Origin of the sequence: Cellulosimicrobium sp. SL-1 (assembly GCF_011033075.1) — a bacterium.
Taxonomy (GTDB): domain Bacteria; phylum Actinomycetota; class Actinomycetes; order Actinomycetales; family Cellulomonadaceae; genus Cellulosimicrobium; species Cellulosimicrobium funkei.
In genome coordinates this window covers 1-56504 of record NZ_JAACJC010000006.1, presented here as the reverse complement: position 1 = coordinate 56504, position 56504 = coordinate 1, and the positions used below count along the sequence as shown (strand labels likewise).

General features: G+C 73.7%; 55 protein-coding genes and 1 pseudogene (1 of these 56 running past the window's edge). 27 read left to right on the top strand and 29 right to left on the bottom strand.

The window, feature by feature from the left end:
• From GWJ10_RS10540 to GWJ10_RS10520, 5 genes are all read right to left on the bottom strand, one after another.
• Positions 1–1533: the 5' portion of an ABC transporter ATP-binding protein gene (locus GWJ10_RS10540; protein WP_021483161.1), read on the bottom strand. 201 nt of this gene lie to the left of the window's left edge; 1533 of the gene's 1734 nt are visible here — the first part of the coding sequence; the start codon lies at positions 1531–1533; the stop codon falls past the left edge of the window.
• A 113-nt stretch (positions 1534–1646) separates the two neighbouring features.
• The gene (locus GWJ10_RS10535; protein WP_163187334.1) at positions 1647–2396 is read right to left on the bottom strand and encodes a TetR/AcrR family transcriptional regulator; all 750 of its coding nucleotides are present in this window, start codon (positions 2394–2396) and stop codon (positions 1647–1649) included.
• 160 nt (positions 2397–2556) lie between these two features.
• A complete protein-coding gene (locus GWJ10_RS10530; RefSeq protein ID WP_163187332.1) occupies positions 2557–3888 on the bottom strand; it encodes an SPFH domain-containing protein in 1332 nt (443 codons plus the stop codon).
• 67 nt (positions 3889–3955) lie between these two features.
• Positions 3956–4426, bottom strand: coding sequence for an NfeD family protein (locus GWJ10_RS10525; RefSeq protein ID WP_319946773.1), 471 nt, complete (start codon positions 4424–4426; stop codon positions 3956–3958).
• A 73-nt stretch (positions 4427–4499) separates the two neighbouring features.
• A complete protein-coding gene (locus GWJ10_RS10520) occupies positions 4500–5288 on the bottom strand; it encodes an ABC transporter ATP-binding protein (RefSeq protein WP_137280637.1) in 789 nt (262 codons plus the stop codon).
• A 27-nt stretch (positions 5289–5315) separates the two neighbouring features.
• Between GWJ10_RS10520 and GWJ10_RS10515 the strand changes: the two genes are divergently transcribed.
• On the top strand, positions 5316–6152 hold the full coding sequence (locus tag GWJ10_RS10515) for a hypothetical protein (RefSeq protein ID WP_228485370.1): 837 nt from the start codon (positions 5316–5318) through the stop codon (positions 6150–6152).
• 50 nt (positions 6153–6202) lie between these two features.
• On the opposite strand, the gene GWJ10_RS10510 is transcribed toward GWJ10_RS10515, so the two are convergent.
• The gene (locus GWJ10_RS10510) at positions 6203–6685 is read right to left on the bottom strand and encodes an SRPBCC domain-containing protein (RefSeq protein ID WP_163187330.1); all 483 of its coding nucleotides are present in this window, start codon (positions 6683–6685) and stop codon (positions 6203–6205) included.
• Positions 6682–7893 (bottom strand): glycogen synthase, encoded by a 1212-nt coding sequence (gene glgA, locus GWJ10_RS10505; protein ID WP_163187328.1) that lies wholly within the window; start codon positions 7891–7893, stop codon positions 6682–6684. The genes GWJ10_RS10510 and glgA overlap by 4 nt, the downstream gene beginning before the upstream one ends.
• Before the next feature lie 118 nt (positions 7894–8011).
• Here glgA and glgC point away from each other — a divergent pair, with 118 nt between their 5' ends.
• Positions 8012–9253, top strand: a complete 1242-nt coding sequence (gene glgC, locus GWJ10_RS10500; protein ID WP_163187326.1) for a glucose-1-phosphate adenylyltransferase — start codon at positions 8012–8014, stop codon at positions 9251–9253.
• Positions 9254–9339: 86 nt separating this feature from the next.
• Complete coding sequence (serB, locus tag GWJ10_RS10495; RefSeq protein WP_277394949.1) at positions 9340–10008, top strand: phosphoserine phosphatase SerB; 669 nt, start codon at positions 9340–9342, stop codon at positions 10006–10008.
• A 70-nt stretch (positions 10009–10078) separates the two neighbouring features.
• On the opposite strand, the gene GWJ10_RS10490 is transcribed toward serB, so the two are convergent.
• From GWJ10_RS10490 to fabG, 3 genes are all read right to left on the bottom strand, one after another.
• Positions 10079–10633, bottom strand: coding sequence for a histidine phosphatase family protein (locus tag GWJ10_RS10490; RefSeq protein WP_086150613.1), 555 nt, complete (start codon positions 10631–10633; stop codon positions 10079–10081).
• Positions 10630–11397, bottom strand: coding sequence for an enoyl-ACP reductase FabI (gene fabI / locus GWJ10_RS10485; RefSeq protein ID WP_021483251.1), 768 nt, complete (start codon positions 11395–11397; stop codon positions 10630–10632). The genes GWJ10_RS10490 and fabI overlap by 4 nt, the downstream gene beginning before the upstream one ends.
• Positions 11398–11519: 122 nt before the next feature.
• Entirely contained in the window at positions 11520–12245 is a 726-nt protein-coding gene (gene fabG, locus GWJ10_RS10480; RefSeq protein ID WP_034655611.1) for a 3-oxoacyl-ACP reductase FabG, read from the bottom strand.
• Positions 12246–12443: 198 nt separating this feature from the next.
• Between fabG and GWJ10_RS10475 the strand changes: the two genes are divergently transcribed.
• Genes GWJ10_RS10475 through GWJ10_RS10465 form a run of 3 tightly spaced genes read left to right on the top strand, consistent with a single transcriptional unit; the run spans position 12444 to position 14043 of the window.
• The gene (locus tag GWJ10_RS10475; RefSeq protein WP_009863593.1) at positions 12444–12812 is read left to right on the top strand and encodes a DUF3099 domain-containing protein; all 369 of its coding nucleotides are present in this window, start codon (positions 12444–12446) and stop codon (positions 12810–12812) included.
• Positions 12809–13057 carry a hypothetical protein gene (locus GWJ10_RS10470; RefSeq protein ID WP_076404697.1) on the top strand — a complete coding sequence of 83 codons (249 nt, stop codon included), beginning with the start codon at positions 12809–12811 and terminating at the stop codon, positions 13055–13057. The genes GWJ10_RS10475 and GWJ10_RS10470 overlap by 4 nt, the downstream gene beginning before the upstream one ends.
• Positions 13054–14043 (top strand): SURF1 family protein, encoded by a 990-nt coding sequence (locus GWJ10_RS10465; protein WP_163187324.1) that lies wholly within the window; start codon positions 13054–13056, stop codon positions 14041–14043. Before GWJ10_RS10470 ends, GWJ10_RS10465 begins: the two co-directional genes overlap by 4 nt.
• Before the next feature lie 27 nt (positions 14044–14070).
• Here GWJ10_RS10465 and GWJ10_RS10460 read toward each other — a convergent pair whose 3' ends face one another.
• Positions 14071–15669: an ABC-F family ATP-binding cassette domain-containing protein gene (locus tag GWJ10_RS10460; protein ID WP_021481119.1), complete on the bottom strand. Its 1599-nt coding sequence runs from the start codon at positions 15667–15669 to the stop codon at positions 14071–14073.
• Positions 15670–15939: 270 nt separating this feature from the next.
• On the opposite strand from GWJ10_RS10460, the gene GWJ10_RS10455 reads away from it, so the two are divergent.
• The 3 genes from GWJ10_RS10455 to GWJ10_RS10445 are packed head-to-tail and all read left to right on the top strand — an operon-like array spanning position 15940 to position 17787.
• A complete protein-coding gene (locus GWJ10_RS10455; protein ID WP_021481118.1) occupies positions 15940–16308 on the top strand; it encodes a hypothetical protein in 369 nt (122 codons plus the stop codon).
• A gap of 5 nt (positions 16309–16313) precedes the next feature.
• The gene (locus GWJ10_RS10450; RefSeq protein WP_163187322.1) at positions 16314–16847 is read left to right on the top strand and encodes a hypothetical protein; all 534 of its coding nucleotides are present in this window, start codon (positions 16314–16316) and stop codon (positions 16845–16847) included.
• 34 nt (positions 16848–16881) lie between these two features.
• Complete coding sequence (locus GWJ10_RS10445; protein WP_076404691.1) at positions 16882–17787, top strand: neutral zinc metallopeptidase; 906 nt, start codon at positions 16882–16884, stop codon at positions 17785–17787.
• 19 nt (positions 17788–17806) lie between these two features.
• Here GWJ10_RS10445 and GWJ10_RS10440 read toward each other — a convergent pair whose 3' ends face one another.
• Entirely contained in the window at positions 17807–18940 is a 1134-nt protein-coding gene (locus GWJ10_RS10440; RefSeq protein ID WP_163187320.1) for a GNAT family N-acetyltransferase, read from the bottom strand.
• A 121-nt stretch (positions 18941–19061) separates the two neighbouring features.
• On the opposite strand from GWJ10_RS10440, the gene metH reads away from it, so the two are divergent.
• Positions 19062–22655 carry a methionine synthase gene (gene metH / locus GWJ10_RS10435; RefSeq protein ID WP_163187318.1) on the top strand — a complete coding sequence of 1198 codons (3594 nt, stop codon included), beginning with the start codon at positions 19062–19064 and terminating at the stop codon, positions 22653–22655.
• Between the two features lie 47 nt (positions 22656–22702).
• Here the strand turns inward: metH and GWJ10_RS10430 are convergent, their stop codons facing one another.
• Positions 22703–23485 carry a hypothetical protein gene (locus GWJ10_RS10430; RefSeq protein ID WP_163187316.1) on the bottom strand — a complete coding sequence of 261 codons (783 nt, stop codon included), beginning with the start codon at positions 23483–23485 and terminating at the stop codon, positions 22703–22705.
• Between the two features lie 270 nt (positions 23486–23755).
• On the opposite strand from GWJ10_RS10430, the gene GWJ10_RS10425 reads away from it, so the two are divergent.
• The 4 genes from GWJ10_RS10425 to GWJ10_RS10410 all read left to right on the top strand — a co-directional run bounded on the left by GWJ10_RS10425 (position 23756) and on the right by GWJ10_RS10410 (position 25752).
• On the top strand, positions 23756–24232 hold the full coding sequence (locus GWJ10_RS10425; RefSeq protein WP_083711744.1) for a DUF2975 domain-containing protein: 477 nt from the start codon (positions 23756–23758) through the stop codon (positions 24230–24232).
• Positions 24233–24469, top strand: coding sequence for a helix-turn-helix transcriptional regulator (locus GWJ10_RS10420; RefSeq protein WP_034655601.1), 237 nt, complete (start codon positions 24233–24235; stop codon positions 24467–24469). It begins immediately after the preceding gene.
• Between the two features lie 94 nt (positions 24470–24563).
• A complete protein-coding gene (locus GWJ10_RS10415) occupies positions 24564–25202 on the top strand; it encodes a dihydrofolate reductase family protein (RefSeq protein ID WP_163187652.1) in 639 nt (212 codons plus the stop codon).
• A gap of 109 nt (positions 25203–25311) precedes the next feature.
• Positions 25312–25752 (top strand): VOC family protein, encoded by a 441-nt coding sequence (locus tag GWJ10_RS10410; protein ID WP_163187314.1) that lies wholly within the window; start codon positions 25312–25314, stop codon positions 25750–25752.
• A gap of 9 nt (positions 25753–25761) precedes the next feature.
• On the opposite strand, the gene GWJ10_RS10405 is transcribed toward GWJ10_RS10410, so the two are convergent.
• From GWJ10_RS10405 to GWJ10_RS10385, 5 genes are all read right to left on the bottom strand, one after another.
• Entirely contained in the window at positions 25762–26130 is a 369-nt protein-coding gene (locus GWJ10_RS10405) for a DUF2200 domain-containing protein (protein WP_163187312.1), read from the bottom strand.
• A gap of 71 nt (positions 26131–26201) precedes the next feature.
• Positions 26202–26789 (bottom strand): DUF6580 family putative transport protein, encoded by a 588-nt coding sequence (locus GWJ10_RS10400; RefSeq protein ID WP_163187310.1) that lies wholly within the window; start codon positions 26787–26789, stop codon positions 26202–26204.
• Complete coding sequence (locus tag GWJ10_RS10395; RefSeq protein WP_163187308.1) at positions 26786–27259, bottom strand: DUF4430 domain-containing protein; 474 nt, start codon at positions 27257–27259, stop codon at positions 26786–26788. Before GWJ10_RS10395 ends, GWJ10_RS10400 begins: the two co-directional genes overlap by 4 nt.
• 64 nt (positions 27260–27323) lie before the next feature.
• The gene (locus GWJ10_RS10390) at positions 27324–27968 is read right to left on the bottom strand and encodes a cation diffusion facilitator family transporter (RefSeq protein ID WP_163187306.1); all 645 of its coding nucleotides are present in this window, start codon (positions 27966–27968) and stop codon (positions 27324–27326) included.
• 2 nt (positions 27969–27970) lie between these two features.
• On the bottom strand, positions 27971–30100 hold the full coding sequence (locus tag GWJ10_RS10385; protein ID WP_163187304.1) for a DNA topoisomerase IV subunit B: 2130 nt from the start codon (positions 30098–30100) through the stop codon (positions 27971–27973).
• Between the two features lie 210 nt (positions 30101–30310).
• Here GWJ10_RS10385 and GWJ10_RS10380 point away from each other — a divergent pair, with 210 nt between their 5' ends.
• On the top strand, positions 30311–30523 hold the full coding sequence (locus GWJ10_RS10380; RefSeq protein ID WP_021479923.1) for a hypothetical protein: 213 nt from the start codon (positions 30311–30313) through the stop codon (positions 30521–30523).
• Between the two features lie 199 nt (positions 30524–30722).
• Here GWJ10_RS10380 and GWJ10_RS10375 read toward each other — a convergent pair whose 3' ends face one another.
• The 3 genes from GWJ10_RS10375 to GWJ10_RS10365 form a co-directional block, all read right to left on the bottom strand.
• Positions 30723–32276, bottom strand: coding sequence for an RNA polymerase sigma factor (locus tag GWJ10_RS10375; RefSeq protein WP_021479922.1), 1554 nt, complete (start codon positions 32274–32276; stop codon positions 30723–30725).
• A gap of 349 nt (positions 32277–32625) precedes the next feature.
• The gene (locus GWJ10_RS10370) at positions 32626–33027 is read right to left on the bottom strand and encodes a universal stress protein (protein ID WP_021479921.1); all 402 of its coding nucleotides are present in this window, start codon (positions 33025–33027) and stop codon (positions 32626–32628) included.
• Positions 33028–33096: 69 nt separating this feature from the next.
• Complete coding sequence (locus GWJ10_RS10365) at positions 33097–34317, bottom strand: DUF4192 domain-containing protein (protein ID WP_163187302.1); 1221 nt, start codon at positions 34315–34317, stop codon at positions 33097–33099.
• A gap of 140 nt (positions 34318–34457) precedes the next feature.
• Between GWJ10_RS10365 and GWJ10_RS10360 the strand changes: the two genes are divergently transcribed.
• Together GWJ10_RS10360 and GWJ10_RS10355 are read left to right on the top strand one after the other, a co-directional pair.
• Positions 34458–35027 carry a hypothetical protein gene (locus tag GWJ10_RS10360; protein ID WP_163187300.1) on the top strand — a complete coding sequence of 190 codons (570 nt, stop codon included), beginning with the start codon at positions 34458–34460 and terminating at the stop codon, positions 35025–35027.
• A gap of 70 nt (positions 35028–35097) precedes the next feature.
• Positions 35098–36267: a polyprenyl synthetase family protein gene (locus tag GWJ10_RS10355; protein WP_241005753.1), complete on the top strand. Its 1170-nt coding sequence runs from the start codon at positions 35098–35100 to the stop codon at positions 36265–36267.
• Positions 36268–36326: 59 nt separating this feature from the next.
• Here GWJ10_RS10355 and GWJ10_RS10350 read toward each other — a convergent pair whose 3' ends face one another.
• On the bottom strand, positions 36327–36752 hold the full coding sequence (locus tag GWJ10_RS10350) for an Rv2175c family DNA-binding protein (protein ID WP_163187298.1): 426 nt from the start codon (positions 36750–36752) through the stop codon (positions 36327–36329).
• Between the two features lie 91 nt (positions 36753–36843).
• Here GWJ10_RS10350 and pknB point away from each other — a divergent pair, with 91 nt between their 5' ends.
• On the top strand, positions 36844–38874 hold the full coding sequence (gene pknB, locus GWJ10_RS10345) for a Stk1 family PASTA domain-containing Ser/Thr kinase (protein WP_163187296.1): 2031 nt from the start codon (positions 36844–36846) through the stop codon (positions 38872–38874).
• A gap of 93 nt (positions 38875–38967) precedes the next feature.
• On the opposite strand, the gene GWJ10_RS10340 is transcribed toward pknB, so the two are convergent.
• The 3 genes from GWJ10_RS10340 to GWJ10_RS10330 form a co-directional block, all read right to left on the bottom strand.
• The gene (locus GWJ10_RS10340; protein WP_163187294.1) at positions 38968–40317 is read right to left on the bottom strand and encodes a 3-deoxy-7-phosphoheptulonate synthase class II; all 1350 of its coding nucleotides are present in this window, start codon (positions 40315–40317) and stop codon (positions 38968–38970) included.
• Between the two features lie 40 nt (positions 40318–40357).
• The gene (locus GWJ10_RS10335; RefSeq protein ID WP_163187293.1) at positions 40358–41584 is read right to left on the bottom strand and encodes a pyrophosphate--fructose-6-phosphate 1-phosphotransferase; all 1227 of its coding nucleotides are present in this window, start codon (positions 41582–41584) and stop codon (positions 40358–40360) included.
• Positions 41585–41694: 110 nt separating this feature from the next.
• Entirely contained in the window at positions 41695–42480 is a 786-nt protein-coding gene (locus GWJ10_RS10330; RefSeq protein WP_228075234.1) for a lysophospholipid acyltransferase family protein, read from the bottom strand.
• Positions 42481–42537: 57 nt separating this feature from the next.
• On the opposite strand from GWJ10_RS10330, the gene GWJ10_RS10325 reads away from it, so the two are divergent.
• On the top strand, positions 42538–43182 hold the full coding sequence (locus GWJ10_RS10325) for a hypothetical protein (protein ID WP_163187291.1): 645 nt from the start codon (positions 42538–42540) through the stop codon (positions 43180–43182).
• A 37-nt stretch (positions 43183–43219) separates the two neighbouring features.
• On the opposite strand, the gene GWJ10_RS10320 is transcribed toward GWJ10_RS10325, so the two are convergent.
• Positions 43220–44167, bottom strand: coding sequence for an ROK family glucokinase (locus GWJ10_RS10320; protein ID WP_043658218.1), 948 nt, complete (start codon positions 44165–44167; stop codon positions 43220–43222).
• Between the two features lie 251 nt (positions 44168–44418).
• On the opposite strand from GWJ10_RS10320, the gene GWJ10_RS10315 reads away from it, so the two are divergent.
• Positions 44419–46236, top strand: coding sequence for an AMP-dependent synthetase/ligase (locus GWJ10_RS10315; RefSeq protein ID WP_061267338.1), 1818 nt, complete (start codon positions 44419–44421; stop codon positions 46234–46236).
• A gap of 69 nt (positions 46237–46305) precedes the next feature.
• Here GWJ10_RS10315 and GWJ10_RS10310 read toward each other — a convergent pair whose 3' ends face one another.
• Positions 46306–47631, bottom strand: coding sequence for an NYN domain-containing protein (locus GWJ10_RS10310; protein WP_163187289.1), 1326 nt, complete (start codon positions 47629–47631; stop codon positions 46306–46308).
• 186 nt (positions 47632–47817) lie between these two features.
• On the opposite strand from GWJ10_RS10310, the gene GWJ10_RS10305 reads away from it, so the two are divergent.
• Together GWJ10_RS10305 and GWJ10_RS10300 are read left to right on the top strand one after the other, a co-directional pair.
• Positions 47818–49674, top strand: a complete 1857-nt coding sequence (locus GWJ10_RS10305; RefSeq protein WP_083711741.1) for a DEDD exonuclease domain-containing protein — start codon at positions 47818–47820, stop codon at positions 49672–49674.
• Positions 49653–49934 carry an Lrp/AsnC ligand binding domain-containing protein gene (locus GWJ10_RS10300; RefSeq protein ID WP_034654744.1) on the top strand — a complete coding sequence of 94 codons (282 nt, stop codon included), beginning with the start codon at positions 49653–49655 and terminating at the stop codon, positions 49932–49934. The genes GWJ10_RS10305 and GWJ10_RS10300 overlap by 22 nt, the downstream gene beginning before the upstream one ends.
• Before the next feature lie 33 nt (positions 49935–49967).
• On the opposite strand, the gene trpD is transcribed toward GWJ10_RS10300, so the two are convergent.
• Both trpD and GWJ10_RS10290 read right to left on the bottom strand, forming a co-directional pair.
• Positions 49968–51065 carry an anthranilate phosphoribosyltransferase gene (trpD, locus tag GWJ10_RS10295; RefSeq protein WP_061269446.1) on the bottom strand — a complete coding sequence of 366 codons (1098 nt, stop codon included), beginning with the start codon at positions 51063–51065 and terminating at the stop codon, positions 49968–49970.
• Positions 51066–51099: 34 nt separating this feature from the next.
• Positions 51100–51537, bottom strand: coding sequence for a response regulator transcription factor (locus GWJ10_RS10290; protein ID WP_021481151.1), 438 nt, complete (start codon positions 51535–51537; stop codon positions 51100–51102).
• A gap of 317 nt (positions 51538–51854) precedes the next feature.
• Here GWJ10_RS10290 and GWJ10_RS10285 point away from each other — a divergent pair, with 317 nt between their 5' ends.
• The 5 genes and pseudogenes from GWJ10_RS10285 to GWJ10_RS10265 all read left to right on the top strand — a co-directional run.
• Complete coding sequence (locus tag GWJ10_RS10285) at positions 51855–52505, top strand: heme-copper oxidase subunit III (RefSeq protein WP_021481150.1); 651 nt, start codon at positions 51855–51857, stop codon at positions 52503–52505.
• A 73-nt stretch (positions 52506–52578) separates the two neighbouring features.
• Positions 52579–53358, top strand: coding sequence for a cytochrome c (locus tag GWJ10_RS10280; protein WP_021481149.1), 780 nt, complete (start codon positions 52579–52581; stop codon positions 53356–53358).
• Positions 53359–53453: 95 nt separating this feature from the next.
• Positions 53454–54416, top strand: coding sequence for a Rieske 2Fe-2S domain-containing protein (locus tag GWJ10_RS10275; RefSeq protein WP_240949657.1), 963 nt, complete (start codon positions 53454–53456; stop codon positions 54414–54416).
• Positions 54413–56167, top strand: coding sequence for a cytochrome bc complex cytochrome b subunit (locus tag GWJ10_RS10270; RefSeq protein ID WP_021481147.1), 1755 nt, complete (start codon positions 54413–54415; stop codon positions 56165–56167). The genes GWJ10_RS10275 and GWJ10_RS10270 overlap by 4 nt, the downstream gene beginning before the upstream one ends.
• A 192-nt stretch (positions 56168–56359) precedes the next feature.
• A pseudogene (locus GWJ10_RS10265) lies at positions 56360–56504 on the top strand (superoxide dismutase); the annotation flags it as partial.

Sequence of the window (56504 nt, the reverse complement as noted above, 5' to 3'; positions counted from 1 at the left end):
GCGCAGGCGGGCGTCCGTCGCGTAGTCGAGCGCGGAGAACGAGTCGTCGAACAGGTAGACCGCCGGGTCGCGCACGATCGCGCGGGCGATGGCGAGCCGCTGACGCTGCCCGCCCGAGAAGTTCGTGCCGCCCTGCGCGACCGGTGCGTCGAGGCCGCCGTCGAGCGCCTCGACGAAGTCGCGCGCCTGCGCCACCTCGAGGGCCTCCCACATCTGCTCCTCGGTGGCGTCGGGCCGGCCGTAGCGGAGGTTGTCGGCGACCGTCCCGGAGAACAGGTAGGCCTTCTGCGGTACGAGGCCGAGGAGGGAGCCGAGGTCCGCGCCGGTGAGGTCGCGCACGTCGGTCCCGTCGATCCGCACGGCGCCGCCCGTCACGTCGAACAGCCGCGGGACGAGGTTGAGGAGCGTCGTCTTGCCGGAGCCGGTCGAGCCGATGATCGCCGTCGTCCGCCCGGGCTCGGCGACGAACGAGACGTCGTGGAGCACGGGCTCCTCGGCCCCCGGGTAGCGGAACTCGACGCCGTCGAGCTCGACACGGCCCGTCCGCGTGGTGAGGGCGACCGGCCGCTCGGGCTCGACGACCGTCGCGCGGGTCTGCATGACGTCGGTGATGCGCTCCGCGGAGACGGCCGCGCGCGGCACCATCATGAACATCATCGTCGACATCATCACGGCCATGAGGATGTACATGAGGTACGACAGGAACGCGGTGAGCGCACCGACCTCCATGTCGCCGGCGTCGATCTGGCGCCCACCGAACCACAGCACCGCGATGCTCGACGCGTTCATGACGAGCATGACGGTCGGGAACATGAGCGCCATGAGCTTGCCCGCCTTGAGCGAGACGTCGAACAGGGCGTCGTTCGCGACGTCGAACCGCTCGGCCTCGCGGCGCTCGCGCACGAACGCGCGGATCACGCGGATGCCGGTGATCTGCTCGCGCAGCACGGCGTTGATGCCGTCGATCTTCTTCTGCATCTGCCGGAAGTAGGGCACCATCCGCCAGATGATGAGCCCGACGCTCACCCCGAGGACGGGCACGATGACGAGCAGCAGGCCGGAGAGCTCGACGTTCTCCTGCAGCGCCATGACGACGCCGCCGACCAGCATGATCGGCGCCATGACCATGATGGTCAGCGAGAGCAGCACGAGCATCTGCACCTGCTGCACGTCGTTCGTCGTGCGGGTGATGAGGGACGGCGCCCCGAACTGGCCCATCTCCTGGGCCGAGAAGCGCTGCACGTTGGTGAACAGCCCGGCTCGCACGTCGCGGCCGAACGACATGGCGACCCGCGCGCCGAAGTAGACGGCCGCGACCGCGCACACGACCTGGCCCAGGCTCACGAGGAGCATGAGGCCGCCGGTCCGCATGATGTAGGCGGTGTCGCCCTGCGTGACGCCCTGGTCGATGATGTCGGCGTTGAGGCTCGGCAGGTAGAGCGACGCGAGCGTCGCGAGGAGCTGGAGCACGAGGAGGACGACGATCGGCGTCCGGTAGGGACGCAGTCGTGTCCGCAAGAGGCTGACGAGCATGGGCTTCCTGTCCGGGAGGGGGCTGCGGGACGAGGGCGCGAGCCGCGGGTCGCGGGTGCGCGGGGCGGGCGGCACCGGGCGAGGGTGCGCGCGCGTCGTGGACGGGCCGCCGGTCAGGGCGACGGGTCGGTCGTGACGCCCGCCCCGATGCCGCCGAGGATGAGGTCGGCGAGCTGCACGGCGTCGAGCCTGTCACCGCCCGAGAGGTGCGGCAAGGCGTTTCCGAAGACGAGCGAGAACAGCGCCCGCGCGGCCAGCGCCGGGTCCACGCGGAGCTGCGCCCGGTGCGCCGCGAGCTTGCTCTCGATCGCCGCGACGATCTCGCGCGCCGACCGCTCCCGGGCGTCGAACCCGGCCCGACGGGCGTCCCGGCCGTCCCCGGCCCGCATCCGGCGCACGGCCTCGGCGCGGTCCGCCGTCGCGCGGTGCGGGTCGAGCACCTGGTGCGCCGCGGCGAAGATGCGCATACCGACGCGCTGCGCCTCGAGCAGGAACTCGACGATGCTCACGACGAGCGGGCGCAGGCCGTCGTCGTCCGGGAGCGTGCCGATCGCGGCGACGGCGGGCGCCGGATCGAGCGAGCGGACGACCGCGGCGTGCAGGATCTCGTCCTTGTCCGCGAACGCGCGGAACAGCGTGCCCTCCGCGACGCCCGCGGCGTCGGCGATCTGGCGCGTCGTCACGGCGGCGCCGTGCTGGACGAGCAGCGGGATCGTCGCGGCGGCGATCGCGTCGCGGCGCTCCTCGCGCGACAGCGGCCGTGCGCGCGTGCGCTCCGGGGTGGACGCCTCGGACCGCGCGCCCGAGGGCGCCTCGAGAGGAGTGTCGGGCGGGGCGTCGGAGGGCACGGAGACGGGGACCACGCCTCGACGGTAACTGAGTGAGCACTCACTCTCAAGGTCGTCCGCTCCCGGCGAACCTCCGGCGGGCGGCACGACGACGCCCCCGCACCCGGGTGGGTGCAGGGGCGTCGTCGTGCGGGGCCGGGGCCACCACGGCCGCGGGCTGCGCGGTGCCGCCCCGTCAGTGCCGCGGCGAGAAGGACGGCGGCGGCCCGCCGGCGGGCGGCTCGTCGCGCGGGGGCTCGTCCGTGGTCGGCGCGTCCTCGACGATCGGCTGCGGGGGCGGCGGCGCGTACTGCGACGGCCCGCCCAGCGGACGCGGCGTGGCGGTCCCGGGCTCCGGCGGGGCGGCGTGGTGCTCGCCGGGCCCGCCCGGGTGCTGGCCCCGCTCGGTCTGCGGGTCGAACGGCAGGCCCGACCGCGTGCCCGAGCTCGTCGCGTCCGCGGTCGCGGCCTCCGCCTGACGCCGCGCCTCGGCCAGGGCCTCGGCGGGGTCGGTCAGCGACGGGACGCCGAACCTCACGCGGTCGCGGTCGCGCTCGCGACGCGCCTCGGCGCTCGCCTCGGCCGCCTCCGCGTCCTCGGCGGGGCCCCCGCTCGGCACTCCCCCGCCGTCGATCCCCGGCACGCCGCCGAACCCCTTGGCGATCGAGCCGAGCGCCGCCGTGAACTCCGTCGGCACGACCCACAGCTTGCTCGCCGTGCCGTTCGCGATCTGCGGGAGCATCTGGAGGTACTGGTAGGCGAGCAGCTTCGGGTCCGCGTCGCCCTCGTGGATGGCGTCGAAGACCTGGAGGATCGCGCGCGCCTCGCCCTCGGCCCGGAGAATCTGGGACTGCGCGTCACCCTCTGCCCGGAGGATCGCCGCCTGCTTCTCACCCTCGGCCGTGAGGATCTGCGACTGCTTGACACCCTCCGCGGTGAGGATCGCGGCGCGGCGGTCACGCTCGGCGCGCATCTGCTGCTCCATCGAGCCCTGCACGCTGGGCGGCGGGTCGATCGACTTGAGCTCGACGCGGTTCACGCGGATGCCCCAGCGGCCGGTCGCCTCGTCGAGGACGCCGCGGAGCTGGCCGTTGATCTGGTCGCGGCTCGTGAGCGTCTGCTCGAGGTCCATCGAGCCGATGACGTTGCGCAGGGTCGTGACGGTGAGCTGCTCGATCGCGGTGATGTAGTTCGCGATCTCGTAGACCGCGGACTTCGGCTCGGTGACCTGGAAGTAGATCACCGTGTCGATGCTCACCACGAGGTTGTCGGACGTGATGACTGGCTGCGGCGGGAACGACACGACCTGCTCGCGCAGGTCCACCGAGGCGCGGACGCGGTCGATGAACGGCACCAGGAGGTGCAGGCCCGGCTCGAGCGTGCGCGAGTACCGGCCCAGGCGCTCGACGATGATCGCGACCGCCTGCGGCACGATGCGCACCGCCTTGACGAGCGCGACGATCACGAAGATCAGGATCAGCGCGAGGACGACGTACGCGAGGATCGTTCCGGGACTGGGGTCGTTCATCGACTGCCTCCTGGTCGTCGGTCGCGCGACCGGTCGCCCGGCGGCGCGGTGCGGGTGTGCCGGCTGGTCACGACCCGGTGGGGTGCTGGGCGGGCAGCGGCGCGACGACGGCCGTCGCGCCGTCGATCCGGACGACGCGCACCTCCGTGCCCACGGGGATCTGCGGCGCGTCGGGCTCGGTCCGCGCGGTCCAGACCTCGCCGACGAGCTTCACGCGGCCGCCGAACTCGCTCACGCGGTCGACGGCGAGCGCCGTGCGGCCGACGTGCGCCGCGACGTTCGTCTCCGTGAGCGGGACGCGCGAGCGCAGGTGCCGCAGGAGCCACGGGCGCAGCGTGAGGAGCAGGATGACGCTCACGACCGCGAACGCGACGATCTGGAGCCAGAGCGGCCCGCCGGCGGCGTTGACGCCGGCGGCGGCGAGCGATCCCCCGGCGAGCATGATGAGCACGAGGTCGAGCGAGATGATCTCCACGAGACCGAGGAGCAGTGCCGCTCCGACCCACCACAGCCAGTCCATCTCGACCCCCGATCCCACGTGCGCGCTTTACGTGTACTTTACCGAATTTCCGCCCGCGGTGCACGCCCCGGGCGCGTGCCGCGCGCGGAGGTCACGCCCGCGCGGCGCGCGCCATCCACCGGCCGCCGCCGTGCGCGACGAGCAGTGGCACGCCGAACGCGTCGCTGAGGTTCTCCGCGGTGAGCACGTCGCGGATCGGGCCCGCGGTGTGCACGACGCCGTCCTTGAGCAGCAGGACGTGCGTGAAGCCCGGCGGGATCTCCTCGACGTGGTGCGTGACGAGCACGAGGACCGGCGACGCCGGGTCTCCGGCGAGCTCCGCGAGCGCGCCCACGAGCTCCTCGCGGCCCCCGAGGTCGAGGCCCGCGGCGGGCTCGTCGAGCAGCAGGAGCTCCGGGTCCGTCATGAGGGCGCGCGCGATCTGCGTGCGCTTGCGCTCCCCCTCGGACAGCGTGCCGAAGGTGCGGTCCGCGAGGTGGTCGACGCCGAACGCGGCGAGCAGGTCGTCCGCGCGCTGCGCGTCGAACTCCTCGTACTCCTCGCGCCACCGCCCCGTGACGCCGTAGGCGGCGGTGAGCACGACGTCGCGCACGGTCTCGTCGCCGGGGATGCGGTCGGCCAGGGCCGCGGACGCGAGCCCGACGCGCGGGCGCAGCTCGAACACGTCGACGCGGCCGAGCCGCTCGCCGAGGACGTCGGCCGTGCCGGCCGTGGGGTGCATGCGTGCGGACGCGATCTGCAGGAGCGTCGTCTTGCCGGCGCCGTTGCGGCCCAGCACGACCCACCGCTCGCCCTCGTTCACCTGCCAGTCCACCGCGTCGAGGATGGTCTTGGGGTGGCGTCGGACGGTGACGCCCTTCAGGTCGAGAACCGCGCTCATGGTCACCGACCCTATAGGTTGGCCGTCGTGGTCTCACACTCGTCCGGGGGTCCGCACGACGCCCCGCAGCCCGCCCCGGGCCCCGGCTCCGCGTCGAGCGCGGGCGCCCTGCCCCGCAGCGCCCTGCTCGCGCTCTGGCTGCGCGCCGCGCGCCTCGGCGACGACGACGGGACGGCCCGCCTCGTGCGCGCCGTGGAGCGCGACGACGAGCCGCACGTGGTGTCCGGGGCGCTCGGCGACGTCCGGCTCGCGGACCTCGCGGGCGCGTGGGCCGGCGACGCACGGGAGGTCGTGGCGCTCGCGCCCGTCCCCGGCGACGTGTCGGGCGTCCCGCCCGAGGCCGCCGCGCGCGCGACGGACGCGGGCGAGTGCGTGGTGGTCACGACGTCGTCCGGGTCGTGGGCGCTCGTGCCCGAGGTCACGGAGTTCGGCAGCGACCTGGAGCCGGGCCACCTCGTCACGTGGCACGTCACGCAGGTCGGGCCGTGGAGCGCCCGCGTGCTCGGCGCCGTCGGGTCGCTCCCCGAGGCGGAGCGCGACCTGCGCACGGCGCTGCTGCTGGCCACGCGCGCCCTCGACGAGCTCGACGTCGCCCGCTGGCGCGACGACGCCGCGGGCGCCATCGCCGACCTGCGCGCGGGCGGCGCCCCGACCTGGCAGCTCCCGCCCGGCGTCCCGCCGCGCGCCGTCCAGGTCCTCGTGCAGGCCGTGCGCCTGCGCGCGATCGTCGACCTCGCGACCGCCGACGACGGCGGGGCCGTCAACCTCTGGCAGGCCGACCAGCGCTCGACCGCGCTGCGCGAGGTCGACCGCGCGTCCCGCCACGCCGTGGGCGCCGCCACGTTCTGGACCGCCACGGCCTGACCCGGTCCACGGACCGCCACCGCCCGGCCCGGTCCGCGCGGGGTCGGGAGTCAGGCGTGCGACGTCACGAACGCGTCGAGGTGGGCGAGCGAGGAGGCCATCCCGGCGGCGTGGTCCTGCGGGGAGATGCCCGACGGCACGTCCGTGGCGCGGACCGTGACGCGCGCGCCGTCCGCGGCGGGCTCGACGGTCCACGTCATCGTCATGGTCCCGGCGAACGCCGGGTCGTCCGCGGCGAAGACGACCCGCTGCACGACGCTCCGGCCCGGGACGACGTCGACGACCGCGACGTCGACGACGTCGGTCCCGTCGCCCGTCTTGCCGGGGTCGGCCTGCGGGTCGTCGTAGGCGAGGACCAGGCGATAGCCGCCGCCGGGGCGCAGGTCGAAGCGCTCGAAGCGGCCGGTCATACCGTCGGGCGGGAGCCAGGCCGCGAGCGCGTCCTGGTCGACGAGCGCGCGGTACACGGCGCGGGGCGCGGCGGCGACGAGGCGCGACGCCTCGTCGACCCGGCCGCTCCCCGCGGTGGTCACGACTGCTCCAGCACCGTCCGGTAGACCTCGAGCGTGCGCTCGCCGATCGCGTCCCACGCGAAGTGGTCCTCGACGCGCTGCCGGGCCGCGCGACCCATCGCGGCGGCGCGCGCGGGGTCGGTCACGACCTGGGTGAGCGCGGCCGCGAGGTCGGCCACGAAGCGGTCGGGGTCGAGCGGGGTGCCCGTGCCGTCGTCCGCCTGGTCGATCGGCACGAGGAGGCCGGTGACGCCGTCGTCCACGACCTCGGGGATACCGCCCGTGGCGGTCCCGACGACGGGCAGCCCGACGGCCATCGCCTCGAGGTTGACGATGCCGAGCGGCTCGTACACGGACGGGCAGACGAAGACGGTCGACGCGGCGAGCACCGCGACGAGCTCGGCGCGCGGCAGCATCTGCTCGATCCAGACGACCCCGCTGCGCTCGGCCTGGAGCTCGGCGACGGCGCTGCTCACCTCGGCGGCGATCTCCGGGGTGTCCGGGGCGCCCGCGCACAGGACGAGCTGGACGTCGTCGGGCAGCGAGCGCGCGGCCCGGAGCAGGTACGGCAGGCCCTTCTGGCGCGTGATCCGCCCGACGAACACCACGGCGGGCCGCCCGGGGTCGATGCCGAGGTCGCGCACGACGCGGTCGGCGACGTCCTGCTGGGCGCCGGGCTCGGGGCGGCGCCAGCCGTCGAGGTCGATCCCGTTGTGCACGACGTGCACCTTCGCCGGGTCGACCTGCGGGTAGACGCGCAGGATGTCGTCGCGCATCCCGCCGGAGACCGCGACGATCCCCGCCGCGCCCTCGTACGCGGTGCGCTCCGCCCACGACGACAGCGCGTACCCGCCGCCGAGCTGCTCCGCCTTCCACGGCCGCAGGGGCTCGAGCGAGTGCGCGGACAGCACGTGCGGGACGCCGTGCAGCAGCCCCGCGAGGTGGCCCCCGAGGTTCGCGTACCAGGTGTGCGAGTGCACGAGGTCGGCGCCCGCGACGTCGTCAGCCATCTGCAGGTCCACGCCGAACGTGCCGAGCGCGGCGTTCGCCCCGGACAGGACGCCGGGCACGGAGTAGCCGGTCACGCCGTCCTCGCCGCGCGGGCCGTCGAAGCAGCGCACGCGCACGTCGACGTGGCGCCGCAGCACCGCGGACAGCTCGGCGACGTGCACGCCGGCCCCGCCGTAGACGTGCGGCGGGTACTCACGGGTCAGGAGGTCGACTCTCACGCGCCACACCGTAGCCGAGTCGCCCGCCGCGGACCCCCGGTGGGCGGCGCCGACGCGACCCGCGCCCAGGATGCGGGTCCTGCTGCGTGGTCCCGCCCCGAGGGGCTACCGTCTGGGCATGGCCGCCGCACCCCGAGTCCTCGCCATCGTCCTCGCCGGGGGCGAGGGCAAGCGCCTCATGCCGCTCACCGCCTCACGGGCCAAGCCCGCGGTGCCGTTCGGGGGCATCTACCGCCTGGTCGACTTCGCGCTGTCCAACCTCGTGAACTCGCACTACCTGCACATCATCGTGCTCACGCAGTACAAGTCGCACAGCCTCGACCGGCACATCACGAAGACGTGGCGCATGTCGTCGCTGCTCGGCAACTACGTCGCTCCGGTGCCCGCGCAGCAACGCGTCGGCAAGCACTGGTACCTCGGCAGCGCGGACGCGATCTACCAGTGCCTCAACATCATCGACGACGAGCGTCCGGACATCGTCGTGGTCGTGGGCGCGGACCACGTGTACCGCATGGACTTCTCCCAGATGGTCGACGCGCACGTCGAGTCCGGCGCGCAGCTCACCGTCGCGGGCATCCGCCAGCCGATCTCGATGGCGGACCAGTTCGGCGTCATCGAGACCGACCCGAAGGACCCGACGAAGATCGCCGCGTTCCGCGAGAAGCCGTCGGACCCGGTGGGCCTCGCCGACTCCCCGGACGAGGTGCTCGCCTCGATGGGCAACTACGTCATCGACACCGACGCGCTGGTCGAGGCCGTCACGTCCGACGCCGCGAACGCGGACTCCCGCCACGACATGGGCGGCGACATCGTGCCCGCCTTCGTCGAGAAGGGCACCGCGGCGGTCTACGACTTCATCCGCAACGACGTGCCGGGCTCGACCGACCGTGACCGCGACTACTGGCGCGACGTGGGGACGATCGACTCGTACTACGACGCGAACAAGGACCTCATCGCCGTCACGCCGGTCTTCAACCTCTACAACGAGGAGTGGCCGCTGCACACCGGCTACACCGGCCTGCCGCCCGCGAAGTTCGTGCACGCCGGGCGCGGGCGCCTCGGTCACGCGGCAGACTCGCTCGTCTCCCCGGGCGTCATCATCTCGGGCGCGACGGCGGTCGGCTCCGTCCTGTCGCCCGGCACCTACCTCCACTCGTGGTCGTCCGTCTCGGACTCCGTGCTCATGGACGGCGTGCAGGTGCACCGCCACGCGCAGGTGCACCGCGCGATCATCGACAAGAACGTCGTCGTCGGGGAGCAGGCCCGCATCGGTCTCGACCCCGAGCAGGACCGCGCGCGCGGCTTCACGGTCACCGAGTCCGGGATCACGGTCGTCCCCAAGGGGACGGTCGTCGAGTGACGCCTTCCCCTCTCGGCGTCGTGCACGTGCCCGACGCCGCGCCGAGCCCTGCCCCGCCCGCGACCGCCAGCCCGAGGAGCCCTCGCGTGACCCCCGACCCGTCGAGCGCCCCCGTGCGGCTCCTCGTCATGGACGTCGACTCGACGCTCATCGAGCAGGAGGTCATCGAGCTCCTCGCCGACCACGCGGGCACGCGGGCCGAGGTCGCCGCGGTGACCGAGCGCGCGATGCGCGGCGAGATCGACTTCGGCGCCTCCCTGCGCGAGCGCGTGGCGACCCTCGCGGGCGTCCCCGTCGAGGCGTTCGACGACGTCCGCGAGCGCGCGACCTTCACCCCCGGCGTCCGCGAGCTCGTCGCCGAGGCGCGGCGCCGCGGCTGGGAGGTCGCACTCGTCTCGGGCGGCTTCGAGGAGGTCGTGGCGGGTCTCGCGGCCGAGCTCGGCATCACGCGCTTCCGCGCGAACCGGCTCGAGGTCTCCGGCGGGCGGCTCACGGGCCGCACGACCGGGCCGGTGGTCGACCGCGCGGCGAAGGAGGCCGCGCTGCGCGAGTTCGCGGCCGAGCTCGGCCTGCCGATGAGCGCGACGATCGCCGTGGGAGACGGCGCGAACGACCTCGACATGATCGGCGCCGCGGGCGTCGGCATCGCCTTCGCGGCCAAGCCCGTCGTGCGCGAGCAGGCGCCCTACGGCGTCGACGGACCGCGTCTCGACGCGGTGCTCGCGGTCGTCGACCAGGTCGACGCCGCGCGCTGACGCCGGACGCACGAGAGCCCTGGCACCGTGGGGTGCCAGGGCTCTGTCGTGCGGGTGCGCCGGGACCGGGTCAGGACGGGCGGCCCACGTAGGTCAGCAGGGCGGCCTGCGGCTCCCACGCGTCCCACGACGCCCCGGACTCCAGCACCGAGTACGTCGCGGTCGGCACGCCGACACGCACCTGGGCGAGCGCGCCGCCGTCGGACGCCGGGTCCGCCAGGTACGACGCGGTGGCCGCCATCGTGGGCTCGTGCCCGACGACGAGCAGCGTGCGGACCCGCGGGTCCGTGGTGCGCAGGAGGTCCAGGACGTCGGCGACGTCGGCCGCGTAGAGGCCGTCGCTCACGAGCACGTCGGGCTCGACGTCGCCCAGGTGCGCCGACAGGAGCTCCCACGTCTGACGCGTGCGCAGCGCCGAGGAGCACAGCACGCGCTCGGGGACGAGCCCCGTCTCGCGCAGCGCCGCGCCGACACGCACCGCCTGCCGGCGGCCGTTCAGCGCGAGGGGGCGCAGCACGTCGTCGACGCTCCCGCCGCCGGGCTCGGCCTTCGCGTGGCGCAGCAGGACGAGGCGGCGCGTGCCGCCGTCGGGGGTCTGCGCGCCGTTGCGCTCCTCCGCGGTCACTGCCCCATGGCGTGCACGCCGCCGTCGACGTGCACGATCTCGCCGGTCGTCGCCGGGAACCAGTCGGACAGGAGCGCGACGACCGCGCGCGCGGCGGGCTCCGCCGTCGTCTGGTCCCAGCCGAGGGGCGCCCGGTTCGGCCAGGCGTCCTCCATCTGCGCGAAGCCCGGGATGGACTTCGCCGCCGTGGTGCGGATCGGGCCCGCGGAGACGAGGTTGGCCCGGATGCCGTCGGGGCCGAGGTCGCGCGCGAGGTAGCGGTTCGCGGACTCGAGGCCCGCCTTCGCGACGCCCATCCAGTCGTAGACCGGCCAGGCGAACTGCGCGTCGAACGTGAGGCCGACGACGGCGCCGCCGTCGGTCATGAGCGGCTTCGCCGCGACCGCGAGCGACTTGTAGGAGAAGGTCGAGACCTGGAGCGCGGTCGCCACGTCCTCCCAGGTGCCGGAGAGGAAGTTGCCACCCATGACGCTCTGCGGCGCGAAGCCGATGGAGTGCACGACGCCGTCGAGGCGGTCCGTGTGCTCGCGCACCGCGTCCGCGAGGCCGGCGAGGTCGTCGTCGTTCGTGACGTCGAGCTGCACGACGGGCGCCTCGACCGGCAGGCGCTTCGCGAAGGCCTGCGTGAGCTTCATCTGGCGGCCGAACGAGGAGAGCACGACCTCGGCACCCTCCTCCTGCGCGAGCCGCGCCGCGTGGAACGCGATCGAGGAGTCGGTGAGCACTCCCGTGACGAGGAGCTTCTTGCCGTCGAGCAGACCCATCGGTTTCCTTCCGTCGTGCGCCCGCTGTGGGCGCGCTGAGGCGAGCGTACTGAAAGAGAGGTGGGGCGGGCGCGTCGGTGACGGCGCCGCGGAGCCGGCGCCGGTGGCGCCGCGGGGTGCGGTCAGTGGCCCATGCCGAGGCCGCCGTCGACGGGGATCACGGCCCCCGAGACGTACGCCGCGTCGTCGGACGCGAGGAACTGCACGACCCCGGCAACCTCGTCCGCCTGGGCGAACCGGCCCGCGGGGATGGCGGACTTGTACGCGGCCTGGCGCTCCTCGGGGAGCTCGGCGGTCATCGCGGTGTCGATGAACCCGGGCGCCACGACGTTCGCCGTGATGTTGCGCGACCCGAGCTCGCGCGTGATCGAGCGCGCCATGCCCACGAGCGCGGCCTTCGAGGCGGCGTAGTTGACCTGGCCCGCGCCGCCGTAGAGGCCGATCACGGACGACACGAGCACGATGCGCCCGCGGCGCAGCCGGATCATGCCCTTCGTCACCCGGCGCACGCAGCGGAACGTGCCCGTGAGGTTGACGTCGATCACGGACTCGAAGTCCTCGTCGGTCATCCGCAGCAGGAGCTGGTCGTGCGTGACGCCCGCGTTCGCGACGAGCACCTCGACCGGGCCGAGCTCCTTCTCGATCTCGGAGAACGCGGCGTCGACGGCGGCGGTGTCGGTGATGTCCGCCACGGCGCCGAAGACGCCCTCGGGCAGGTCACCGCCGCGGTAGACGGTCGCGACGCGGTCGCCGTTCGCGACGAAGCGCTCGGCGATGGCACGGCCGATGCCCCGGTTCGCGCCGGTGACGACGACGGTGCGCGGGGCGGGGGCGGTGGCTTCGGACACGTGCGGCTCCTCGGGACGGTCGGGTGGGTCGGCGGCCGGGGACGGGTCCCGCACGGCCGGTGCCGGGTGGGCCCTGCCGGGCCCGGCGCGACGGCGCCGCACCGACCGTACCGTGCGCGGGCCCCGCGGTGCGCGGTGCGCCCAGGTCACACCGCTCCCCCACACTTTGTGGGGTCCCCACAAACGTAGACTGGACGGGTGACCACACGACGCGCCGCCCGGAGGTCGGCCGAGGCGGTCCCGAGCATCACCGCCGCACCGGAACCGCTCGCCGCGGACCAGGCGCGCCGGGAGCGCAAGTACCTGATCCAGATGGGCATCCGGCTCGTGTGCATCTTCGGCGCCATCCTGGCGCAGGGCAGCTGGGTGACGTGGGTCCTCGCCGTCGGCGCGGTCGTGCTGCCGTACAGCGCGGTGCTCGTCGCCAACGCGGGCCGCGACCAGGCGCACTACGACACCTCCCCCATGGAGCACCGCGCGCTGCCCACGGCCGGTGCGCCGGGGAGCCACGGCATCGGGGGCGCCGAGCCCCGCGAGCCGCACGACGACGAGGAGGACCGCCGGTGACCGACGTCCTGGGCCTCGCCGACCCTGTCGGCGAGGACGAGCTGGTGTGCAGCGCCAAGGGCTGCCGGGAGGCCGCCGCGTGGGGCCTGCTGTGGAACAACCCCAAGATCCACACGCCCGAGCGGCGCAAGGTGTGGCTCGCGTGCGACGCGCACCGGGAGCACCTGGAGACGTTCCTCGGCGCCCGCTCGTTCTGGCGCTCGACGGTGCCGGTCGACGAGCTCGAGCGCCGGGCAGCCCCGTGACGCAGGCCGCACCACCGCAGGTCCCCGCGGGCCCGACGCCGCAGCGCGCCACCGCGGACGCCCACCAGCCGCGCACCCCGCGCCAGTGGGCGACGCTCGCGGCTGGGGTCCTCGTCCTCGTCGCGCTGTGCCTCGTCGCGGGCCGCTGGCAGTGGAACCGCTACGTCTCGCGCGACGCCGAGATCGAGCGCATCGAGGCCAACTACACGTCGGACCCGGTCCCGGTGGACGACGTGCTCCCCGCCCCGGGCGCCGAGCTCGACGAGGCCGACCTCTGGCGGCCGGTGACCCTCGAGGGACGCTACGAGACGGATGCCACGGTCCTGCTGCGCAACCGCCCGGTAGGCGGCAGCCCCGGCTTCCACGTGCTCGTCCCGTTCGTGACGAACCCCACGCCGTCCGCGCCGGACGGGCTCGTCGTCGTCGTGGACCGCGGGTTCGTGCCGCTGGGGACCGACGCCGTCACGCCCGGGGACGTGCCCCCGCCCCCCGCGGGCGACGTCGAGGCGACCGTGACGCTGCGCGGCGACGAGCCGCCGTCGGGCCGGGACGCCCCCGCGGGCCAGGTGCAGGCCATCGCGACGGACCAGGTCCTCGCCGCCGGCCCGGACGGCGGCGCCTGGGCCGAGGGCCGCACGGTCGGCGCCTACGGGCAGCTGCGCACCGAGGTGCCGCCCGCGGCGCAGACCCTGGAGGCGCTGCCGAAGCCGGACACCGACCCCGGCTCGCACCTGTCGTACGCGTTCCAGTGGGCGGTGTTCGCCCTCGGCGCGGTCGCCGGCTTCTGGCTTCTCGTGCGCCGCGACCGGCGCGACGCGCGCGGGGAGGAGACCACGCTCACCGCCGGCGACCTCCTCGCGGCCCAGGACCCGGACGCCGCGCGGGCCCGGCGGGAGCCGCGCTCGCGCCGTCCGAGCGCCGAGGACGAGGAGGACGCGCTCATCGACGCGCAGCTCGGCGCCCGGCAGGGTCCCGCCCCGCGGTAGGCCCGGTCCCGGCGACGAGCGGCCCGGTCAGGCCAGCGAGACGAGCTCCGCGTACTCGTCGCTCCACAGGTCCTCGTCGCCGTCCGGCAGCAGGAGGACCCGCTCGGGCTCGAGCGCCTCGACCGCGCCGTCGTCGTGCGTGACCATGACGACCGCGCCCTCGTACGTCTTGAGCGCCCCGAGGATCTCGGCGCGCGACGCGGGGTCGAGGTTGTTCGTCGGCTCGTCGAGCAGCAGCACGTTCGCCGCCGAGACGACGAGCGTCGCGAGCGCGAGCCGCGTCTTCTCCCCGCCGGACAGCACGTTCGTCGGCTTGTCCGCGTCGTCGCCGGAGAACAGGAACGACCCGAGCACCGAGCGCACCTGCGTGTCCGTGAGGTCGGGCGCCGCGTGGCGCAGGTTCTCGACGACGGTCGCGTCCATGTCGAGCGTGTCGTGCTCCTGGGCGTAGTAGCCGATCTTCAGGCCGTGGCCCGGGTGCACCTCGCCCGTGTCCGGCTGCTCGACGCCGCCGAGGATGCGCAGGAGCGTCGTCTTGCCGGCGCCGTTGAGGCCGAGCACGACGACGCGGCTGCCGCGATCGATCGCGAGGTCGACGCCCGCGAAGACCTCCTGCGAGCCGTAGGCCTTGGACAGCCCGCTCGCGGTGAGCGGCGTGCGGCCGCACGGCGCGGGCTTCGGGAAGCGCAGCTTCGCGACCTTGTCGCTCTGGCGCTCGCCCTCGATGCCCGCGAGCATCTTCTCGGCGCGGCGCATCATCTGCTGCGCGGCCACGGCCTTGGTGGCCTTGGCGCGCATCTTCTCGCCCTGCGCGAGGAGTGCGCCCGCCTTCTTCTCGGCGTTCTGCCGCTCGCGACGACGACGGCGCTCGTCGGACTCGCGCTGCGCGAGGTAGGCGTCCCAGCCGAGGTTGTACTGGTCGAGCTCGCCGCGGTTGGCGTCCAGGTGGAACACCTTGTTCACCGTCGCGCGCAGCAGCTCGACGTCGTGCGAGATCACGACGAAGCCGCCGCTGTACGACTTGAGGTAGTCGCGCAGCCAGACGATCGAGTCGGCGTCGAGGTGGTTCGTCGGCTCGTCGAGGAGCAGCGTCTCGACGCCGGAGAAAAGGATGCGCGCGAGCTCGATGCGGCGGCGCTGCCCGCCGGACAGCGTGCTCAGCGGCTGGCCGAGCACGCGGTCGTCGAGACCGAGGTTGCTCGTGATGCGGTGCGCCTCGCTCTCGGCCGCGTATCCGCCGGCCGCGAGGAACCGCGCCTCGAGCTTGGGGTAGCGCTCCATCGCGGCCTCGTGCGTCTCCGCGTCCGCGCTCGCCATCGCGCCCTCGGTCTCGCGCATCTGGCGCACGATCCTGTCGAGGTTGCGTGCCGAGAGGACCCGGTCGAGCGCGATGACCTCGAGGTCGCCCGTGCGCGGGTCCTGGGGCAGGTAGCCGATGTCGTTGCCGCGCGTGATCTTCCCCGCCGTGGGCTGGGTCTCGCCCGCGAGGGTCTTGGTCAGGGTCGTCTTGCCGGCGCCGTTGCGGCCGACGAGGCCGATCCGGTCGCCCGCGGCGATCTGGAACGTCGCCTCGTGCAGCAGGACGCGGGCGCCGACGCGCAGCTCGACGCCGTGGGCGGTGATCACGTGCAGGTCCTCTCCGAAGGGTGACCCCGGTGGATCCAGCCTGGTGGGGCGATCCGATCGACGGGGCCCGACGATTCTACGGGCCGTGCGCCCGCTCCCGCGCGGCCTTTCTCTCGGCGGCCCTCCGGACCGTCCCACGACCGTCCCACGACCGTCCCACGACCGTCCCACGCACAGGGAACAGAACGGGACAATCAGCCCATCGTGCTAGCCTCCGGACGTCCCGGACCGTCGAGGAGATGGCGGGGGGACCCGAGCAAGGAGAGCACGTTGAGCAACGCCGAAGCAGCACTGAGCAAGGTCCTCGAGCTGGATGGGGCGATCGCGATCGCGGTCGTCGACTACAGCAGCGGCCTGGCCCTGGTCCAGAAGCAGGCCGCCCCGTTCGACCTCGAGCTCGCCGCGGCGGCGAACACCGAGGTCATCCGCGCGAAGCTCCGGGCGATCGAGCAGCTCGGGCTCGAGGACGGCATCGAGGACATCCTCATCACGCTCGGCCGCCAGTACCACCTCATCCGCCTGTCGCAGCGCGAGAGCCTGCGGGGCACCTTCTCCTACCTCGTGCTCGAGCGCGGACGGGCGAACCTCGCGCTCGCGCGCCGCGGGCTGGCCCAGCTCGACGAGTCGCTGTCGCTCTGACGCCCGTGGTCGCGGACGCCCTCGACCAGCGCGGGCGGGTCGCCCCCCGCAGCGTGGTGGACGTGCTGCGGGGCATCGACGACGCCCTCGACCACGAGGCGCACGTGCTCGCGCTCGGTCCCGGTGGCCGGATCCTCGGCAGCGCCGGCCCCTCCCCCGGCCCGGTCGTCGAGGTGGCGCGGGCCGTCGCCGCAGCCCTCACCCAGGGCCCGGCCGTCCCGGGCAGCTCCGCGCGCTGCATCCTCAACACCGCCGAGGCGTGCGTCTTCGTCTACCTGCTGGGGCAGGACCTGTCGGTCATCCTCGTGGGCCCGACGGACTGGAACATCGCCCTCACGGGCCGTCGCGTCGAGCGGTTCCTCGTCGACTTCGTCGACACCTACCTGGCCGAGACCGTCGCCGAGACACCCGGCGACGACCCCGGCACGCTGCCGCGTCGCGAGCCGCCGGCGCCCGTCGTCGGGCCCGGCGAGCGGCACGAGCACCGCGGCGACCACGACCTGCTCGCACGGGTGCTGCGCGCACTGGTCCGTTTCTGAGGCCTGCGGCCGCGCCCGGCGGTAGCGTTCCCCTGTGACATTCCAGGAAGGCGGATCGTTCGAGGGCGGACGCGTCCGCAAGGGTGGCGGCCGCGGGCGCGGCCCGTTGATCGCGGGCGGCGGGATCGGCGCGGTGCTCGTCGCGCTGCTCATCGCGTTCGTCGGCAACCAGACGGGAGTCGACCTCAGCGCGCTGACCGGAGGCGACGGGTCCGACTCCGGCGCGTACGGCGACGGCCAGCAGGAGTACATCGACACGTGCACCGCCGAGCAGGCGAACACGACGCGCGAGTGCCGGCTCAACGGCACCGTCCAGTCGCTCGACGCCTACTGGACCGAGGCCCTCCCTCAGCAGGCCGGCGTCGAGTACGCGCTGCCCGAGGTCGTGAGCTTCACCGGGCAGGTCTCGACGGGGTGCGGCGCCGCGACGAGCGCCGTCGGGCCGTTCTACTGCCCGCCCGACCAGACGGTGTACATCGACCTCGGCTTCTACGACGACCTGACGAACCGCTTCGGCGCGAACGACGGCGGGCTCGCGGAGATGTACGTCGTCGCGCACGAGTTCGGGCACCACATCGAGCAGCTGACCGGCGCCATGGACTCGGCGGACCGGCAGGGCACGGGCCCGGAGTCCGACTCCGTACGCATCGAGCTCATGGCCGACTGCCTCGCCGGCATGTGGGCGGGCCACGCCGCGACCACCGTCGACCCGGACACCGGTGTGACCTTTCTGGCACCGATCACCGAGCAGGAGCTGAACGACGCGCTGTCGGCGGCGTCCGCCGTCGGCGACGACCGCATCCAGGAGGCCGCGACCGGCCAGGTGAACCCCGAGGGCTGGACCCACGGGTCGAGCGAGCAGCGCCAGCGCTGGTTCACGACCGGCTACGAGGGCGGCACCCTCCAGGACTGCGACGCGCTCTCCGCCTCGTCGCTGTGACCGCTCCCGCCGAGGTCGCTCAGAGCTCGATCGAGTACATGCGCGAGCCGGTGACCTTCTCGTAGCCGAGGCTCGCGTAGAGGCCGTGCGCGCCGGACGGGTTCTCCGTGTCGACGTCGAGCGCGGCGTACTGCATGCCGTCCGCCGCGAACGCGCGCATCGCGGCCGCGAGCGCCGCGACGGCGACGCGGCGCCCCCGGTACGCGCGCCGGACGCCGAGGAGCTCGGTGTATCCGAACGTGTACCCCCGCACGGGGAAGTCCTCGTCGTACCGGCCCGCCATCTCGTAGCCGACGACGAGCGGCTCGCCGGCGCGCAGCGCGGCAGCGGTCTCGGGGTCGGTGGCCGGGTCGGCGAGGAGCGCGTCGACGTCGGGCGCGTCGTCGACCACGAGGAACGACCACTGGGGCGCGAACTCGCTGCGCCCGTGCGTCCACGCCTCGGCGGTGCGGGGCTCGCTCCCCCAGTGGTCGCGGAAGGCGTCGTTGTGCGCGAGGCGCGTCGCCTCGTCGAGCTCGGCGGACCACGGGACGACGCGCAGGGAACCGTCGAGCGGGATGTCGGGCACCGGGGCCGCGAGGTCGCGACGCAGGTCGGAGTAGAAGCGGCGGGCGACGAACCCGAACCGCGCGTAGAGCCGCGCCTTCTCAGGCGGGTCGGTGTCCTCCCCGAAGACGGCGAGCCGCGCGGGCAGCTCCTTGCCGCTCGTGGCGAGCACCTGCCGGGCGCGGGCCACCTGCCAGGCGAGCACCTCGCGTCCGATCCCGCGCCCCCGGTGGGTCGGGTGGACGCCGCCGCCGAGGAACGCCCGCACGGTGCGCGCGTCCCCCGGGTTGGTGTCGACCATCCCGTAGGCGCGCAGCGTCCCGTCGGTGTCGACGCCGACGATCGAGTCGGCCGCGACGTCGCGCCACGGCGCGGTGAAGATCTCCTCGATCTCCGCGAGCGTCTCGCGGTACGGCTCGTCGTCCACCTCCGCGATGTCGTTGCGCAGGGTGAGCAGGGCCGGCGCGTCGGCGGGCGTGGCGGGGCGCCACGTGAGCCCGCCCGCGGTCACCGGCGGCAGGGTTGAGGGGGCGGCGGCGCGCTCGGCGATCGGGGCGAGCGTCGAGGGCGCCGCCTCGGCGCGGTCGGTCGTCGAGGGAGAGGACATGGCGACCACGGTAGGGGCGCCCGCGCCGTCGGGCACGTGCTTTTCCCAGGACGTCCGCGCGACGCGTCGGCCCGCTGAGACGGCTCCCCGTGCCGTGCCGCACGCGATCTACGCTGCGAGCATGCCGACCGTCGTTCCTCAGGACCTCGCCGACGCCCGCTCCCGGGCCCTCGCGGAGGCGCTGCGCACGCGCGTCGTCGTCGCGGACGGCGCGATGGGCACGATGATCCAGGAGCAGGACCCGACGCTCGAGGACTACCAGGGGCTCGAGGGCTGCAACGAGATCCTCAACGTCTCGCGACCTGACATCATCGCCGCGGTGCACGACGCGTACCTCGAGGTCGGGGTGGACGCGATCGAGACGAACACGTTCGGCGCCAACTGGTCCAACCTGTCGGACTACGACATCGACGACCGGATCCGCGAGCTCGCCGCCGCCGGGGCGCGGATCGCGCGCGAGCGCGCGGACGCCCACGCGACCGCCGACCACCCGCGCTGGGTGCTCGGTTCGATGGGTCCCGGGACCAAGCTGCCGAGCCTCGGGCACACGACGTACGCGCACCTGCGCGACACGTTCGCCGAGCAGGCCGCGGGTCTGCTGGAGGGCGGGGTCGACGCGATCCTCGTCGAGACGAGCCAGGACCTGCTCCAGGCGAAGGCCGCGGTGACGGGGTCGCGGAACGCGATGCGCGACGTCGGGCGCGAGGTGCCCGTGATCGTCCAGGTGACGGTCGAGACCACGGGCACGATGCTCATGGGCTCCGAGATCGGGGCCGCGCTGACCACGCTCCAAGCGCTCGGCGTCGACGCGATCGGTCTCAACTGCGCGACCGGCCCGGCCGAGATGAGCGAGCACCTGCGGCACCTGTCGCGGCACGCGGAGATCCCCGTGACGTGCATGCCCAACGCGGGCCTGCCGGTGCTCGGCCCGAACGGGGCGACGTACCCGCTGACGCCGGACGAGCTCGCGGCGGCGCACACCCAGTTCGTCACCGAGTTCGGCCTGGGCCTCGTGGGCGGCTGCTGCGGCACGACGCCCGAGCACCTGCGCCGCGTCGTCGAGGCAGTGCGCGCGCGGCCCGTCGTCGAGCGCCACCCGGAGCGCGAGAACGGCGTCGCGAGCCTGTACTCGCACACGGACCTGCACCAGGACGCGTCGTTCCTCGCCATCGGCGAGCGCACGAACGCGAACGGGTCGAAGGCGTTCCGCGAGGCGATGCTCGCGGAGAACTGGGACGAGTGCGTCGAGATCGCGCGGGCGCAGACGCGCGACGGCGCGCACCTGCTCGACGTGTGCATCGACTATGTGGGGCGCGACGGCGTCGCGGACGTGCAGCAGGTCGTCTCGCGCCTCGCGAGCGCGTCGACGCTCCCGCTCGTCATCGACTCGACGGAGCCCGAGGTCATCGCGGCGGGCCTCGAGCTCGTGGGCGGGCGCGCCGTCGTGAACTCGGTGAACTTCGAGGACGGCGACGGGCCGACGTCGCGGTTCGCGCGGATCATGCCGCACGTCGTCGAGCACGGGGCGGCCGTGGTCGCGCTGACGATCGACGAAGAGGGCCAGGCGCGCACCGCGTCGGGCAAGGTGGGGATCGCCACGCGGCTCGTCGAGACGCTCACGCGCGACTGGGGCCTGCGGGTCGACGACATCATCGTCGACGCCTTGACCTTCCCCATCGCCACCGGCCAGGAGGAGACGCGGCGCGACGCGATCGAGACGATCGAGGCGATCCGCGAGATCACGCGTCGCTACCCCGGCATCCACACGACGCTCGGGGTGTCGAACGTGTCGTTCGGCCTCAACCCCGCCGCGCGCACCGTGCTCAACTCGGTCTTCCTCCACGAGGCGGTCGAGGCGGGGCTGGACTCCGCGATCGTGCACGCCGCGAAGATCCTCCCCCTCGCGCAGATCCCCGCCGAGCAGCGCGAGGCCGCGCTCGACCTCGTGTGGGACCGGCGGCGGTACGACGACGAGGGGAACCTCGTGCACGACCCGCTCGCCCGGCTGCTCGAGCTGTTCGACGGCGTGGACTCGGCGGCGCTCAAGGACCAGCGCGCGGCGGAGCTCGCGGCGCTGCCCGTCGGCGAGCGACTCGAGCGGCGGATCGTCGACGGCGCGCGCAAGGGTCTCGAGGAGGACCTCGACGCGGCGATGGCGTCCGGGATCAAGGCGCTCGAGATCGTCAACGACCACCTGCTCGAGGGCATGAAGGTCGTGGGCGACCTGTTCGGCCGCGGCGAGATGCAGCTCCCGTTCGTGCTGCAGTCCGCCGAGGTCATGAAGACGGCGGTCGCCTACCTCGAGCCGCACATGGAGAAGATCGAGGGCTCGAGCGGGTCCAAGGGCACGATCGTGCTCGCGACCGTGCGCGGCGACGTGCACGACATCGGCAAGAACCTCGTCGACATCATCCTCACCAACAACGGCTACACGGTCGTCAACATCGGTATCAAGCAGCCGATCTCCGCGATGATCGAGGCCGCCGAGGAGCACGACGCCGACGTCATCGGCATGTCCGGGCTGCTCGTGAAGTCCACCGTCGTGATGAAGGAGAACCTCGCGGAGCTCACGTCGCGCGGGCTCGCCGGCCGCTGGCCGGTCCTGCTCGGTGGCGCGGCGCTCACGCGCACCTACGTCGAGGACGACCTCGCGGGCCAGTTCCCGGGCGTCGTCCGGTACGCGCGCGACGCGTTCGAGGGCCTGCGTCTCATGGAGCCGCTCGTGCGCGTCGCGCGCGGCGAGTCGCCTGACGCCGTCGGGCTGCCCGCGCTGAAGAAGCGGCGGCACGCCGTGGTCACCGTGACCGAGACGCCCGTCGAGGACCTGCCCGCGCGGTCCGACGTCGCGGCAGACAACCCGGTGCCCGCTCCCCCGTTCTGGGGCACGCGCCTCGTCAAGGGCGTCCAGCTCGCCGAGTACGCGGCGTTCCTCGACGAGCGCGCGACGTTCATGGGCCAGTGGGGGCTCAAGCCCGGCCGAGGCGACGACGGAGCGTCGTACGAAGAGCTTGTCGAGACCGAAGGGCGCCCGCGCCTCAACGCCTGGTACGAGCGGATCCGCACCGAGGGCGTCGTCGACCCGTCGGTCGTGTACGGGTACTTCCCGGTGTGGTCGGAGGGCGACGACGTCGTCGTCGCGCACCACGGCGCCGGGCTCGCGGGCATCGGCGCGCCCGACGGCGGGGCGGGCGGCGAGCCCGGGACGGAGCGGCTGCGCTTCACGTTCCCGCGCCAGCGCCGCGACCGGCACCTGTGCCTCGCCGACTTCGTCAAGCCGCGGTCGTGGGTCGAGGAGACCGGCCGGTACGACGTGCTGCCCGTCCAGCTCGTCACCATGGGCGCGAGCGTCGACCAGCACACCGCGAAGCTGTTCGCCGGGAACCACTACCGCGAGTACATGGAGCTCCACGGACTGTCGGTGCAGCTCACCGAAGCGCTGGCCGAGATGTGGCACTCGCGCGTGCGCGCCGAGCTCGGGTTCGCCGACGAGGACCCGACCGAGGTCGAGGGCATGTTCAAGCTCGAGTACCGCGGCGCCCGCTTCTCGCTCGGCTACCCGGCGTGCCCGGACATGGAGGACCGCACGAAGGTCGTCGAGCTCCTGCGGCCCGAGCGGGTGGGTGTCGAGCTCTCCGCGGAGCTCCAGCTCCACCCGGAGCAGTCGACCGATTGCTTCGTGTTCCATCACCCCGAGGCCAAGTACTTCAGCGTCTGACGATCGCCAGCCGCGGGGCGTCCTGCCGGGGCGAGCGGGGAGCAGCGTCAGGACCACGTCCACGTGCCCGTGACCTGCTCGATGAGCTCGTCGCCGTTGTCGTACGGGGTGACGATCGCGATCACGAAGAACTGGACCTCGTCCGTGCCCGACGCGAACCGCTCGGGTGCGAAGGCGGTGATGAAGGCCTTCGTCCGCGTCTCCTCGAAGCTCCCCTCGACCCGGGTGATGTTCGCCGGAACGCCGTCGAGGGTGGTCGCCTCGTGCAGGCTGAGGATGCTGCCGTTCTCCGCGAAGTACGAGTCCGCGAGGAGGTCGACCGCTCCCCCGAGATCGGTCCCGACCCCCCACGCCTCGGACGTCGCGACCCGCACCGGTTCGACCGACACCTGCCCGTAGACCGCCCCGACACCCGTGGGCACCACCACCCCGTCGACGACCTCGCCCCAGAGCTCGAGGGCACCGTGACAGTGTTCCTCCTGGTCCGAGGCGACGTTGTTCACGAACGCCTCCGGGCCCTCGTAGGACCAGCAGGGCGTCCGCACCGGCTGGCCCGACACGATCGCGTACTCGGCCCCGGAGGGGGTCGCCGGCTCGCCCTCGCTCCGGGACGTCGCCGCCGCCGCAGGAGTCGCGCCGTCGTCGGTCTCGGCGAAGGGCAGCGCGCAGCCGGGGACGACCGTGAGGACGACGGCGACCCCGAGTCCCGAGAGCAGGCGACCGACGGCGGCTCTCCGACGGGTGGCGAGGCGAGCACGGGGACGGTGCCCCGTGCGAGGGACCGCGGTCGTTCGCTCGTGCTGGCTCGTGCGCTCGCGCTGGTCGCGCATGATGATCCTCCTGGTCGTGGTCTCCTGGACCGGACGCTAGACGCCACGACGGCAAGGGCCCCGGTTATCCACAGGCCAGGATCCGCAACATCTCGGGACGCCACGCCGTGGCTCGGCTCATCGACCGTTTCGCGGACGAGAGAGCCTCCGCGGCCGACGCCGCCGGCGGACGGGTACAGCGGATACCGCCCGGCCGCGCGCTTCCCCCTTCGCGCCACGGGTCGCGCCTCGGTCGTTGACAGAGCCGTTGCATCTATCGACAATCGATAGATGAGACCTGCCCTCGTCGCGTGCACACGAGCACTCCTCGTCCTCGTGGCCCTCGGCACCGCGCTGTCGATGTTCCTCGCCCCCCTCCTCGCGGCCGAGGTCGGGGCGCAGCACCCGGAGGTCCGCGGCCTCGTGGTCCCGTACTCCGTGCTGGCCGTGCTGGCGTTGCTCGCGGTCGAGGTCGCCCTCGTGGCGGTGTGGCGCCTGCTCGGCCTCGCCGCCCGCGACGAGGTGTTCGACCCGCGCGCGCTGCGCTCGGTCACCGTGGTGATCGGGTGCGTGGTCACGGTCGCGACCCTCGCCGCGACGGTGTTCGGTCACCTGACCTTCGGGGCGCAGCTCGGTGGGCCGCTCGTGCTCCTCGGCCTCCTCGGCTCGCTCGTGGGCGGGGGCGCGCTGGCCCTGCTCGTCGTGGTGCTGCGCGCGCTGCTCCGCACCGCGACCGCCGACCGGCGCGAGCTGGCCGCGGTGATCTAGGTGCCGATCGTCATCGACCTCGACGTCCTCCTGGCGCGGAGGCAGATGTCCGTCGGCGACTTCGCCGCCGCGGTCGGCATCACGCCGGCGAACGTCGCCGTCCTGAAGAACGGGCGTGCGAAGGCCGTGCGCTTCTCGACGCTGGACGCCGTCTGCCGCGTCCTCGGGTGCCAGCCCGGAGACGTCCTGCGGTGGGTCCCGGACGAGCCCGACGACGCGGGACCGCCCGCCACCTGACCCGCCCGGTCGCCGCGTCGATGAGTTCGGCGACCGGACGACGTCTTACCCGTGACCGAGACCACGACGCCGCGGGAGCCGAGCCAGGGGAAGCATCGAGATCGAGCTGTTCACGACCCTCGACCTCGTCGGGCAGGCGCCCGGCGGGCCGGAGGAGGACCCGGAGGGCGGGTTCGCGTTCGGCGGCTGGCAGGCGCCGCTGCTCGACGACGTCGCGGGCGAGCAGATCGCCGCGGCGTACGAGGGCACGGACGCGCTGCTGCTCGGGCGCCGCACGTACGACATCTTCGCGGCGTACTGGCCGTTCCAGGAGGGCGGGCAGGACGACGACTTCGCGGCCCTGTTCAACCGCATCCCCAAGTACGTGGCGTCGCGCGGCACGCCGGACCTGTCGTGGGCCGGGTCGACGCTGCTCGGCCCGGACCTGCCCGGCGCGGTGCGCGAGGTGCGCGACCGGCACGAGCACGTCAAGGTCGTGGGCAGCCTCGACCTGGTGCAGACGCTGCTGCACGAGAGGCTGTTCGACCGCCTCGACCTGTGGGTGCACCCCATCGTGCTCGGCACGGGCAAGACCGTGTTCGACGGCGGCGCCGTCCCCACCAACCTCACCCTCCTCGAGCCTCCCGCGCCGAGCCCGACGGGCACGGTCCTGCTGCGCTACGGCCTCGCGGACGGCGCGCCCGGGACGGGCGACATGAGCGAGCCGGGACGCGGCGTCGGGCAGGACGCCTGATCCACGAGAGCGCCACCAGGCACGAGAGCCGTCGGCGCCGACGGTTCGGAGCCGTGCACCTCTATCCCACGAGTCCGCACCCACGATCCCGAACTCAGGAGGCCCGCCCATGACGATCCAGCGCCTCGACAACGTGGCCGTCGTCGTCGACGACCTCGACGCGGCCGTCGCGTTCTTCGCCGAGCTCGGGATGGAGCTCGAGAACCGGACGACGATCGAGGGGCGGTGGGCCGAGCGCGTCGTCGGGCTCGACGACCTCCGCTCGGAGATCGCGATGATGCGCGTCCCCGGCGGCCCCGGGCGGCTGGAGCTCACGCGGTACCACGCGCCAGCACCGCTCGACCTGGGGCTCGGCACCGCCCCGCCCAACGTGCTCGGTCTGCACCGCGTGATGTTCGCCGTGGACGACCTCGACGACACCGTCGAGCGCCTCGCCCGCCACGGCGGGGCCGTGCTGCGGGAGATCGTGCGCTTCGAGGACGCGTACCGGCTCTGCTACCTGCGAGGGCCCGGCGGCATCATCGTCGGGCTCGCGGAAGAGCTCGGGTGAGGCGCGCCGCTAGGAGGCGGTGGCCGCCTCGCCGCGCAGGATCGACGCCATCTTCTTGCCGCGCGCGACCTCGTCGACGAGCTTGTCGAGGTACCGGATCTTCTGCATCAGCGGGTCCTCGATGTCCTCGACGCGGACGCCGCAGATCACCCCGGTGATGAGCGAGGCGTTCGGGTTCCACGCGGGGGCCCGGTCGAAGAACTCCTCGAGCGTGATCTCGTCGGCGATCGCCTGCGCCAGGCCGTCGTCGTCGTAGCCGGTGAGCCAGCCGATGACCTGATCGATCTCGTCCGTCGTGCGCCCCTTGCGCTCCACCTTGGTCACGTAGAGCGGGTAGATGCTCGCGAAGCTCGTCCCGAAGATCCGGTGTCCCGCCATGGATGGCCTCCTCCTGCCCCGGCTGCGCCCGTCATCGGCTCGGCGCGCGCGGCCGTCCGGCACGAACCACGCTACCGCGCGGCGGGGACGGCGCGGGCGCCGACCATCCCGTGCGACGCCTCGAGCCGGTCCACGAGCAGCGTCCCGGCCGCGACCAGCGGCACGAGCACGAGGCTGCCGAGCAGCATGGTGCGCAGGAACGGCAGACCCGCGACGTAGCTCGCGACGAGCCCGTCCGCTCCGGCGGGGTACCAGACGCCGCGGCCCTGCAGCCAGACGCCGAAGTTCGTCCACGCGAAGAACCACAGCGAGCCCGCGACGCCGAACGCCGCGCCCGCGCCGACGCGGCGCCACCCGGTCGTGTTCCGCGCGAGCAGCGAGCCCAGCCCGACGACGAGCCACGCGCTCCACGTGAACAACGCGATCGCCGTGTTGCCGAGCACGACGTCGGACACGACCGTCACCGCGAGCGGCACGACGAACGCCCACCGCGAGCGCAGCAGGAGCGTCGCCGCGAACGTCGCCGCGGTGACGAGCTCGAGGTTCGGGGGTGCGCCGAGGTCGGCGCGCACGAGCCGCCACACGACGGCGAGCGCCGCGAGCGTGACGACGAGCGCGGGGCGCCACCAGCGCAGCGCCGTGCTCTCCGAGCGCGTCACGAGGTGAACGTCTCGAGCTTCCACGTGATCTCGTCCCCGTCCTTCGTCTCGAGGGAGCCTGCACCCACGGTAGCCATCTCGTCGTTCACGTACAGGGCCCAGAACTCGCTGTCCGGATCGGCGGCGACGCCGTCGATCGCCGTGACGAACGCGTTCTCGCCCTCACCGGTCACCTGGGCGGACGGGTCCGCCTCGAGGAGCAGGTCGAGGGCCGTCGCGCCCGCGCGCCCCTCGTAGGAGAGCTCGGGCGCGTCCTCGCCGTCGCCGGACTCGTCGTCGGGCGCCTCGTCCGTCGCGTCGTCGGCCGGGGCGCTCGACTCCTCGCCCGCGGTCGCCGTGGAGGTCGACGTGGTGTCGGCGGCGGGCTCGTCGGCGGACGAGCACCCGGCCAGCAGGCCCGCGGTGAGCAGGACGGCGGTCAGGGCGGTGAGCGGGCGCGCGGACGCGGCGCGGAGCGTTCGGAGGGTCACGTCGCCAGCGTACGGAGCGCCGGCCGGCTCGCGCCGGGTCGCCCGCCTGTCGGACGACGGCCCCTCACCCGATCTCCTCGCCCGCGACGGCCTTGGCCGCCAGCCGCTCCTCCTCGCTGACCTCCCACACCTCGTACGCGGAGTGGCCCGCGAGGAGGATGATCCCGCAGCCCAGGACAAGGTCCGGCCAGCCGGACCCGGTCCACGCGGTCACGAGCCCCATCGCGATGACGGCGACGTTGACGAGCACGTCGTTGCGGGCCGACAGGAACGCGGCGCGGCTCAGCGACCCGCCGTGGTGGCGGACGCGGACGAGGAGCCACGCGCACACGCCGTTGACCACGACCGCGCCGAGCGAGGCGAGGACGATCGGCAGCACCTCGGGAGCAGGCGGGTCACCGAACCGGCGCACGACCTCCCACGCCGCGAACAGCGCGGGGACGAGGATGAGCAGGGCCAGCGCCTTGCCCAGGACCGCGCGCCGCGCGAGCGGGAAGCCCAGCGCGACGGCGATGAGCAGGTTGATCGCGGTGTCCTCGAGGAAGTCCACGCTGTCGGCGAGCAGCGAGACCGAACCCGCCGCGAGCGCGACGGTGAGCTCGACGACGAAGTACGCGAGGTTGAGCCCCGCGACCAGCAGGACGGTCCGCCGTAGCAGGCGGACCAGGTCAGGGTGGCCCGCCAGTGGCGCGTCCTGCCCGGCGGACATCGTCAGACGTCGATGCGGGCGTGGTCCAGCTCAGCTGCGCCGGCGACGATGAACTCCTTGCGCGGCGCGACGTCGCTGCCCATGAGCAGCTCGAACACGCGCTCCGCCGCCTCGGCGTGCTCGGCCGTGACGCGGCGCAGGGTGCGGTGACGCGGGTCCATCGTCGTCTCGGCGAGCTGGTCGGCGTCCATCTCCCCCAGGCCCTTGTACCGCTGGATGTCGTCCTTGTAGCGGCGGCCCGCCTTGTCGAGCTTCTTGAGCGTCGCGGCGAGCTCGGCCTCGGAGTACGTGTAGATGTACTCGTTCTTGCGGCGCCCGGCACCGATGACCTCGATGCGGTGCAGCGGCGGCACGGCCGCGAAGACGCGCCCCGCCTCGACGAGCGGCTTCATGTACCGGTAGAAGAGCGTGAGCAGGAGGGTGCGGATGTGGGCGCCGTCGACGTCGGCGTCCGTCATGAGCACGATCTTGCCGTAGCGCGCGGCCTCGAGGTCGAACGACCGCCCCGACCCGGCGCCGAGCACCTGGATGATCGCGGTGCACTCGGCGTTGCGCAGCATGTCGCTCACGGACGCCTTCTGCACGTTGAGGATCTTGCCGCGGATGGGCAGCAGCGCCTGGAAGTCGGAGCTGCGCGCGAGGCGCGCGGTGCCGAGCGCGCTGTCGCCCTCGACGATGAACAGCTCGCTGCGCTCGACGTCGTCGCTGCGGCAGTCGACGAGCTTGGCCGGGAGGGACGACGTCTCGAGCGCGTTCTTGCGCCGCGAGATCTCCTTCTGCTTGCGCGCCGTGATGCGCGCGCGCATCTCGGCGACGACCTTGTCGAGCAGCAGCGCGGCCTGCGTCTTCTCGTCGCGCTTGGTGGAGGTGAGGAGGGCGTTCAGCTCCTTCTCGACGACGCGCGCCACGATGCCCCGCACCGGCGCCGTGCCGAGGACCTCCTTCGTCTGTCCCTCGAACTGCGGCTCGGCGAGGCGCACGGTGACGACGGCCGTCAGGCCGGCGAGCACGTCGTCCTTCTCGATGCGCTCGGACGCGTCCTTCGTCGACACCTTGAGGCGGCGCGCGTTCGTCTCGACCGCCTTGCGCAGCACCTTGAGCAGGCCCTGCTCGAAGCCGCCGAGGTGGGAACCGCCCTTGGGCGTGGCGATGATGTTGACGAAGCTGCGGACCTCGGTCTCGTAGCCGGTGCCCCAGCGCAGCGCGACGTCGACCTCGCAGTCGCGCTGCACCGCCTGCGGGGTCATGTGACCGCGGTCGTCGAGCACCGGGACGGTCTCCGTGAACGAGCCCGAGCCCGTGAGGCGCCACGTCGCGGTGACGGGGGTGTCCGGCGCGAGGAAGTCGACGAAGTCGACCGACCCGCCCGTGTGCACGAACGTCTCCTCGTGCGGCCCGGACTCCCCCGGCGTCCCGGGCACGCCGCGCTCGTCGCGCACCGTGATCTCGAGACCGGGGACGAGGAACGTCGTCTGCCGCACGCGCGTGACGAGCTCGTCGTAGGAGAAGACGGCCGTCTTGAGGAAGATCTGGCGGTCCGCCCAGTAGCGGACGCGCGTGCCGGTGACGCCGCGCTTCGTCTTCCCGACGACCGCGAGCTCGGACCCGGACACGAACGGCTCGAACGGGGCGTCCGGCGTCGGGCCGGTCTTCGGGTCGCTGAACACGCCCGGCTCGCCGCGGTGGAAGGTCATGCGGTGCGTCTCGCCGCCGCGGTCGACCTCGACGTCGAGACGCGAGGACAGCGCGTTGACGACGGACGCGCCGACACCGTGCAGGCCGCCCGACGCGGTGTACGACCCGCCGCCGAACTTGCCGCCCGCGTGGAGCTTGGTGAACACGACCTCGACGCCGGACAGGCCCGTCTTCGGCTCGATGTCCACGGGGATGCCGCGGCCGTCGTCCTCGACCGTCACGGAGGTGTCGGCGTGCAGCACGACCCGGATCTTCGAGCAGTTGCCCGCGAGCGCCTCGTCGACCGAGTTGTCGATGATCTCCCAGAGGCAGTGCATGAGACCGCGCGAGTCGGTCGTGCCGATGTACATGCCCGGTCGCTTGCGCACGGCCTCGAGGCCCTCGAGCACGGACAGGTGCCGAGCGGTGTAGCTGGACTCAGCGGAGGTGGTCGTCACGGCGGCAAGCCTAGACGAGGGCGCCCACACCCCGGTGCTGCCCCGCCGCGCCGCCGCGGACGCCGCGCGATCCGGCGGGATGCGGCGGGATGCGGCGGGATGCGGCGAGATGCCGGCGGGAGGCCACGGCGCGGGTGAGCGCGCTTCGCGGGTAGCGAACCCGGCGCTCCCCCGGGACGAAACCTCAGGAGGGGATGGTTTGATGTTCATGTGACTGCTACGACGACCACCACCGAACCGCTGACCGCGGCCGACCGCTGCGACCGCTGCGGGGCCCAGGCGTACGTCCGTGTGGTCCTGCCGAGCGGCGAGCTGCTGTTCTGCGGCCACCACGCGCGGGCGCACGCGGATGCCTACACCGACCTCGCGACGTCCATCCAGGACGAGACCGACAAGCTGCTCGCGGAGCACGGCGCGCGCTGACGCGCCGGTCCGCCGAGCACCGTCCCGCGCCAGGAGCGCACGACCGCGGGGACCGGCTCCACCGCCCGGTCCCCCGCGACGACCACCTCAGAGACAGACCTCAGACACGACGAAGGCCCCGAGGAGATCTCCTCGGGGCCTTCGTCGTGCGACGACGGCGGGCGGCCGGTGGCGTGCACCGGCCGCCCGCCGCGACGCGTCAGTCGAGGTAGTCGCGCAGGACCTGCGAGCGGCTCGGGTGGCGCAGCTTCGACATGGTCTTCGACTCGATCTGGCGGATGCGCTCACGCGTCACGCCGTAGACCTTGCCGATCTCGTCGAGCGTCTTGGGCTGCCCGTCCGAGAGGCCGAACCGCATCGAGACGACGCCCGCCTCGCGCTCGCTCAGCGTGTCGAGCACCTGGTGCAGCTGCTCCTGCAGGAGCGTGAAGCTCACCGCGTCCGCCGGGACGATGGCCTCGGAGTCCTCGATGAGGTCGCCGAACTCGGAGTCGCCGTCCTCGCCGAGCGGCGTGTGCAGCGAGATGGGCTCGCGGCCGTACTTCTGGACCTCGACGACCTTCTCCGGGGTCATGTCGAGCTCCTTGGCGAGCTCCTCGGGCGTGGGCTCCCGGCCCAGGTCCTGCAGCATCTGACGCTGCACGCGCGCGAGCTTGTTGATGACCTCGACCATGTGCACCGGGATACGGATGGTGCGCGCCTGGTCCGCCATCGCGCGCGTGATCGCCTGCCGGATCCACCACGTCGCGTACGTCGAGAACTTGTAGCCCTTGGTGTAGTCGAACTTCTCGACCGCACGGATCAGACCGAGGTTGCCCTCCTGGATCAGGTCCAGGAACAGCATGCCGCGACCCGTGTACCGCTTGGCCAGCGACACCACCAGACGCAGGTTCGCCTCCAGCAGGTGGTTCTTCGCCCGCTTGCCGTCGTGCGCGATCCACTGCAGCTCACGCTTGAGCTTGCGGTCCAGGTCGTCGCCCTCGGCCGCGAGCTTCTCCTCCGCGAACAGACCGGCCTCGATCCGCTTCGCGAGCTCGACCTCCTGCTCCGCGTTCAGCAGCGCGACCTTGCCGATCTGCTTGAGGTAGTCCTTGACCGGGTCGGCCGTCGCACCCGCGGTCACGACCTGCTGGACCGGGGCGTCGTCCTCGTCCGCGTCGGAGACGACGAAGCCGGTCTCCTCGGGCTCGTCGCTCGGCGCGGCGGCGGCAGCCTTCTTGGCGCCAGGCTCCGCAGCCTCCTCGTCCTCGGTCACGTCGATCTCGAGATCCTCGATCTCGACCTCGGCGTCGTCCTCGTCGTCGTCCTTCTTCTTGGCGCGCGCGGGCGTCGCCTTGGACTTGGCGGGGGCCTTGGCCGCGGTCTTGCGGGCGGCGGGCTTGGCGGGGCCGGTCGACGAGGTCTCCGCACCCTCGGCGTCGGCCGCCGGGGCGGCCTTCGTCGTGGTCGTGCGCTTGGTCGCCGACGCGGACTTCGTCGCGGCGGGCTTGGTGCGCGCGGTCGTCGTGCTGCGCGGGGAAGCCGCCGCGGCCACCTTCGTCGTGGTCGGGATGTCGACCTCGACGCCGGCGCCCGCGAGCGCGCGGAAGACCGCCTTCAGCCGCTTGGCGTCGTTGACGGCAGCCTGCTCGCACGCGGTGCGGAAGCTCTCGGCGTCGACGCGACCGTTCGCACTGCCGCGCCGCAGGAGCTCCTGCAGGGCGGGGTGCTCGAACTCTCGCGGGAGTGCGGAAATCGGGGTTGAGGGCGCCACAAACCGACCTTTCGGCAATCATGGGGGGCGGTAGGGCCGCCGGAGCGGGGACGTGAACCGTGAAGTGCGGGCTGCTCTGGACTCTCACGGTGAGTCGTCGGGCTCTGGCGGACTACCTATATTGTACCGGCGATCCGTGCGCCGGACGCCGCGACACGGGGTGATGTCGGACCTGACCGCCTCCCGACGGCCCGGCGCACCACGTCGTCACGACGTTCGTCACCCGGTTCGTGACGTGTACAACGGGTCGGGACCCTGGAAGATTCCCCCGCCCACCCCGCCCCTCACCCGGCGCCCGTCGCGCGCCGGACCGCAGGGATCCGCGTCCGCGCGCCGACGCGCGGGCGGCTCAGACGCCGGCGGGCCGCTCGGGCTTGACGGCCAGCACGGGGCAGGGCGCGTCGAGCAGGATGCGCTGGGCGTTCGAGCCGAGGATGAGCTTGCCCACGGGGCTGCGCCGACGCAGCCCGATGACGATGAGTTCCGCCGACGACCGCTCCGCGGCGCCCACGAGGTCGTCCGCGAGATCCGCCGAGCCCTGCTCGCGGCGCAGCGTCGTGCCCGTCCCCTCGAGGCGCGCCTCCACGCGTCGCAGGTCGTCCTCGTGCGCGGCGACGAGCTCGGGAGTCGACATGGAAGCCTCGGTCACGACGACGACGAGGTCGGTGCCGCGCCGGACGGCCTCGGTGGCCGCGCTGTCGAGAGCCTCGCGACCCTCGGGCGTGCTCAGGTGCGCGACGACGACGCTCATGTGTCCTCCGGAGACGGCTCGTGGGTGCGGCCGGCCGCGGGGGCGACCGCAGGTCGTGTTGCCTCGAACCTACCCGACGTCGTGCGTGTCGGCGCACGCGTCGGCGCGGACCCAGCCCGGCGGGACCCCGGCGTCGAGCGCGCTCGCGAGCAGCAGCGCGAGCCGGTACGTCGGGTCTTCCGCGAGCGCCTCGGCCAGCCGCCGACGGGCCCGGCCGCCGTCGCCGTGCCACCAGGCCACGAGCGCCAGGAGCGTCAGCGCGGGTGCGGTGCTCCCGCGAGGCGCGTGGGCGACGACCGCCTCGAGCACGGCCCTCGCCGGCCCGGTGACCACCGGGTCGGGCGCGAGGCCCGCACCAGGGTCCACGACGGCCGCGATGGCACGGCCCGTCCCGGCGTCCACGTCCCCGCCCCGCACGGTGCGGTCCGGCAGGTCGTCGGTCCCCGGCACGAGGGACAGGAGCACGGCGTCGCGCACGGGGACCGACTCGAGGCCCGCGGCCAGGCGCCCGAGGACCGTCGCGGCGGGCACCGCGGCACCGGCGCCGTCGCCGACCGGCCCGCCGTCGACCGGCCCGCCGTCGGTACGCCCGCCGTCCCGCGCCCGGTCGCGCGCGACGACCTGCGCGACCGCGGTCCGCCACAGCGCGAGGGCGGACACCCGGGCCGCGACCCGGGCCGCGACGTCGTCGCCGGCCGCCACGGACCGGGCGCGGTCGCGCACCCGCCGTGCCGCGCGCGCGGCACGGCGCCGCGCGTCCGCCCCCGCGGGCGGGATCCGCAGCGCCTCCTCGCGCGAGTCCGCGAGCGCCGCCCCGGACAGCACCATGTGCGCGCCGGCCTCGCTCGACTCGAGCTCGCGGAGCGACCTCCCCTCCGGCGGGCAGCAGTCGTCCTCGGCGCAGTCGAGCGCGTACCAGCCCGTCGACGACACGACCCACGCCTCGACGGGCCCGTGGTGCGGCTCGGCGGCCTCGCGGCAGTGCTCGACGGCGGCCCGCACCCGCGCGGCCGCGACGCCCGACGCGCGCAGCGGCGCGTCGGAGTAGACGACGAGCACGACACGGCGTGCGCCGTCGGCCGCGAGGTGCCCCACGACGGACCGCGCGAGCTGCGGGCCGTGCTCGACGTCCGCCGCGTCGGCGACGTCGACGCGCACGACGAGACCGATGCGGCCTCGCGGTGGCCGCAGCCCCACGAGGACGACGCTGTCCTGCGGGCGGTAGCCGAGCCGGAAGGGGACGTAGGCGAGGAGCTCGCGCGGGCCCTGGGCCCGGATGAGGGTCGTCATGCGCCCATCCCAGCCGGTGCGCGCGGCGTGCGGGGCGCGCGCCGCCCGGCTGTGGACGACGCGGGGCGGGCACCCGGGGCTGTGGTCGGCCCCCGACCCCGGTGGTGGCTCGCGCACGCGCGGATGACTACGGTGTGCGCGTGCCACCACGAACCCGCGCCGCCGCGCACCCGGCGCCTTCCCCCGCCGGCCGGGCCGCCGTCGTCCTCGTCGCTGCCGTGCTGGGCTCGACACTGGCGGGGTGCCAGGCGGACCTGGCCGACGTGCAAGGCGCCGCGGCACCCCGGGAGGAGCAGCCGGCGCCGGACGCCGACTCCGGCGCGCCGGGCACGCCGCTGCCCGACTACGACGCCGCCTCGGCGGTCGGGGACCTGGTGGAGGGATTCCCCGCCGCGCTGGTCCCGGTGGCGCCGGGCGCCGAGGTACTCGCGAGCTCGGCGCGGCCGTCGCAGGACGGCGCGCTCGTGGACGTCACGCTGAACCTGCGCTCGACGGACACGGTCGAGGCGCTCACCGCCTACTACACCGACACGCTGGGCCCGGCCGGGTTCGAGGTGTCGCCGTCGACCGTGCCGAGCGCGCTCACCTCGCTCACCACGTTCGTCCGCACGACCGCGCCCGAGGCCCCGACCGAGTCGGTCGCCGTCGGCGTCTTCGACGACGAGACCGAACGCCTCGTGACGATCAGCGGCCAGGTCGTCCCCGGCTGAGGCGCCGCGCCGCCCGCCCGCGACGAGACCGGGCGGGCAGGGTGTCGCCCGCTCCGCATAGGCTGCCCCCGTGCCGAACCCGTCGCTGCCGACCTCGCCCTCCGTCCCTCCCCAGGCGTCCGAGGACCTCACCGACCCGAGCCCCGCCGCGCTCGTCGACCGCGAGGGGGTGCGCGCAGGCGTCGACGACGCCCTGCACGCCTCGACCGCGGCGATGCGCGCCGAGCTCGCCGGGACCCACCCGGACACGGACGTGCTCGCCGACGCGACGCAGGAGCTGCTCGCGGGCGGCAAGCGCCTGCGCGCCGCGTTCTGCTACTGGTCGTGGCGCGCGCACGGCGGTGACGCAGCGGGCCCGCACCGACCCGCGGTGCTGCGCGCCGGCGCGGCGCTCGAGCTCTTCCAGGCGGCGGCGCTCTTCCACGACGACGTCATGGACTCCTCGGACACCCGCCGCGGGCGCCCGACGGCGCACCGCGCCTTCGCGGCGCGCCACCGCGACCTCGGCTGGTCCGGCGACGGCGCGCGGTACGGCGAGAACGCCGCGATCCTGCTCGGCGACCTCGCGCTCATCGCGAGCCACCGGGAGCTCGGCGACGCGCTCGACGCCCTCGCACCTGCGGTCGCCACGCGGTCGCGACGCGTGTTCGGCCGCATGCAGACGGAGGTCACGGCCGGCCAGTACCTCGACGTGCACGCGCAGGTCCTGCCGTGGGGCGAGGACCCGGCGGCCGACGAGGAGCGGGCCCGGGCCGTCATCCGCTCGAAGTCCGCGCGCTACAGCGTCGAGCACCCCATCGCGCTCGGCGCCGCGCTCGCCGGGGCCGACGACGACGCGGTCGCCGCGACGAGCGCGTTCGGCCTGCCCGTGGGCGAGGCGTTCCAGCTCCGCGACGACGTGCTCGGCGTCTTCGGCGACGCGCAGGTCACCGGCAAGCCGGCCGGCGACGACCTGCGCGAGGGCAAGCGGACGGTGCTCGTCGTGCGCGCGCTGGCCGCGGCGACGCCCGCGCAGCGCGAGCTGCTGCTCGCGCACCTGGGCGACCCGGACCTCGACCCGGCCACGGTGGAGGACCTGCGCGCCGTCCTCGTCGAGACGGGCGCGCGCGACGCCGTCGAGTCGCTCATCGCGGAGCTCACCGAGCGGGCCGCGACCGCCCTCGACGGGGCCGGGCTCGCGGAGCCCGGGGCGACGATGCTCGCGCTGCTCGCGCGCGCCGCCGTCGAGCGGACGGCCTGACCGCACCGCCGCCGTCGGACCGGCACGGGCCGGACGATCGGGGCGGCGGGCGGAGCGCGTCAGAGCTCGGACTGCGCCACGCGGCGCACGCGCGCCTTGTGCCCGCTGAGGAGGGTGTCGAACGGGGCCTCGCCGAGCTCGTCGTGCGGCGTGAAGAGCCACTCGAGGATCTCGGCGTCGTCGAAGCCGGCGTCGGTGAGCACGACGATCGTGCCCTGCAGGCTCGACAGGACACCCACGCGGCCGCTCGCGTCCGGGCGGCCGGCGTTCGCCGGGTCGACCAGGTGCAGCGGCACGAGGAAGCGCGCCGGGACCTGGAACGTCGTGCGCTCGCCGCGCTTCACGCCCACGACGCGCCGCTCCTGCACGAGGCGGCGCACCTTGCCGACGTCGGTGCCGAGCGCCTCGGCGACGTCGGGGAGGGTCAGCCACTCGCCGACGAGGTCGTCGAGCGTGGGGCGGGGGCTGGTGTCGCGATCGGTCACCGGGCAAGCCTACGGCGTGCCTCCACACGACACCCACGCCGTGCGCGCCGTGCTCACCGGATCGTGACACCCGGCCACCTAGACTCTCCCCGTGGCCACCGTGACGACCGATCCCCTCGTCGGCCGCCTGGTCGACGGGCGGTACGAGGTCGTCTCGCGCATCGCGCGAGGCGGCATGGCGACGGTGTACCTCGCGATCGACCGTCGGCTCGAGCGCGAGGTCGCGCTCAAGGTCATGCACCCCCACCTCGCCGAGGGCGCGTCCGGCGCCGACTTCGTCTCGCGGTTCCGCCGCGAGGCGCGTGCCGCGGCCCGCCTCACCCACCCGGGCCTCGTCGCCGTGTACGACCAGGGCCTCGACGGCGACACGAGCTACCTGACGATGGAGTACGTGGCGGGGTCGAACCTGCGCCGCACCATGCTCACCGAGCGCACCTTGACGCTGGGTCGCACGCTCGACGTGCTCGACCACGTGCTCGACGCGCTCGCCGCCGCCCACCGTGCGGGGCTCGTGCACCGCGACATCAAGCCCGAGAACGTCCTGCTCGACACCGAGGGCCGGCTCAAGGTCACCGACTTCGGTCTCGCGCGCGCCGTGAACGAGGTGACCGCGACGACGACGGGCACGATCCTCGGGACCGTCGCCTACCTCTCCCCCGAGCTCATCGCGACCGGCACGTGCGACGCCCGCACCGACGTCTACGCGGCGGGCATCCTCGCGTACGAGATGCTGCTCGGCACCGTCCCGCACACCGGCACGACGCCGATCCAGGTCGCGTTCCAGCACGTGAACAACGACGTGCCCCCGCCGTCGGACGTCGCCCCGTGGATCCCGCCCGAGGTCGACGACCTGCTGTGCGCGCTCGCCGCGCGCGACCCCGCCGACCGTCCGGCCGACGCCGGCGCCGCGCTCGCGCTCGTGCGCTCGACCCGGGCCGCGCTCGACCCGGCCGACCTCGAGCGGCGCGTCGACCCGCCCGCCGGGGGGTCCGCCGTCGTGCCGCCCCCGCCGGGTCCGGGCCCGCGGACCGAGCCCGACGACCCGTCCGCCGCCGTGACCGCGTCCCTCGCGGCGCTCAGCCTGCGCGACCGCGAGGCCGCGGGCCTCACCGAGCCGCTCGCCGTCGGGCACGTCGTCGCGCCGACCACGCGGCCCGCCCCGCCGCCCCCTGCTGCCCCGGCCCCGGCGCGGCGACGTGGCCACGGCCGCGTGGTCGTCTGGTCGCTCGTCGTGCTCCTCGTCCTCGCGGGCGTCGGCGGCGGCGCCGCGTGGTGGTTCTCGTCCGGGCCGGGCGCCTACACCCAGGTCCCGGACGGCCTCGTGGAGGCGTCGCGTCCGGAGGCCGTCGCGATCCTCGACGACGCGGGCCTCTCCCACACGGTCGAGGAGCGCTACGACGACGCCGTGCCCGAGGGCGCCGTCGTGGCGACGGACCCGGCGTCCGGCGAGGACGTGCGCAAGGACGGCAGCGTGCAGCTCGTCGTGTCGAAGGGCGTGCGGATGCTCACGGTGCCGACCGGTCTCGTGGGCGCGACGCAGGAGGAGGCGACCGCCGCGATCGAGGGCGCCGACCTGACGCTCGGCGACCCCGTCGCCACGCCGCACGACGAGGTGCCGTCGGGCCAGGTCATGGCCGTGCGGGACCCCGACGGCAACGTCATCGAGGAGGGCGCCACGATCCGGCACGACGTGCCGGTGGTGCTCACCGTCTCGTCCGGGCCCGCGCCCGTCGTCGTGCCGCAGGTCACGGGCGCCGCGAAGGACGCCGCGGTCGCCGCGCTCGAGGAGCAGGGCCTCGTCCCCGCGGTCACCGAGGAGTACTCCGAGACCGTCGGCGCAGGGCTCGTGATCCGCCAGGACCCCGAGCAGGGCTCCGACGCCCACCGGAAGGACACCGTGAACGTCGTGGTGTCGCTCGGTCCCCCGCTCGTCGACGTCCCGAACGTCAGCACCCGCAACGTCGCCGACGCCGAGAAGGCCCTGAAGGACGCAGGCTTCCAGGTGGAGATCCGCTACCCGCAGGGCATCCACCCGCTCAACATCGTCTACGCCCAGGACCCCCCGGGCGGTGACGGGCGCACCGCGCCCAAGGGCTCGACGATCGTCCTCAACGTCTTCTGACCTCGCGCGCCGCGCAGACGGCCGTGGCCCGCCCCGACCACGGGACGGGCCACAGCCCTGCGCTCGACGGGAGACGGCCGTCTCCCCACGCCCTCAGCCGCGCAGCATCTCCGCGACCTGGAAGGCCATCTCCAGCGACTGCTGGTGGTTGAGGCGCGGGTCGACGAGGGTCTCGTAGCGCAGGGCGAGCCCCTCGTCGTCGATCTCCTCGCTCCCGCCCAGCACCTCGGTCACGTCGTCGCCCGTGAGCTCGACGTGCAGCCCGCCCGGCACGGTCCCCGCGGCGCGGTGCACCTCGAAGAAGCCGCGCACCTCGTCGAGGACGTCGTCGAACCGCCGCGTCTTGTAGCCGCTCGCGGACGTGATGGTGTTGCCGTGCATGGGGTCCGTGACCCACGTGACGGGCACGCCCGCGCGCGCGACGGCCTCGACGAGCGGCGGGAGCGCGTCGCGCACGTTGCCCGCGCCCATGCGCGTGACGAAGGTCAGGCGGCCCTCGACGTCGTCGGGGTTGAGACGGCGGGCGAGCTCGAGCGCGACGTCGGGCGTCGTCGTCGGGCCGAGCTTGACCCCGATGGGGTTCGCGACGCGCGAGAGGAAGTCGACGTGCGCGCCGTCGAGCTGGCGCGTGCGCTCCCCGATCCACAGGAAGTGGGCCGACGTGTCGTACGCGTCCCCCGTGCGCGCGTCGCGGCGCGTGAGCGCGCGCTCGTAGTCCAGCACGAGCGCCTCGTGGCTGACGAAGAACTCGACGGTGCGCAGCGCGTCGAAGTCGGCGCCGCACGCGTCCATGAAGCGGATCGCGCGGTCGATCTCGGACGCCGTCCGCTCGTACCGCGCGTAGGCGGGGTTGCGCATGAAGCCGCGGTTCCACTCGTGGACCTGGCGCAGGTCGGCGAAGCCGCCGGTCGTGAACGCGCGCACGACGTTCCACGTCGCCGCCGAGATCTGGTACGCCTGGACGAGGCGCTCCGGGTCGGGGATGCGCGCCTCGGGCGTGAAGGCGTGCCCGTTGATCATGTCGCCGCGGTATGCGGGCAGGGTCACGCCGTCGCGCGTCTCCGAGTCGGAGCTGCGCGGCTTGGCGTACTGCCCGGCCATGCGGCCCATCTTCACGACGGGCATGCTCGCGCCGTGCGTGAGGATGACCGCCATCTGCAGGATGGTGCGGATCTTGTTGCGGATCCGGTCGGCGTTCGCCTCGGCGAACGTCTCGGCGCAGTCGCCCCCCTGCAGGAGGAACGCCTCGCCCCGCCCGGCCGCGGCCAGGCGGGAGCGCAGCGTGTCGGCAGCCGCCGGCACCACGAGCGGCGCGGAGGCCGCCAGCCGGTCACGGACGGCGTCGAGCGCCGCCTCGTCCGGCCACGTCGGCTGCTGGAGCGCGACGAGCGTGCGGAAGTGGTCGAGCCCGGAGTCGGTCCCCGGCTCGCTCGTGGTGGTCATACGGCGTCCCCTGACGAGGTTCCTGGTGCGGTGGTGCCGGTCAGTGGGCCGCGGGCGTCGCGGGCACGAGCGGCTGGCCGATGCCCTCGAGGAGCTCGCCGAACCACTGCTGCGACACGTCGAACGCCTTGCCCCCGGCGATGCGCGGGAACTCGATGGCGCGCAGGCGGTCGCCGTTCTCCTCGTCGTGGCCGATGACGCCCGACTCGCCGCGCAGCGCGCACTCGACCGCGAGGTCGGTCATCGACTTGATGAGGCGCAGGTCCTCGGCGTTCGCGGCGGCCGCGCGCGAGAAGTAGCCGGACTTCTGGACCATGACCTTCTCGGCGCCCAGCTTCTCGGCGAACTGCTTGGCGAACCACTGACCCGGGTTGACCGTGTCGAGCTTGACGTGGCCGAACGGGTCGCGCTGGACCTCCTCGCCCGCCGCCTCGAGCTGCGCCACGATCTCGTGCATGCCGGCGCCCTCGGACAGGAAGATGTTGACGTTGCCCTGCTCGTCCATGATCGCCTTGAGGCGCTCGGCCTCGGCGTCGATGTCGAGCGCGAGCTCCGGCAGGAAGACCGCGTGGACGTCCCAGCGCTCGCGCGTCAGGCCGAGGGCCGGAGCCCACTCCTGGGCGTCGAGCCACTTGCGGTACTCGGCGGCGGACGCCGCGGTGAGCCAGCCGCAGTGCCGGCCCATGACCTCGTGCACGATGAGCATGCGCGGGCCCGAGCGGTGCTCGCCGATGACGTTGGCGGCGAAGCCCGCGGCCTCCTCGGCGGCGGTCCACGCACCGAGCGACTGACGGATCGGGATCACGTCGTTGTCGATCGTCTTCGGCAGGCCCACGACCGTGAGCTCGTAGCCGTTCTCGTGGAGGTACGCGGCGAGGTCGGCCGCGGTCGTGTTCGTGTCGTCGCCGCCGATCGTGTGCAGCACGTCGACGCCGTCCGCCTTGAGCTGCTCCGCGGCGACCTGCAGCGGGTCCTGGCCCTCCTGGACGAGGCCGCGCTTGACGCAGTCGGCCGCGTTGGTGAGCTTGACGCGCGAGTTGCCGATCGGCGAGCCGCCGAAGCGGTGCAGGATCCCCGCCTGCTTGCGCCCCTCGGAGTCCACGACGATCTTCGTGCCGGTCAGCAGGCCGTGGTAGCCGTACTGGTAGGCGATGATCTCGATCTCCGGGTCGAGCTCCGTGTACCGCTCGATGAGACCCCCGACCGCGGAGGACAGGCACGGGGCGAAACCGCCCGCGGTGAGGAGGGCGACGCGACGAACCGACATGTGAACTCAGAACCTCTCGTAGGACGGATCCTGGCCGGACGGACGCGGTCCGGCGGGGTGGCGGCGACGGGGCTCGGGCCCTGCACGGGCCCGGCGCGACCGGCCGTCGCTCAGTCTACTGACGCCGCGCCGGGCTCCGGCGGCGGTTCCGGGACCTGGACGTCCGGGGCGGGACGCCCGCCGGGGGCTCCGCCCGCCACCTCGGACTCGGTGTGGCCCGCCGCGAGGCGCGCCTTGGCCGTGGCCGCGTAGATGTCGACGTACTCCTGGCCGGACAGCCGCATGATCGCGTACTGGATCTCGTCGGCGACGGCGCGCAGGATGAAGCGGTCGTTCTCCATGCCGCGGTAGCGCGAGAAGTCGAGCGGCTCGCCGATGACGACCCCGATGCGCATGGGCGTGGGGATGACCTTGCCGATCGGCTGCGCGATGTTCGTCCCGACCATCGCGACCGGGACCACCGGGGCGCCCGACTCGAGCGCGAGGCGCGCGACGCCCGTCTTGCCGCGGTACAGCCGTCCGTCCGGGCTGCGCGTGCCCTCCGGGTAGATGCCGAACAGGTCGCCCTCGCGCAGGACGCGCAAGCCCGTCTCGAGCGCGGCCTCGCTCGCCTTGCCGCCCGCGCGGTCCACGGGGATCGTCCCGACGCCGCGCATGAAGCCCGCGGTCAGGCGGCCTTTGACGCCCGTGCCCGTGAAGTAGTCGGACTTGCCGAGGAACTGGACCTTGCGGTCGAGGACGAGCGGCAGGATGAACGAGTCGATCACCGCGAGGTGGTTGCTCGCGAGGATGGCACCGCCCTCGTCCGGCACGTGCTCGACGCCCCGCGTCCAGGGACGGTACAGGAGCCGCAGGATCGGGCCGACCATCACCTGCTTCATGAACCAGTAGAACAACGTTCCTCCTCGCGGGGTCCCGGCGCGGGACGTGCATCCGACTCTAGAGTGATTCCCATGGCCGCACCGAACGCCCAGCCGGACTCCCCGCAGCCCGACGACGTCCCCGACCCCACGCCCGACGACGCGGCGCCGGGTGCGGACCACCCTGCCGCCGACGACGGGGAGGCGACGGCGCCGCGCGACGAGGCGCCCGAGCCCGCGCTCGACGTCGACGCCCGGTGGGCCGGCATCGTGGCCGAGCTCGCGGACCTGTCCGAGCTCGACCGGTCCGAGCCGAGCGCCCGCCCGGGCGACGACCCCCGGGCCGCGCAGGACCCGGCGGCCGGGGCGCCCGAGGGCGCCCCGCGCAGCGGCCGCGACGTGCTCGGGTCCGTGCCCGTGGCGCCCTGGGTGCGCCCGACGGGGCCGCGCGACTGGCCCACGACGCCCGAGGTCGAGGACCTCGAGGAGGCCGAGAGCCACTTCGTGCCCCCGGACCCGCCGCTCGTCCTCGGGCGCGACCCGCTCCTGACGATGGCGTGGGCGCTCGTCGTCGGCGTGCCGATCCTGCTGCTCGTCGTGCTGGTCGTCGCGCGCCCGTACCCCGTGCTCGTCGCGCAGGTGGGCGGCGGTGCCTTCCTCGTGGGGCTCGCGATCCTGCTGTGGCGCATGCCGCACCGGCGGGACGACGACGACCAGGGGCCGGGCGCCGTCGTCTGACGCCCGCGCCTCCTCCGCACCGCGCCCGCGCCGCCCGTCAGCGGCGCGCGAGGTCCGCGGCGCCGACGATGCCCGCCTCGTTGCCGTGCTCGGCGAGCTCGATCCGCGCCTCCGGGCGGTGCCCGCGCGCGGAGAGCTGGTCGGCGAACGCGCGCCGCACCGGCTGGAGCAGGAGGTCGCCCGCCGCACCGACGCCGCCGCCGATGACGATGAGCTCCGGGTCGAGCAGCGCCGTGACCGACGCCGCGCCCTCGCCGATCCAGCGGCCGAGGTTCGCGAGCAGCTCGACCGCGAGGTCGTCGCCCTCCTGCGCGGCCTGGGTGATCTGGGGACCGTTGAGCTTGTCCGGGTCGCCGCCGCAGATCTCGAGCAGGCGCGTCGCGCGGTCCGGCTGGGCGATGAGGGCGTTCTGCCCGTCACGCACGAGGGCGCGCCCGGACGCGTACTGCTCCCAGCAGCCCTCGTGGCCGCAGCCGCAGTAGTGCCCGCCGGGGACAACGCGCATGTGGCCGACCTCCGCCGCGACGCCCCACTTGCCGCGCACGAGCTCGCGGTCGACGACGATCGCGCCCCCGAGCCCCGTGCCGACCGTGAGCATGAGCATGTCGGTCGCGTCGCGCGCGACGCCGAACTGGAACTCCGCCCAGCCGGCCGCGTTCGCGTCGTTCTCCACGACGATCGGGACGTCGACGTCGCCGATGAGCTCGCGCACGTTGCGCGCCAGCGGGTACTCGCGCCACGCGATGTTCGGCGCGAAGAGCACCGAGGTGCGGTCCGGGCTGACGAAGCCGGCCGCCGCGAGGCCCATCGCGCCGACCTCGTGGTCGGCGGTGAGCTCGGCATAGACGTCGGCGATGGCGCGGTCGATGCTCGCGACGTCGTCGGGCTCGGTGTCGCGGCGCGTCTGGACGAGGATCTCGCCCTTCTCGTCGACGACCCCGGCCGCGATCTTCGTCCCGCCGATGTCCACCCCGATGGCGTGCATGTCCCGTCCTCTACTCGCTCGGTTCCGCTGACTGCAAGGTCTCGCTGCGGGTGCTCGCCCGCTCACGGACCACGCACGACGACGGGGCCTCGACCCCGCGCCACGGGTCGGGCCACCGGAACTCCGCGCCCGCGCGAAACGTTGCGCAAGCAGCGCACAGCACCTGAAGCCTACCGACAACGGCAGGTCTCGGGCACACGCCGCCACTGGGTAGGGTTCTCCCACCGTCGACTACTGCCACTGGAGCCAGAATGGACGAGATCAGCGCCCCACGGATCGTCGAAGTCGATCCCTCGAAGAACCTCAACGACCTCCTCGCGAGCCGCGTCGCGGCCGACCCGGCCGCGCCGATGGTCGAGCGCCGCACGGGTGCCGACGGTGCGTGGCAGGCGCTCAGCGCGCGCGAGTTCGACGCCGAGGTCGTCGCCGTCGCGAAGGGGCTCGTCGCCCGCGGCATCCAGCCGGGCGACCACGTGGGCATCATGTCGCGCACGCGCTACGAGTGGACCCTGCTCGACTGGGCGACGTGGGCGGCGGGCGCCGTGCCCGTGCCGCTCTACGAGACGTCGAGCCCGGAGCAGGTGCAGTGGATCCTCTCGGACGCGGACGTGCGCCTGCTCGTCGTGGAGACCGAGGCGCACGCGGCGACGGTCGAGGAGGTGCGCGACCAGGCCCCGGCCCTGCAGGACGTGCTGGCGATCGACGCGGGCGCGATCGCCACGCTCACGGCCGACGGCGCCGGCGTGGACGACGCCGAGATCGTGCGCCGGCGCGGCCTGGCCGACCTCGCGGACGTCGCGACGATCATCTACACCTCCGGCACGACCGGCCGGCCCAAGGGCGCGGAGCTCACGCACCAGAACTTCTACTCCCTCACGGTCAACGCCGTGGCCGCCGTGCCCGAGGTCTTCGGGGAGCCGGGCGGCCGCACGCTGCTGTTCATGCCGCTCGCCCACGTGTTCGCGCGGTTCATCGGCGTGCTCGTCGTGGCCGGCGGCACGGTGCTGGGCCACACGCCGGACACCAAGACGCTGCTCGAGGACCTCGGCACGTTCAAGCCGACGTACATCCTCTCGGTGCCGCGCGTCTTCGAGAAGGTCTACAACTCCTCGGAGCAGAAGGCGGCCGCGGGCGGCAAGCTGAAGATCTTCCACTGGGCCGCCGCGACCGCGATCGCGTACTCGCGCGCGCTCGACGAGCCGTCGGGGCCGGGCATCGGGCTGCGCCTGCAGCACAAGGTCGCGGACGCGCTCGTCTTCAAGAAGCTCCGGCACGCGCTCGGCGGTCGCGCGAAGTACGCCGTCTCGGGCGGCGCGCCGCTGGGCGAGCGGCTCGGCCACTTCTACCGCGGCATCGGCGTGCGGATCCTCGAGGGCTACGGCCTCACCGAGTCGACGGCACCGACGAGCGTCAACCGCCCCGGGAACACGAAGATCGGGACCGTCGGCGAGCAGCTCCCCGGCTGCGGCGCCCGGATCGCCGAGGACGGCGAGATCCTCCTGCGCGGGGACCACATCTTCCGCGGCTACCACAACAACGAGCAGGCGACCGCGGACGCGTTCGTCGACGGCTGGTTCCGCACCGGCGACCTCGGCTCGCTCGACGAGGACGGCTTCCTGCGCATCACCGGGCGCAAGAAGGAGATCATCGTCACCGCGGGCGGCAAGAACGTCGCACCCGCCGTCCTCGAGGACCGGATCCGCGCGCACGCGCTCGTCTCGCAGTGCGTCGTCGTGGGCGACCAGAAGCCGTTCATCGGCGCCCTGGTGACGCTCGACCCGGAGGGCCTGCCCGGCTGGGCGAGCATGCACGGCAAGGAGCCGCTGACCGTCGAGCAGGCGGCCAAGGACCCGGACGTCCTCGCCGCCCTCGACGCCGCGGTCACGCGCGCGAACCAGGCGGTGTCCCGCGCCGAGTCGATCCGCAAGTTCACGGTCCTCACGACGGACTTCACGGTCGAGAACGGCTACCTCACGCCGTCGCTCAAGGTGAAGCGCAGCGAGGTGCTCAAGGACTTCGCGGCCGACGTCGAGGCGATCTACGTCGACGGGCCCGCGCCCGTCCGCTGACACGGCCCGGGGCCCTCGTCCCCGCGCACCACGGCCCTCCCCGGCGGCACGCCGGGGAGGGCCGCGTCGTCAGCGGCGGGCGAGCCGCGCCAGGAGCGCGCGGGCCGGGACGCACGCCGCGCCCATCGCCTGCACGTCGTCGGCGACGGCGCGGTCGCTCGTCACCACGACGACCGGGCGCCCGGGCGGCTCGGCGGCGACCAGGCGCCGGATGAGGTCGTCCGCGATCTCCCCCGACGAGAACAGCACGCGCACGCCGCGCGGGGCGTGCACCGGCCGGGGGCCGCCGTCGGCGCCGTCGAAGCACACGGTGACCTCCGTGCCGGCGGCGGCCACGCGGAGCAGGCCGGAGAGGAGGCGGTCGCGCTGGTCCGCGAGCGACAGCTCGCCGTAGCCCGTCTTCGTCACGTTGTAGCCGTCGACGACCAGGTGCGTCCGCGGGACCGACAGCAGGTCGTCGACGAGCGCCGGGTCGTCCGCTGCGCGGCCGCGCGACCCCGGCCGGGCACGCTCCGCGTCCGGCAGCCCGGCGGCGACGTCGTCGGCGGGCGTCGTCGTCGACGGGCCGAGCGCGAGCTCGCGCCGGAGCCCCGCCGCCGCGTCGACCACCGTGTCCAGCAGGAGGCGCGCCCGGGCCGTCGCGAGGTCGGCCGACGACGTCCGCGCCCGGCGTGCCACGTCCCGCTCTGCGCGCGCCCGGGCCAGCTCGACGGCGGCGGCGCGACGTTCCTCGCGCACGTCCCGCAGCGCGGCCTCGGCGGCGTCCCGCTCCCCCCGCGCCGCCCGCTCGGCGGCCCGCGCCTCGGCCCGCGCCCGGTCCGCGTCCGCGCGCAGCCGCCGCTCGGTCCGGCGTACCGCGGCGAGCTCAGCCATGGCGGCCTCCGCGCGCGCGTCGGCGTCGCGGGCCCGCGCCTGGAGCTCCTCGACCTGGCGGGCGAGCCGGTCGCGCTCGCCGCGGAGGCGGGCCGCCTCGTCCCGGGCCGACCGGTCCGCCCGGAGGGTGTCGTCGAGCGAGCGGGCCTGCTCCACCTCCGCCTGCCAGCCGTCGGGCCGCAGGAGGAAGGCACCCGCAGCCCGCTCGCGCACCTGCGCCGGGGACAGGTCGTCCGGGGGCCTGGCGTCGGGCTCCGGCTCGCTGTCGTGCTCGCGGGACCAGGCCGCGGCGACCGCGTGCCGGAACCCCGCGTCGTCGACCAGGGCCCGCCACAGGGGCGCCGCACCGGCCGTCGCCCGCCGCCGGGGCGCGAAGACCCGCACCCGCTGGAGCGCGACCGGGACCAGGGCCGTGTCGAGCGCTCCGAGCGCGTCCGCCGCGGCGGCCACGAGGAGGCTGCGGACCGACGGCGGCACGTCCGGCTCCGCGGGCAGCGCGTCCTCCGGTCCGTCGGCCACCATGCGCCGCGCCTCCTCCGCACCTCGTCCGCGGGTCACCGCGGGCGCTTCGTCCCTGATCGTCCTGATTCTCTCGGTCCCACCCTATGCCGCCCGAGGACACGGGCCACGGCTCCCGGCCTTCGTGTCGGCGGGCGGCCGACGGACCTCGCGGCGGCGGTGTCGGTGGCCCTCGCTAGCCTCGCCGCCATGTCGTCCGGACCCGCCCTCGCCGCCCCCCGCGCCGGGTCCGCACCGCAGGGCGTCCCCGTCCAGCCCACGCTCGAGGACCTGGGCACGCCGCTGCACGAGGTGACGTTCGTCGTCGTCGACCTCGAGACGACCGGCGGCTCCCCCGCGGGCGCCGGGATCACGGAGATCGGCGCGGTGAAGGTGCGCGGCGGCGAGGTGCTCGGTGAGTTCCAGACGCTCGTCGACCCCGGGGTGCCCGTGCCCGCCTTCGTCGCCCGGCTCACCGGCATCACGTCGTCCATGGTCGCCACCGCGCCCCGCATCGAGGCCGTGCTGCCCAGCTTCCTCGAGTTCGCGCGCGGCGCCGTGCTCGTCGCGCACAACGCGCCGTTCGACATCTCGTTCCTCAAGGCCGCGTGCCGCTCCGCGGGCTACGACTGGCCCGGGAACCAGGTGCTCGACACCGTGCCCCTCGCGCGGCGGGTCGTCACGCGCGACGAGGCACCGAACCACAAGCTCGCGACGCTCGCGGCCCTCTTCCGCGCCACCGTCACGCCGGACCACCGCGCGCTCGCCGACGCACGCGCCACCGTCGACGTGCTGCACGCGCTCCTCGGCCGCCTCGGCCCGCTCGGCGTGACGCACCTGGAGGACCTCGCCGGGGCGACGGACCCCGTGCCGCAGGACGTGCGCCGCAAGCGCCACCTCGCCGACGGCCTGCCGGACGCGCCCGGCGTCTACCTCTTCCGCGGCCCCGGCGACGAGGTGCTGTACGTCGGCACGTCGACGTCGATCCGGCGCCGCGTGCGGTCGTACTTCACGCGCTCGGAGAAGCGCGGGCGCATCACCGAGATGGTGCGCATCGCGCACGCCGTCACGCCCGTCGTGTGCGCGACGCCGCTCGAGGCGCAGGTCCGCGAGCTGCGCCTCATCGCCGAGCACGCGCCGCGGTACAACCGCCGGTCGCGGCACCCGGAGCGCATGACGTGGGTCCGGCTCACCGACGAGGCGTACCCGCGCCTCTCGCTGGTCCGCGACGTCCGCGCACCGGCGGCGCACATCGGCCCGTTCGCCTCGCGGCACCAGGCCCAGGCCGCCGTGGACGCCCTGCACGACGCCTTCGCGCTGCGCCAGTGCACCCGGCGCCTCCCCGTCGTCGCCTCGCCCGGCGCGACGGCGTGCGTGCTCGCCGAGATGGGCCGCTGCTCCGCCCCGTGCACGGCGACCGAGCGCGACGCGGGCTACGGCGACGTCGCGGCGGGCGCGCGCGAGGCCTTCGAGGGCGACCCGTCGCGCGTGGTCGCCGAGCTCGGGCGCCGCATCGTGGCGCTCTCGCGAGACGAGCGCTTCGAGCAGGCCGGCGAGCTGACCCAGCGCCTGCGCGCTTTCCTCACGGGCGCGGCGCGTGCGCAGCGGCTCGCCCCGCTCGCCGCGTGCGCCGAGCTCGTCGCCGCCCGCCCGACGGACGCCGGCGGGTGGGAGGTCGTCGTCGTGCGGCACGCGCGGCTCGCCGCGACGGGCGTCAGCGACCCGGGCACCGACCCGTGGCCGCTCGTGCACGCGCTCGTCGCGACGGCCGAGACGGTGGCGCCGCCCGTGCCGCCGGCCCCCGCGAGCCATCCGCACGAGGCCGAGATCCTGCTGTCGTGGCTCCAGGAACCCGGGGTGCGGATCGTCGACGTCACGGGTCCCTGGGCGTGCCCGGTCCGCTCGGCCGGGTCGCACGTGGACCTCGCGGTCACGGCCCGCCACGTCGCGCGCCACGCGGAAGCCGACGGCCCCGAACTGGCCCACGCGTCGGCCGGGCCGACCGTAGAGTGGTCGCCTGACGACGACCCGTCCCCGGAGGAACCATGCTCACCGCCATCGTCCTGATCGACACCGACCCCGCACGCATCCCCGAGGTGGCGTCGGAGGTCGCGGACCTGCGCGGGGTCAGCGAGGTCTACTCGGTGACGGGCAAGGCGGACCTCGTCGCGATGGTGCGGGTCCAGGAGCACGACCAGCTCGCCGACGTCATCGCGGACCGCATCAGCAAGGTCCAGGGCGTCGTGCGCACCGAGACGTTCATCGCGTTCCGCGCCTACTCGAACGTGGACCTCGAGCAGGCGTTCGCCCTCGGCCTCGACGACTGACCGGCGGTCAGTCGCGCGCCGGCTGACTGGCCGTCAGTCGCGCGCCGCGGCCTCCGCCCAGCGGGCGAGCGCCGCGCGCGCGGCACCGGAGTCGACGCTGCGGGCCGCGACGTCGTAGGCCGCGCGCAGCCGCTCGACGAGCGAACCCTCCGCGGTACCGGGCAGCGTGCCGTCGGCGACGAGGCCCGCGGCCGCGTTGAGCAGCACGGTCTCGCGCACCGCGCCCGGCTCGCCCGCGAGGAACCGCCGCGCGACGTCGGCGTTGTGCGCCGCGTTCCCGCCCCGCAGGTCCTCGACGGTGACGGGCGTCAGCGCGAGGTCGGCGACGGGGTCGAGGCGGTGCTCCGTCACGGCGCCGTCGCGCACCTCCCACACCGTGGCGCCGCCGGTGGCCGCGAGCTCGTCGAGACCGTCGTCGCCGCGGAACACGAGCGCCGACGTGCCGCGCCCGGCGAGCACGCCGGCGATGAGCGGCGCCATCCGGGCGTCGGCCACGCCGATCGCGGCCGCGCGCGGCTGCGCGGGGTTCGTCAGGGGGCCGAGCACGTTGAACGCCGTCGGGATGCCGAGCTCCTTGCGCGCGACGCCCGCGTGCCGCATCGACGGGTGGAACACCATGGCGAAGCAGAAGGTGATCCCCGCCTCCTGCACGATGCGCGCCACGCGGTCGGGACCGTGGTCGAGCCGGATCCCGAGCTCCTCGAGCACGTCCGCGGCGCCCGACGACGACGTCGCGGCGCGGTTGCCGTGCTTGACGACGCGCACGCCCGCGCCCGCGATGACGAGCGACGCCATCGTCGAGATGTTCACGGTGTGGGCGCGGTCGCCGCCCGTGCCGACGATGTCCACGGCGGGCCCGTCCACGGAGAAGCGGCTCGCGTGCGCGAGCATCGCGTCGGCGAGACCGGTGAGCTCGGCGACCGTCTCGCCCTTCGCGCGCAGCGCGACGAGGAAGCTCGCGAGCCTCACGGGCGAGACCTCGCCCGACATGACCTGGTCCATGGCCCACGCGGTGCGCTCGGCGTCGAGGTCGTTCCCCGCGACGAGCTCGGTGAGCAGACCGGGCCAGGTGAGCCCCGCACCCGTCGAGTCGCTCGTGGTCGAGGCGGCAGGGTGCGGGGTGGCGGTCACGGGTGGCCCTTCGGCTGGTCGGTCTCCTGGTCGGCTACCGCGTGCCGGAGGCGCGCAGCAGGTCGGCGACGGCGCGCTGGAGGGCGACCGCGTCGAACGGCCGGGGCACCGCGTCGTCGGCGAGCGACCACGATGCTAGCCAACCGTCCTGCGGCCTGCCGGTGAGGACCAGGACCGGCGGGCACGCGTAGATCTCGTTCTTGAGCTGGCGGCACAGACCCATGCCCCCGGCCTTGTCGGCCTCACCGTCCAGGACCAGCAGGTCCCACCCGCCGGCGTCCGCCGACGCCACGACCGCCGCCGGGGTGGCCACCTCGTGCCACTCGATCTCCGGCTGCCCCGCGCCCAGCCGCCGCCCGACGGCGAGCAGCACCTGCTCGCGCACGGTCACGTCGTCGCTGTAGAGCAGGATGCGCGGCGCGCGCGGGGTCACGTCCGTGTCCCCGTGCGTCGTCGTCACGGTCGTCGTCATCGTCGTCACCGTCGCCTTCGTCGTTCCCTCGGGTGGGCCCGGGAGCGCGCGGCGCCGCGTGTGGCGGACGCACGTCCCGACTGGCATCTTGGCACGTCGGAGCGCTCCGCAGCACCCCTGCGGCGGGTCGTGCGCCGACCGGCGGCGGACCGGGGACCAAGGGCCCTGGCCCGCGCCCCGGACGCCCGGGTTTCATGGCACTCGGACGGTTTCCGTCACCAAGTGCAGGTCTCCGTGGGAAGTTCTGGAGACATTGTGAGATTCACCGCCTCCGGGCTGCCGTCTGCGTGCCGCGAAGCTGAGGTTCGTCGGCCATAATGGCTCCTGTGTCGACCGCAACGGCTGCCCCCCACGCCCATCAGCACGTGAGCGTCAACCGACCGAACCCCGTCTCGGTCGGGACGATCGTGTGGCTGGCCAGCGAGCTCATGTTCTTCGCCGGCCTCTTCGCCATGTACTTCACGGTCCGCGCCGTGATGCCCGCCGACGAGTGGGCCCTCGAGGCGGACAAGCTCAACCTGACCTTCGCGGCGATCAACACGACCGTCCTGGTGCTGTCGTCGGTGACGTGCCAGATGGGCGTGTGGGCCGCCGAGCGCTTCCAGCCCGTCCGCACCGGCTCGATCTTCCAGGTGAACCGCTGGGGGATGAACGAGTGGATGACGCTGACGTTCCTCATGGGCGCGTTCTTCATCGGTGGTCAGATCTTCGAGTACGCCGAGCTCGTCGAGCACGGCGTGTCGATCTCCTCCACGCCCTACGGCTCCGTCTTCTACATCACGACCGGGTTCCACGGCCTCCACGTCGTCGGCGGCCTGATCGCCTTCCTGTTCCTTCTCGGCCGCTCGTTCTCGGCCAAGAACTTCGGGCACCACGAGGCCACGACGGCCATCGTGACGTCCTACTACTGGCACTTCGTCGACGTCGTGTGGATCGCGCTCTTCTTCGTGATCTACATCTTGCGCTGACGTCGCGCCCGGGTTCCGCCCCGGACCGCCCACCCGCCCCCTGCTCCCCCACCTGCGAGACGAGGATCATTTCGTGAAGGCACTCGCCGCCCGCAGACACCACCGCTTCGCGCCGGTCGTGCTGCTGCTGCTGGCGCTGCTGGTCACCGGTGGCGTCTACGCCGCCTTTGCCCCGACTTCGGCCAACGCCGAGACCGCCAGCACCGAGGACATCGAGACCGGCCAGAAGCTGTTCCAGGCCAACTGCGCCACGTGCCACGGGCCGAACGCCGAGGGCACGGCCACCGCGCCCTCGCTCGTCGGTGTCGGCGCCGCGTCGGTCGACTTCCAGGTGTCCACCGGCCGCATGCCCATGCAGATGGACGGTCCGCAGGCCATCCAGAAGCCGCGCCAGTTCGACGAGGAGCAGACGGCGCAGCTCGCCGCCTACGTCGCGTCGCTCGGCGCGGGCCCCGCGATCCCCACGGACGAGCAGGTCGACGCAGCGCTGGGCGACCCGGCCAACGGTGCCGCGGTCTTCCGCACCAACTGCGCGATGTGCCACAACGCGATCGGTGCGGGCGGCGCCCTCTCCGAGGGCAAGTTCGCTCCCCCGCTGTGGGACACCTCGGAGCGCAACATCTACCAGGCGATGCTCACCGGCCCGCAGTCGATGCCGGTCTTCAACGACGCCACCGTGACGCCCGAGGAGAAGCGGGACGTCATCGCGTTCCTCGCCGAGCAGCGCGACGGCTCTGCCGGCGGCCTGTCGCTCGGGTCGCTCGGTCCGGTCAGCGAGGGCCTGTGGGCCTGGATCGTCGGAATGGGCCTCCTCATCGGGGCCGCAGTGTGGATCGGAGCGAAGTCCTCGTGAGCGACTACCAGAGCCCCCGCTCGTCCCAGTCCTCGCACCGCGAGGTCGGGCACCGCGAGGAGCACGGCACCCTCGACACGTTCCCGGACCCCGGTCTGCCGGAGCACAAGAGCCGCATGGCCGACCGCGACCCGAAGGCGTCGAAGCGCGCCGAGCGTCAGGTCGCCGCCCTCTTCGGGATCTCCGTCATCGGCACCATCGCGGCCCTCGTCGTCTACTTCGTGATCCCGCCGGACGGGACCACGGCGGGCGTCCGCCTCTCGACGGTGGCGCTCGGCGTCGCCATCGCGTTCGCCCTGCTCGGCATCGGCTTCGGCGCGGTGCACTGGGCCAAGGTCCTCATGTCCGACCACGAGAAGGTGGACGAGCGCCACCCCATCGCGAGCGACCCCGAGACGCGCACCGCCGCGCTCGCCGAGCTCGACGCGGGCGTCAAGGACTCGGGCATCGCCCGCCGCGGCGTGCTCAAGGGCGCGGTCATCTCCGCCCTCGCGCTCTTCCCGCTCACCATCGCGGTCCCGCTCGTCGGGAGCGTCGGTGGCGACTGGAACGTCTCCAAGTTCAAGCACACCCTCTGGCAGCGGGGCACGCGCCTCGCGATCGATCCCTCGGGCAGGCCCATCAAGGCCGCCGACGTCACCATCGGCTCGGTGGTCCACGTCATCCCCGAGGCCTCGCAGGAGGAGATGCAGTCCCACGAGTGGATCACGGAGAAGGCCAAGGCCGTCGTCCTCCTGGTCCGTCTCGACCCGCGCGACATCGTGTCCGAGCAGTCCCCCGCCGGGGAGAGCTGGTCGTACGACGGCATCGTCGCGTTCTCCAAGATCTGCACGCACGTCGGCTGCCCCGTCGCTCTCTACGAGCAGCAGACGCACCACCTGCTGTGCCCGTGCCACCAGTCGACGTTCGACGTGGCCGACAGCGCCAAGGTGGTCTTCGGCCCCGCGAAGCGGCCCCTGCCGCAGCTGCCGATCACCGTTGATGACGAGGGCTACCTGGTTGCGCAGAGCGACTTCCACGAGCCCATCGGCCCGAGCTTCTGGGAGCGTCTGAAGTGACCACCAGCACCGGAACCGCCGCACCTCGGGCGGCCGCACCGAAGTCAGCCGCGCCGACGACCCCCGCCGGGAAGGCCGCGGACTACCTCGACCAGCGCACCGGCATCGGTGTCGCCGTCAAGGAGTTCGCGCGCAAGGTCTTCCCCGACCACTGGTCGTTCCTCCTGGGCGAGATCGCGCTCTACTCGTTCGTCGTCCTGATCCTCACCGGCATCTTCCTGACGATGTTCTTCGTCCCGAGCATGTCCCTGGTGACCTACCACGGCGAGCCCGCCTCCATGGACGGCGTGCTCATGTCCGACGCGTTCGCGTCGACGCTGCACATGTCGTTCGAGGTCCGCGGCGGTCTGCTCATGCGGCAGATCCACCACTGGGCCGCGCTGATCTTCATGGCGTCGATCGTCACGCACATGATGCGCGTGTTCTTCACGGGCGCGTTCCGCAAGCCCCGTGAGGTCAACTGGCTCGTCGGCATGCTGCTCATGATCATGGGCCTCGCCGCCGGCTTCTCCGGCTACTCGCTGCCCGACGACGTCCTGTCGGGCAACGGCCTGCGCATCACCGACGGCGTCGTCAAGGCGATCCCGCTCATCGGCTCGTACATGTCGTACTTCATCTTCGGCGGCGAGTTCCCGGGCGAGCACATCATCCCGAGACTGTTCACGGTCCACATCCTCCTGGTGCCGGGCCTGATCCTCGCGCTGGTCGCGCTCCACCTGTTCTTCGTCGTGCTCCACAAGCACACGCAGTACCCGGGTGGCGGCCGCACGGACACCAACGTGGTCGGCTTCCCGCTGTTCCCCGTGTACGTCGCGAAGGCCGGCGGCTTCTTCTTCGTCGTGTTCGGCATCCTCGCCCTCATGGGCGGCACGATGGCGATCAACAACGTCTGGAACTACGGCCCCTACGATCCGTCACCGGTCTCCGCGGGAGCACAACCCGACTGGTACATGCTGTTCCTCGAAGGGTCCTTGCGACTCATGCCGGGGCAGACGGAGTTCGTCATCGGCGGGTACACGCTGTCGCTGAACGTCCTCATCCCCGCGGTCGTCGTGCCGGGCCTGCTGTTCACGTTCCTCTTCGTCTACCCGTTCCTCGAGTCCGCGGTGACGAAGGACAAGCGCGAGCACCACGTCCTCGACCGCCCGCGCAACGTGCCGGTCCGCACCGGCCTGGGCGTCGCGTTCCTCACGGCGTTCATCATCCTGGCGCTCGCCGGGTCGAACGACCTCATCGCGACGCACTTCCACATGTCGATCAACACGATCACCTGGGCCTTCCGGATCCTGATCTTCGTCGGCCCCTGGTTCGCGTTCTGGGTCACCAAGCGCATCTGCCTCGGGCTGCAGCGCAAGGACCGCGAGCTCGTGCTGCACGGCCACGAGACCGGCCGCATCGTCCGGTTCGCGCACGGCGAGTACATCGAGGTCCACCGCCCGCTCGACGAGCAGGAGCGCTGGCTGCGGGTCAACTACTCCGCCCACGCCCCGCTCGAGATCGAGCCGGCGACGGACTCCCGCGGCGTACGTCGCAAGGGCTACAAGAAGGACAAGCGTCTCCAGCGCCTGTCGCGGTTCTTCTACGAGGACCGCATCGAGCCCGTGACGCCGGCCGAGCTCGCCGCCGCGCACTCGCACGGTGAGCACGACGCCCTCGAGAGCACGAGCCACGAGCAGATCGAGGCCGGGACCGCCCCCGTCGGCGGCGGTCGGGACCTCGTGGAGCCGGAGAAGGGCGCCGACGAGCGCTGACCTCCGGGTTCCTGCACAGTAGGACGATGACTCGCGACCAACCCCCTCTTCCAGGCGGGCAGGTCGCGGGTCATCGTCGTCTCTGCCCCCGGGGCGCGGCAGCGCCCGCGTGAGGCGGCAGGGACACCGTCAGTTCACTGCCCAGGGACCGTCGGACGACCTCCGGCGGTCCGTACCAGGAGGTACATCCGGATGCCCGCTTACACCCTGCCCGAGCTGTCCTACGACTACGGTGCGCTCGAGCCGCACATCTCCGGGCGGATCATGGAGCTGCACCACTCCAAGCACCACCAGGCCTACGTCACCGGCGCGAACACCGCCCTGGAGAAGCTCGCCG

Excerpts from the sequence above, each read along its gene's own strand:
- glgC (WP_163187326.1), top strand. The coding sequence starts at position 8,012 with ATGGCCGCCGCACCCCGAGTCCTCGCCATCGTCCTCGCCGGGGGCGAG.
- GWJ10_RS10390 (WP_163187306.1), bottom strand. The coding sequence starts at position 27,968 with ATGTCCGCCGGGCAGGACGCGCCACTGGCGGGCCACCCTGACCTGGTC.
- GWJ10_RS10425 (WP_083711744.1), top strand. The coding sequence starts at position 23,756 with ATGAGACCTGCCCTCGTCGCGTGCACACGAGCACTCCTCGTCCTCGTG.
- GWJ10_RS10405 (WP_163187312.1), bottom strand. The coding sequence starts at position 26,130 with ATGGCGGGACACCGGATCTTCGGGACGAGCTTCGCGAGCATCTACCCG.
- fabI (WP_021483251.1), bottom strand. The coding sequence starts at position 11,397 with ATGGGTCTGCTCGACGGCAAGAAGCTCCTCGTCACGGGAGTGCTCACC.
- GWJ10_RS10285 (WP_021481150.1), top strand. The coding sequence starts at position 51,855 with ATGGCTCCTGTGTCGACCGCAACGGCTGCCCCCCACGCCCATCAGCAC.
- GWJ10_RS10410 (WP_163187314.1), top strand. The coding sequence starts at position 25,312 with ATGACGATCCAGCGCCTCGACAACGTGGCCGTCGTCGTCGACGACCTC.
- GWJ10_RS10430 (WP_163187316.1), bottom strand. The coding sequence starts at position 23,485 with ATGCGCGACCAGCGCGAGCGCACGAGCCAGCACGAGCGAACGACCGCG.
- GWJ10_RS10320 (WP_043658218.1), bottom strand. The coding sequence starts at position 44,167 with ATGCACGCCATCGGGGTGGACATCGGCGGGACGAAGATCGCGGCCGGG.
- GWJ10_RS10365 (WP_163187302.1), bottom strand. The coding sequence starts at position 34,317 with ATGACGACCCTCATCCGGGCCCAGGGCCCGCGCGAGCTCCTCGCCTAC.
- GWJ10_RS10300 (WP_034654744.1), top strand. The coding sequence starts at position 49,653 with ATGCTCACCGCCATCGTCCTGATCGACACCGACCCCGCACGCATCCCC.
- GWJ10_RS10340 (WP_163187294.1), bottom strand. The coding sequence starts at position 40,317 with ATGACCACCACGAGCGAGCCGGGGACCGACTCCGGGCTCGACCACTTC.
- GWJ10_RS10530 (WP_163187332.1), bottom strand. The coding sequence starts at position 3,888 with ATGAACGACCCCAGTCCCGGAACGATCCTCGCGTACGTCGTCCTCGCG.
- GWJ10_RS10325 (WP_163187291.1), top strand. The coding sequence starts at position 42,538 with ATGGCCGCACCGAACGCCCAGCCGGACTCCCCGCAGCCCGACGACGTC.
- GWJ10_RS10520 (WP_137280637.1), bottom strand. The coding sequence starts at position 5,288 with ATGAGCGCGGTTCTCGACCTGAAGGGCGTCACCGTCCGACGCCACCCC.
- GWJ10_RS10305 (WP_083711741.1), top strand. The coding sequence starts at position 47,818 with ATGTCGTCCGGACCCGCCCTCGCCGCCCCCCGCGCCGGGTCCGCACCG.
- GWJ10_RS10370 (WP_021479921.1), bottom strand. The coding sequence starts at position 33,027 with ATGAGCGTCGTCGTCGCGCACCTGAGCACGCCCGAGGGTCGCGAGGCT.
- GWJ10_RS10440 (WP_163187320.1), bottom strand. The coding sequence starts at position 18,940 with ATGTCCTCTCCCTCGACGACCGACCGCGCCGAGGCGGCGCCCTCGACG.
- metH (WP_163187318.1), top strand. The coding sequence starts at position 19,062 with ATGCCGACCGTCGTTCCTCAGGACCTCGCCGACGCCCGCTCCCGGGCC.
- GWJ10_RS10335 (WP_163187293.1), bottom strand. The coding sequence starts at position 41,584 with ATGTCGGTTCGTCGCGTCGCCCTCCTCACCGCGGGCGGTTTCGCCCCG.
- GWJ10_RS10290 (WP_021481151.1), bottom strand. The coding sequence starts at position 51,537 with ATGACGACGACCGTGACGACGACGCACGGGGACACGGACGTGACCCCG.
- GWJ10_RS10315 (WP_061267338.1), top strand. The coding sequence starts at position 44,419 with ATGGACGAGATCAGCGCCCCACGGATCGTCGAAGTCGATCCCTCGAAG.
- GWJ10_RS10310 (WP_163187289.1), bottom strand. The coding sequence starts at position 47,631 with ATGGTGGCCGACGGACCGGAGGACGCGCTGCCCGCGGAGCCGGACGTG.